Origin of the sequence: Psychrosphaera haliotis (assembly GCF_009728465.1) — a bacterium.
Taxonomy (GTDB): domain Bacteria; phylum Pseudomonadota; class Gammaproteobacteria; order Enterobacterales; family Alteromonadaceae; genus Psychrosphaera; species Psychrosphaera haliotis.
The window spans coordinates 115,343-173,013 of sequence record NZ_WOCD01000002.1 but is presented as its reverse complement, the minus strand read 5'-3'; the positions used below and the strand labels follow the sequence as shown (position 1 = coordinate 173,013).

General features: G+C 38.5%; 54 protein-coding genes, 1 tRNA gene and 3 pseudogenes (2 of these 58 running past the window's edge). 22 read left to right on the top strand and 36 right to left on the bottom strand.

The annotated features are described in order from the left end of the window. The 3 genes in view from GNP35_RS04435 to GNP35_RS04425 are tightly spaced (at most 15 nt apart) and all read left to right on the top strand, a layout consistent with a single transcriptional unit that may run on beyond the window. Positions 1–420 carry the 3' end of a thiamine pyrophosphate-dependent dehydrogenase E1 component subunit alpha gene (locus GNP35_RS04435; protein ID WP_155694883.1) on the top strand. Its footprint begins 792 nt before the window's first position, so only the last 420 of its 1,212 coding nucleotides appear in the window; the start codon falls outside the window, past its left edge; its stop codon occupies positions 418–420. Then, complete coding sequence (locus GNP35_RS04430) at positions 420–1,397, top strand: alpha-ketoacid dehydrogenase subunit beta (protein WP_155694881.1); 978 nt, start codon at positions 420–422, stop codon at positions 1,395–1,397. The genes GNP35_RS04435 and GNP35_RS04430 overlap by 1 nt, the downstream gene beginning before the upstream one ends. Before the next feature lie 15 nt (positions 1,398–1,412). Beyond that, on the top strand, positions 1,413–3,017 hold the full coding sequence (locus GNP35_RS04425; protein WP_155694880.1) for a dihydrolipoyllysine-residue acetyltransferase: 1,605 nt from the start codon (positions 1,413–1,415) through the stop codon (positions 3,015–3,017). Between the two features lie 88 nt (positions 3,018–3,105). Here GNP35_RS04425 and GNP35_RS04420 read toward each other — a convergent pair whose 3' ends face one another. From GNP35_RS04420 to GNP35_RS04410, 3 genes are all read right to left on the bottom strand, one after another. Continuing rightward, positions 3,106–3,510 (bottom strand): type 2 periplasmic-binding domain-containing protein, encoded by a 405-nt coding sequence (locus tag GNP35_RS04420; RefSeq protein WP_155694878.1) that lies wholly within the window; start codon positions 3,508–3,510, stop codon positions 3,106–3,108. Positions 3,511–3,519: 9 nt separating this feature from the next. Continuing rightward, positions 3,520–4,629: a porin gene (locus tag GNP35_RS04415; protein WP_196492425.1), complete on the bottom strand. Its 1,110-nt coding sequence runs from the start codon at positions 4,627–4,629 to the stop codon at positions 3,520–3,522. Positions 4,630–4,784: 155 nt separating this feature from the next. Next, positions 4,785–4,869, bottom strand: a tRNA-Tyr gene (locus tag GNP35_RS04410). A gap of 109 nt (positions 4,870–4,978) precedes the next feature. Here GNP35_RS04410 and GNP35_RS04405 point away from each other — a divergent pair. From GNP35_RS04405 to GNP35_RS04395, 3 genes and pseudogenes are all read left to right on the top strand, one after another. Continuing rightward, on the top strand, positions 4,979–5,578 hold the full coding sequence (locus GNP35_RS04405; RefSeq protein WP_155694876.1) for a VC2046/SO_2500 family protein: 600 nt from the start codon (positions 4,979–4,981) through the stop codon (positions 5,576–5,578). Positions 5,579–5,630: 52 nt separating this feature from the next. Beyond that, positions 5,631–8,686 (top strand): annotated as a pseudogene (ydiJ, locus tag GNP35_RS04400) (D-2-hydroxyglutarate dehydrogenase YdiJ). A 21-nt stretch (positions 8,687–8,707) separates the two neighbouring features. Further along, positions 8,708–9,370 (top strand): LysE family translocator, encoded by a 663-nt coding sequence (locus GNP35_RS04395; protein WP_155694874.1) that lies wholly within the window; start codon positions 8,708–8,710, stop codon positions 9,368–9,370. A 98-nt stretch (positions 9,371–9,468) separates the two neighbouring features. Here GNP35_RS04395 and GNP35_RS04390 read toward each other — a convergent pair whose 3' ends face one another. Next, on the bottom strand, positions 9,469–10,248 hold the full coding sequence (locus tag GNP35_RS04390; RefSeq protein ID WP_155694872.1) for a DUF2884 family protein: 780 nt from the start codon (positions 10,246–10,248) through the stop codon (positions 9,469–9,471). A gap of 293 nt (positions 10,249–10,541) precedes the next feature. On the opposite strand from GNP35_RS04390, the gene glnS reads away from it, so the two are divergent. Further along, entirely contained in the window at positions 10,542–12,209 is a 1,668-nt protein-coding gene (gene glnS / locus GNP35_RS04385) for a glutamine--tRNA ligase (protein WP_155694871.1), read from the top strand. A gap of 79 nt (positions 12,210–12,288) precedes the next feature. Here the strand turns inward: glnS and ttcA are convergent, their stop codons facing one another. The 13 genes from ttcA to ccoN all read right to left on the bottom strand — a co-directional run bounded on the left by ttcA (position 12,289) and on the right by ccoN (position 22,123). Next, complete coding sequence (ttcA, locus tag GNP35_RS04380) at positions 12,289–13,182, bottom strand: tRNA 2-thiocytidine(32) synthetase TtcA (protein ID WP_155694868.1); 894 nt, start codon at positions 13,180–13,182, stop codon at positions 12,289–12,291. 59 nt (positions 13,183–13,241) lie between these two features. After that, on the bottom strand, positions 13,242–14,165 hold the full coding sequence (gene uspE / locus GNP35_RS04375; RefSeq protein WP_155694866.1) for a universal stress protein UspE: 924 nt from the start codon (positions 14,163–14,165) through the stop codon (positions 13,242–13,244). Between the two features lie 96 nt (positions 14,166–14,261). Continuing rightward, positions 14,262–14,987 (bottom strand): fumarate/nitrate reduction transcriptional regulator Fnr, encoded by a 726-nt coding sequence (gene fnr / locus GNP35_RS04370; RefSeq protein ID WP_155694864.1) that lies wholly within the window; start codon positions 14,985–14,987, stop codon positions 14,262–14,264. Next, on the bottom strand, positions 14,984–15,238 hold the full coding sequence (locus GNP35_RS16490) for a sulfite exporter TauE/SafE family protein (RefSeq protein WP_414153674.1): 255 nt from the start codon (positions 15,236–15,238) through the stop codon (positions 14,984–14,986). The genes fnr and GNP35_RS16490 overlap by 4 nt, the downstream gene beginning before the upstream one ends. Before the next feature lie 35 nt (positions 15,239–15,273). Continuing rightward, on the bottom strand, positions 15,274–15,657 hold the full coding sequence (locus GNP35_RS04360; protein WP_155694860.1) for a sulfite exporter TauE/SafE family protein: 384 nt from the start codon (positions 15,655–15,657) through the stop codon (positions 15,274–15,276). A 38-nt stretch (positions 15,658–15,695) separates the two neighbouring features. Further along, positions 15,696–15,926, bottom strand: a complete 231-nt coding sequence (gene ccoS, locus GNP35_RS04355; RefSeq protein ID WP_155694858.1) for a cbb3-type cytochrome oxidase assembly protein CcoS — start codon at positions 15,924–15,926, stop codon at positions 15,696–15,698. After that, positions 15,923–17,458: a heavy metal translocating P-type ATPase gene (locus tag GNP35_RS04350; RefSeq protein ID WP_155694856.1), complete on the bottom strand. Its 1,536-nt coding sequence runs from the start codon at positions 17,456–17,458 to the stop codon at positions 15,923–15,925. The genes ccoS and GNP35_RS04350 overlap by 4 nt, the downstream gene beginning before the upstream one ends. Next, entirely contained in the window at positions 17,415–18,335 is a 921-nt protein-coding gene (locus GNP35_RS04345) for a heavy metal translocating P-type ATPase metal-binding domain-containing protein (protein WP_155694854.1), read from the bottom strand. Before GNP35_RS04345 ends, GNP35_RS04350 begins: the two co-directional genes overlap by 44 nt. A 5-nt stretch (positions 18,336–18,340) precedes the next feature. Beyond that, positions 18,341–18,820 carry a FixH family protein gene (locus GNP35_RS04340; RefSeq protein WP_196492424.1) on the bottom strand — a complete coding sequence of 160 codons (480 nt, stop codon included), beginning with the start codon at positions 18,818–18,820 and terminating at the stop codon, positions 18,341–18,343. A gap of 64 nt (positions 18,821–18,884) precedes the next feature. Then, positions 18,885–19,853, bottom strand: coding sequence for a cytochrome-c oxidase, cbb3-type subunit III (gene ccoP / locus GNP35_RS04335; RefSeq protein WP_155694850.1), 969 nt, complete (start codon positions 19,851–19,853; stop codon positions 18,885–18,887). Then, complete coding sequence (locus GNP35_RS04330) at positions 19,846–20,028, bottom strand: cbb3-type cytochrome oxidase subunit 3 (protein WP_155694848.1); 183 nt, start codon at positions 20,026–20,028, stop codon at positions 19,846–19,848. The genes ccoP and GNP35_RS04330 overlap by 8 nt, the downstream gene beginning before the upstream one ends. A 5-nt stretch (positions 20,029–20,033) precedes the next feature. Next, positions 20,034–20,681 (bottom strand): cytochrome-c oxidase, cbb3-type subunit II, encoded by a 648-nt coding sequence (ccoO, locus tag GNP35_RS04325; RefSeq protein WP_155694846.1) that lies wholly within the window; start codon positions 20,679–20,681, stop codon positions 20,034–20,036. Positions 20,682–20,695: 14 nt separating this feature from the next. After that, a complete protein-coding gene (ccoN, locus tag GNP35_RS04320) occupies positions 20,696–22,123 on the bottom strand; it encodes a cytochrome-c oxidase, cbb3-type subunit I (RefSeq protein WP_155694845.1) in 1,428 nt (475 codons plus the stop codon). Between the two features lie 194 nt (positions 22,124–22,317). On the opposite strand from ccoN, the gene GNP35_RS04315 reads away from it, so the two are divergent. Then, positions 22,318–22,761: a hypothetical protein gene (locus tag GNP35_RS04315; RefSeq protein WP_155694843.1), complete on the top strand. Its 444-nt coding sequence runs from the start codon at positions 22,318–22,320 to the stop codon at positions 22,759–22,761. Here GNP35_RS04315 and GNP35_RS04310 read toward each other — a convergent pair. Next, the gene (locus tag GNP35_RS04310; protein ID WP_155694841.1) at positions 22,758–23,303 is read right to left on the bottom strand and encodes a peroxiredoxin family protein; all 546 of its coding nucleotides are present in this window, start codon (positions 23,301–23,303) and stop codon (positions 22,758–22,760) included. The two genes, GNP35_RS04315 and GNP35_RS04310, sit on opposite strands and share 4 nt — an antisense overlap. An 80-nt stretch (positions 23,304–23,383) precedes the next feature. Further along, positions 23,384–25,303 carry a methyl-accepting chemotaxis protein gene (locus GNP35_RS04305; protein WP_155694839.1) on the bottom strand — a complete coding sequence of 640 codons (1,920 nt, stop codon included), beginning with the start codon at positions 25,301–25,303 and terminating at the stop codon, positions 23,384–23,386. Positions 25,304–25,521: 218 nt separating this feature from the next. Here GNP35_RS04305 and GNP35_RS15500 point away from each other — a divergent pair, with 218 nt between their 5' ends. From GNP35_RS15500 to GNP35_RS04275, 8 genes are all read left to right on the top strand, one after another. Next, on the top strand, positions 25,522–25,737 hold the full coding sequence (locus GNP35_RS15500) for a hypothetical protein (RefSeq protein WP_230961301.1): 216 nt from the start codon (positions 25,522–25,524) through the stop codon (positions 25,735–25,737). Further along, positions 25,734–28,181: a M14 family metallopeptidase gene (locus GNP35_RS04300; RefSeq protein WP_330997709.1), complete on the top strand. Its 2,448-nt coding sequence runs from the start codon at positions 25,734–25,736 to the stop codon at positions 28,179–28,181. The genes GNP35_RS15500 and GNP35_RS04300 overlap by 4 nt, the downstream gene beginning before the upstream one ends. Before the next feature lie 114 nt (positions 28,182–28,295). Further along, a complete protein-coding gene (locus GNP35_RS04295) occupies positions 28,296–28,511 on the top strand; it encodes an RNA-binding S4 domain-containing protein (protein ID WP_155694837.1) in 216 nt (71 codons plus the stop codon). Between the two features lie 63 nt (positions 28,512–28,574). Then, positions 28,575–29,078 carry an LURP-one-related family protein gene (locus GNP35_RS04290; RefSeq protein WP_155694835.1) on the top strand — a complete coding sequence of 168 codons (504 nt, stop codon included), beginning with the start codon at positions 28,575–28,577 and terminating at the stop codon, positions 29,076–29,078. 17 nt (positions 29,079–29,095) lie between these two features. Then, entirely contained in the window at positions 29,096–29,788 is a 693-nt protein-coding gene (locus tag GNP35_RS04285) for a WYL domain-containing protein (protein ID WP_330997705.1), read from the top strand. Next, positions 29,785–29,970: a hypothetical protein gene (locus GNP35_RS16230; protein WP_330997704.1), complete on the top strand. Its 186-nt coding sequence runs from the start codon at positions 29,785–29,787 to the stop codon at positions 29,968–29,970. The genes GNP35_RS04285 and GNP35_RS16230 overlap by 4 nt, the downstream gene beginning before the upstream one ends. Before the next feature lie 107 nt (positions 29,971–30,077). Next, the gene (locus GNP35_RS04280) at positions 30,078–30,908 is read left to right on the top strand and encodes an RMD1 family protein (RefSeq protein ID WP_155694833.1); all 831 of its coding nucleotides are present in this window, start codon (positions 30,078–30,080) and stop codon (positions 30,906–30,908) included. A gap of 244 nt (positions 30,909–31,152) precedes the next feature. Further along, the gene (locus GNP35_RS04275) at positions 31,153–32,340 is read left to right on the top strand and encodes a type III PLP-dependent enzyme (RefSeq protein ID WP_155694832.1); all 1,188 of its coding nucleotides are present in this window, start codon (positions 31,153–31,155) and stop codon (positions 32,338–32,340) included. 266 nt (positions 32,341–32,606) lie between these two features. Here the strand turns inward: GNP35_RS04275 and GNP35_RS04270 are convergent, their stop codons facing one another. The 13 genes and pseudogenes from GNP35_RS04270 to GNP35_RS04210 all read right to left on the bottom strand — a co-directional run bounded on the left by GNP35_RS04270 (position 32,607) and on the right by GNP35_RS04210 (position 45,454). After that, the gene (locus tag GNP35_RS04270; RefSeq protein ID WP_155694829.1) at positions 32,607–34,307 is read right to left on the bottom strand and encodes a GGDEF domain-containing protein; all 1,701 of its coding nucleotides are present in this window, start codon (positions 34,305–34,307) and stop codon (positions 32,607–32,609) included. A 1-nt stretch (position 34,308) separates the two neighbouring features. Next, positions 34,309–35,808 carry a bifunctional metallophosphatase/5'-nucleotidase gene (locus GNP35_RS04265; protein ID WP_155694827.1) on the bottom strand — a complete coding sequence of 500 codons (1,500 nt, stop codon included), beginning with the start codon at positions 35,806–35,808 and terminating at the stop codon, positions 34,309–34,311. A 17-nt stretch (positions 35,809–35,825) separates the two neighbouring features. Further along, positions 35,826–36,389, bottom strand: a complete 564-nt coding sequence (locus GNP35_RS04260; protein WP_155694825.1) for a lipid-binding SYLF domain-containing protein — start codon at positions 36,387–36,389, stop codon at positions 35,826–35,828. Between the two features lie 64 nt (positions 36,390–36,453). Next, positions 36,454–37,146, bottom strand: a complete 693-nt coding sequence (gene pyrF, locus GNP35_RS04255) for an orotidine-5'-phosphate decarboxylase (RefSeq protein ID WP_414153673.1) — start codon at positions 37,144–37,146, stop codon at positions 36,454–36,456. Between the two features lie 11 nt (positions 37,147–37,157). Next, positions 37,158–37,943, bottom strand: coding sequence for a hypothetical protein (locus tag GNP35_RS04250; RefSeq protein WP_155694823.1), 786 nt, complete (start codon positions 37,941–37,943; stop codon positions 37,158–37,160). A gap of 113 nt (positions 37,944–38,056) precedes the next feature. Beyond that, entirely contained in the window at positions 38,057–38,311 is a 255-nt protein-coding gene (locus GNP35_RS04245) for a hypothetical protein (protein ID WP_155694821.1), read from the bottom strand. Then, entirely contained in the window at positions 38,304–38,516 is a 213-nt protein-coding gene (locus GNP35_RS04240) for a lipopolysaccharide assembly protein LapA domain-containing protein (protein WP_155694819.1), read from the bottom strand. The genes GNP35_RS04245 and GNP35_RS04240 overlap by 8 nt, the downstream gene beginning before the upstream one ends. Before the next feature lie 63 nt (positions 38,517–38,579). After that, the gene (locus GNP35_RS04235) at positions 38,580–38,861 is read right to left on the bottom strand and encodes an integration host factor subunit beta (RefSeq protein ID WP_155694817.1); all 282 of its coding nucleotides are present in this window, start codon (positions 38,859–38,861) and stop codon (positions 38,580–38,582) included. Between the two features lie 79 nt (positions 38,862–38,940). Then, positions 38,941–40,608 carry a 30S ribosomal protein S1 gene (gene rpsA / locus GNP35_RS04230; RefSeq protein WP_155694815.1) on the bottom strand — a complete coding sequence of 556 codons (1,668 nt, stop codon included), beginning with the start codon at positions 40,606–40,608 and terminating at the stop codon, positions 38,941–38,943. A gap of 90 nt (positions 40,609–40,698) precedes the next feature. Continuing rightward, positions 40,699–41,379 carry a (d)CMP kinase gene (gene cmk, locus GNP35_RS04225; protein WP_155694813.1) on the bottom strand — a complete coding sequence of 227 codons (681 nt, stop codon included), beginning with the start codon at positions 41,377–41,379 and terminating at the stop codon, positions 40,699–40,701. A 93-nt stretch (positions 41,380–41,472) separates the two neighbouring features. Continuing rightward, positions 41,473–42,768 (bottom strand): 3-phosphoshikimate 1-carboxyvinyltransferase, encoded by a 1,296-nt coding sequence (aroA, locus tag GNP35_RS04220; protein WP_155694811.1) that lies wholly within the window; start codon positions 42,766–42,768, stop codon positions 41,473–41,475. A 17-nt stretch (positions 42,769–42,785) separates the two neighbouring features. After that, positions 42,786–43,878 (bottom strand): annotated as a pseudogene (gene serC / locus GNP35_RS04215) (3-phosphoserine/phosphohydroxythreonine transaminase). Between the two features lie 91 nt (positions 43,879–43,969). After that, positions 43,970–45,454, bottom strand: a complete 1,485-nt coding sequence (locus GNP35_RS04210) for an FAD-binding domain-containing protein (RefSeq protein WP_155694809.1) — start codon at positions 45,452–45,454, stop codon at positions 43,970–43,972. Between the two features lie 133 nt (positions 45,455–45,587). Between GNP35_RS04210 and GNP35_RS04205 the strand changes: the two genes are divergently transcribed. Together GNP35_RS04205 and GNP35_RS04200 are read left to right on the top strand one after the other, a co-directional pair. Then, entirely contained in the window at positions 45,588–47,213 is a 1,626-nt protein-coding gene (locus GNP35_RS04205; RefSeq protein WP_196492423.1) for a carbohydrate binding family 9 domain-containing protein, read from the top strand. Beyond that, complete coding sequence (locus GNP35_RS04200; RefSeq protein WP_155694805.1) at positions 47,126–47,800, top strand: hypothetical protein; 675 nt, start codon at positions 47,126–47,128, stop codon at positions 47,798–47,800. The genes GNP35_RS04205 and GNP35_RS04200 overlap by 88 nt, the downstream gene beginning before the upstream one ends. An 88-nt stretch (positions 47,801–47,888) precedes the next feature. Here GNP35_RS04200 and gyrA read toward each other — a convergent pair whose 3' ends face one another. Then, the gene (gyrA, locus tag GNP35_RS04195) at positions 47,889–50,588 is read right to left on the bottom strand and encodes a DNA topoisomerase (ATP-hydrolyzing) subunit A (protein ID WP_155694803.1); all 2,700 of its coding nucleotides are present in this window, start codon (positions 50,586–50,588) and stop codon (positions 47,889–47,891) included. Positions 50,589–50,832: 244 nt separating this feature from the next. Between gyrA and ubiG the strand changes: the two genes are divergently transcribed. From ubiG to yfaE, 4 genes and pseudogenes are all read left to right on the top strand, one after another. Beyond that, positions 50,833–51,561 carry a bifunctional 2-polyprenyl-6-hydroxyphenol methylase/3-demethylubiquinol 3-O-methyltransferase UbiG gene (gene ubiG / locus GNP35_RS04190; protein WP_155694801.1) on the top strand — a complete coding sequence of 243 codons (729 nt, stop codon included), beginning with the start codon at positions 50,833–50,835 and terminating at the stop codon, positions 51,559–51,561. Positions 51,562–51,884: 323 nt separating this feature from the next. Beyond that, positions 51,885–54,199: pseudogene (gene nrdA, locus GNP35_RS04185) on the top strand (class 1a ribonucleoside-diphosphate reductase subunit alpha). 41 nt (positions 54,200–54,240) lie between these two features. Continuing rightward, positions 54,241–55,371, top strand: a complete 1,131-nt coding sequence (nrdB, locus tag GNP35_RS04180; protein ID WP_155694799.1) for a class Ia ribonucleoside-diphosphate reductase subunit beta — start codon at positions 54,241–54,243, stop codon at positions 55,369–55,371. A gap of 26 nt (positions 55,372–55,397) precedes the next feature. Next, positions 55,398–55,664: a class I ribonucleotide reductase maintenance protein YfaE gene (yfaE, locus tag GNP35_RS04175; protein WP_155694798.1), complete on the top strand. Its 267-nt coding sequence runs from the start codon at positions 55,398–55,400 to the stop codon at positions 55,662–55,664. Between the two features lie 3 nt (positions 55,665–55,667). Here the strand turns inward: yfaE and GNP35_RS04170 are convergent, their stop codons facing one another. The 3 genes in view from GNP35_RS04170 to GNP35_RS04160 are tightly spaced (at most 58 nt apart) and all read right to left on the bottom strand, a layout consistent with a single transcriptional unit that may run on beyond the window. Then, the gene (locus GNP35_RS04170; protein ID WP_155694795.1) at positions 55,668–56,315 is read right to left on the bottom strand and encodes a DUF2987 domain-containing protein; all 648 of its coding nucleotides are present in this window, start codon (positions 56,313–56,315) and stop codon (positions 55,668–55,670) included. Positions 56,316–56,318: 3 nt separating this feature from the next. Next, a complete protein-coding gene (locus GNP35_RS04165; RefSeq protein WP_155694793.1) occupies positions 56,319–57,113 on the bottom strand; it encodes a glucosaminidase domain-containing protein in 795 nt (264 codons plus the stop codon). Positions 57,114–57,171: 58 nt separating this feature from the next. After that, a protein-coding gene (locus GNP35_RS04160; protein ID WP_155694791.1) for a hypothetical protein crosses the window boundary here: on the bottom strand, positions 57,172–57,671 show its 3' portion. It continues 76 nt past the right edge of the window; the window shows 500 of its 576 coding nt (coding positions 77–576); its start codon lies off the right edge, out of view — the gene reads right to left on this strand; the stop codon is at positions 57,172–57,174.

Genomic DNA, 57,671 nt, shown 5'->3' with positions numbered 1-57,671 from the left:
GTTAAAAAAGCGAGAGAATTTGCAGTTGAAAACAATGCTCCTGTGCTTATTGAGTCAATTGCATATCGTTTAGCAGCGCACTCAAGTTCAGATGATCCTACTGGTTATCGCGAAAAAGAAGAAGAAGAAACGTTCCGCGCAAATTGTCCTATTGAACGCTTTAGAAGGTACATGTTAAAGCAAGGTTGGTTAGACGAAGCAGAAGATGAAGCAGCTAAAGAGAAAATCAAAGCCGATGTATTAAGTGCTTTAAAAGTAGCTGAAAAAGTTGCTAAACCTGCTCTTGAAGAAATAGTAACTGATGTTTATGAAGACGTTCCTTTGCACTTACAAAAGCAATACGAGCAACTAAAACAACACATTTTGAAATACCCAGAAGCTTATCCTGCTACTGCAAGTCGTATAGAGGAGACTAAGTAATGGCTAAAATGAATATGTTACAGGCAATTAACTCTGCATTAGCAATTGCCATGGAAGAAAATGAAAACGCTTGTGTGTTTGGTGAAGACGTCGGCGCTTTTGGCGGAGTATTTAGAGCAACGAGTGGTTTACAAGAGAAGTTTGGTAAAGATCGTGTTTTTAATACGCCACTAGTTGAACAAGGTATCTTAGGTTTTGCTAATGGCTTGGCTGCACAAGGTACGTTAGCCATTCCAGAAATTCAGTTTGCTGATTATATTTTTCCAGCCTTTGACCAAATCGTAAATGAGACCGCTAAGTTTCGTTTCCGTTCTGGTAATGAGTTTAATGTTGGCAATCTAGTAATTCGTACACCATACGGTGGCGGCATTCATGGTGGTCTTTATCACTCACAGTCACCAGAAGCTTATTTTGCACATACACCTGGCTTAAAGTTAGTGTTCCCACGAAACGCTTATCAAGCAAAAGGCTTATTGGCGGCGAGTTTAGAAAGTAACGACCCTGTAATCTTTTTTGAACCAAAAAGGTTGTACAGAGCGTCAGTTGGCGATGTACCTGAAGGTAAATATACAATTCCATTAGGTAAAGCTGAAATCGTTCAACAAGGTACTGATATCACTCTTTTAGCTTGGGGTGCTCAAGTTGAGATGCTAGAAAAAGCCGCAGAAATGGCGTCTAAGGATGGCATTTCTTGTGAGATTATTGACTTGCGTACGGTTGCACCTTGGGATGTTGAAACGGTTTCTCAATCTGTAATTAAAACAGGACGCTTAGTGGTTTCTCAAGAAGCGCCATTAACGGGTGGTTTTGCTTCAGAAATTGCAGCAACTATTCAAGATGAGTGTTTCTTGCACTTAGAATCGCCAATTGAAAGGGTTTGTGGATTAGATACACCTTATCCATTAGCGCATGAAAAAGAATATATGGCCGATCATCTAAAAGTTTACGAAGCGATAAAACGCTCTATTAACTACTAATCTGGAGAATTAAGAATGAGTACTGATTTTATTTTGCCAGATATTGGTGAAGGTATTGTAGAGTGTGAAGTCGTTGAATGGTTAGTCGCAGAAGGCGATACGGTTAAAGAAGATCAGCCAATTTGTGAAGTGATGACTGATAAAGCAATGGTAGAAATACCAGCAAAGAGTGATGGTGTAATTGCTAAGTTATATTACCAAAAGGGTGAAATAGCAAAAGTTCACGGTCCATTGTTTGCGATTGAAGAGTCAGGCGGCGATGTTAAGTCTGAATCTTCAACAGAAGCTGCTTCAAGTTCAACAAGCGTAAATCCAGTTCAAGATCAAAAACTAGATAATTCAAATTCTAGTGGCACGATATTAGAAGACTTTCTATTACCAGACATTGGTGAAGGAATTGTAGAGTGTGAAGTAGTTGAATGGCTCGTTGCAGAAGGCGATGCGGTTAACGAAGATCAGCCAATTTGTGAAGTAATGACCGACAAAGCTATGGTAGAAATTCCAGCTAAAAGTGACGGTACGGTAGCTAAACTTTATTACCAGAAAGGTGAAATTGCGATTGTACATCAGCCGTTATTTGCAATTGCGGTAGCCGATAATGGGTCTGCTCAGGCGGAAAGCCCAACTCAGCAAGTTAAAGCTGAAAAGGCAGTTGCTAACAATACTCAAAACGCGTCTTTATCTACTCAAGTTGACTCAAATAAAACATTACCTAATGGTAAAAAAGCCGTTGCTTCTCCAGCAGTTAGACGTTTAGCTAGAGAAATGAACCTAGATATTACTATGGTTCAGGGCACAGGTGCTAAAGGGCGAGTTTATAAGCAAGACTTATTAAATCATAGCGCTACGCAACAGGGTTCTGCTGTGCCGGCTTCGTCGTCGAATGCAGGGGTCGTTGAAAAAGCTACTCAATCTGCAACTAGAGTAGAACCTATTCGTGGTGTTAAGTCTGCAATGGCAAAAGCAATGCAAGACTCAGTTTCAACGATACCTCACTTTACCTACTCAGATGAGATTGATCTAACTGCGCTATACGCACTTAGAAAACAGTTGAAGCCAGAATATGAAGCGCAGGGTATTAAGTTAACCATGATGCCTTTCTTCATGAAAGCGATGTCTTTAGCGATGAAACAGTTCCCAATAATGAATTCTAAGCCTAATGCTGATTGTACAGAGTTAACTTACTATTCTGAGCATAATATTGGTATGGCTGTTGATTCTAAAGTAGGGTTACTTGTGCCAAATATTAAAGGTTGTGAATCTTTAAGCATTAAAGAAATTGCAGTTAAGATGACTGAAGTTACCGAGCAAGCTAGGGCAGGTAGATTGTCTCCTGAACAGCTTAAAGGTGGTACTATTTCAATATCAAATATTGGCGCTTTAGGTGGTACTACAGCAACACCAATTATCAACAAGCCTGAAGTAGCAATAGTTGCGCTAGGCAAGATGCAGCTATTACCTAGGTTTAATGATCAAGGTGAAGTAGAAGCTAGAAGAATGATGAACGTTAGCTGGTCTGGTGATCATCGTATAATTGATGGCGGTACAATTGCTCGCTTTAATAATTTATGGACAAAGTATCTAGAAAACCCTTCGTCTATGATTATGGACATGGTCTAAACAAAACATCTAGTTATTTAAACTAAGAAAAAACCCAGACTCTTTAATAAAGTCTGGGTTTTTTGTTGCTATTAGCTTTGTTTAGTTATCAAAACTTAGTAACCACCTTTACATCTCCCGTCACCTTCGATGCATCGATATATCCGATAACACTTGGGTTGGTAGAAACGAGCTTAAGTACCTCTTCTGAGTTCGCTACAGACTGAGGAGGGGTTCCTTTACCGGTAAACACAAGCTTTGACCAATATGCTTTTAATTGGCTTTCAGATCGTTTTAATACCTTCTCATTGAATTCTGAAGTTGCAGCCTGGCTATTATCCAGATTAACAGGAATGATTTGATTCCCATTGGGGAACGACTTCATTTTGCCTGTAAAGATACGAGCTACGGATTTTTCATCCAAAGCTGAATCATTTGACGGATGAACAATAACTGCGATTTCTGCAAACGAGTTAAACGATAGTGCTGCTAAAATTAATAAAAGTTTTTTCATTTTTTTCCCCTAGAAAACTAAATCTATACCAAATGTAAGTGCTTTACTGTCACCAGCTACTGCATATTCATATGAATTGTCGTTAACAACATCATATTGAACTTTAAATGCTGCTGATGGATGGAAGTCATAACGGATACCTACAGAAGTAGTATCGTGGTCCTCGCCGTCACTAATTGGTGAACCGTCTAGGTAATCACCAGTCTGATCAAGCTTTGAATAGGATAAGTATGGTGTGAAGGTGCCAAAGTTATGGCCGATACTCACCATTAGAGAATCAAGTTCTCCATCGTCATCTAATTCAAGTTGGTTTATTTCGGTAAGTAGGAAGGTATCACCCCAAGTCGCGTTTATGGCCATTCCTAAAAAAGTACCATCGCGCTCTGTTTTTCCACCCCAAGTTTGTTGCACTCCGCTACGAAAACGCTCGTTTGTATAAGTCATTGCGGTGAAACGCAATTCTAACCAATCGTTACTAGCGTTAAATACAGCACCAAAAATATCTTTCCAAATCTCTGTTGTTGGCTCTATAAAGAAAAACTGACTCAACAATCTGTTGTTTTCGCTTTCTTCTTTACCGGTATAAAAGTTACTGCTTATGGACCAATCACCAACATGTCCGGAATAAAGCGCATTTATACCGTTATAGTTAAAGACTTGCCATGTGTAGGTGTCAGCAGGCGGTCTAAGCCAAACATAAGCAAAGCCTACATCATAAAAATCTGAGTAATAAAAGAGCGGTAGACGTTTTTTACCAGCCTGTATGGTCCATTGATCATTAATTTCGTACGAAAGGTAGGCCCATTCAAATGTAGTGTCGAAACTATCAGCGCCTCGAGAAACAATTTGAGCTGTCGCAGAAAGTCCATCTGACAACGTAGCTTTAACTTGCAGTCCGAATAAACTTTCTTGTTTAAAAGATAAATCTTCACTGTAGGCCGATACAATTGGATAATCAGCTAAAAATGTGGGAGGTACGTCGTAATGGGGTACACCGTCGCCACTTAAAACTTTACCCGCCGTAATACTTGCAAAGCCAGTAAAATCGATATCGGCTTTAGCACTTCCATGTGCGAGCAATGTGCAAATAGCGGTCGCTAAATAAGCATTTGTTCGCATTGTTGAGACCTTAAAAACAATTAATGTCTTAAAGGTATATATCCGAAATGGCAAATTTACAAATATAGAGCGGTAATTTTTATGATAATCATTAGAATACGCGGAGATTGAGATCAAGAAAGGCACAACAAATGTTGTGCCTTTCTTTTGAAATGTGGTGGAGGGAGGTGGATTCGAACCACCGAAGGTAGAACCGTCAGATTTACAGTCTGATCCCTTTGGCCACTCGGGAACCCCTCCAGAACGAGACGCATAATAACAAAGAAAAAAATTCTGTAAACAAATAATTAAAGAAAATTTGACGACTGCCGAAATAATGACTAGTTAAGGTTTTAAAGAAGTAGCCATAGTGTCAAATAATGTAGATTACAGCCCTGAATATTCCTCTGTGAGTCAGACTGCTAATGTTGTTCGTGAGTCGGTGTATTACAATGACATCAGAAAAGCAGTAGATAGTTCGGACATCGGTAGCTTTAAGATGTTGTTGTCCATGTTAACGAAAGACGCAACTGAGTTTGACCAGTTTAATCAGGTTTCTACACCTACAACACTTACGGATAAAAATGTTCAAAACATTTTTTCTTCTCCGAGCGTACCGCTTTATGGACAAACAGACCGACAACGTTCTACACACCAGAATGAATTAATATCCAATGGCCATTTTCAAGATGTCCGTCTAGAAAATACACTTAGGCCCGAAGCTCTATCTTATAAAAACCAATTGCTAGAACAAAGTCTTATAGACAGCTTGGATTACAACGTAAAACAACGAACGGTTAATCCCGCAATTATAGAAAGCCAAGAGCATTCAAATTCATCTCATGAACTAAAAGTGTCTAATCATTCGAAAATAGTGAATATTCATAGTATCGAACGTCCTAACTCAATGGATATCGATAGTTGGTTCAATACGTTAACAGCATCAAGAAGTTTAGACTTAGTAGGGTAGAACTGGTTATAATCAAGCTAATTAAGTTTAGATTGTTGAGTATCACAGCGCTATGATCCGTAGAATTCCCGCTCAAAAAACGTTAGACCCAGTTGTTGCTGACTTCTGTTCGTTATTATCAGAACGAAGCTCATCATATTGTGGCGACATTGAGACAAGTTACGGCTCTCGATTGTCCCAGTCTACGGATAACAGTATTTACCAAGCTATTCCTCAAGCAATCTTATTCCCTAGAAGTAAAGCCGATGTTTTAGCAATAATGTCGGCAGCAAACAAAAACGAATACAAGCACTTAAAGTTCACACCAAAGGGCGGTGGTACGGGCACTAATGGACAGTCACTAACTGATTACATAGTTTTAGATATGTCTCGTCATATGCGAGAGATTATAGAAATAAACGTTGAAGAAAAATGGGTCCGTGTACAGTCAGGTGTTATTAAGGATCAATTAAATGACTTTTTGAAACCTTATGGTTTCTTTTTTGCACCAGACTTATCTACTTCAAACCGAGCTACCATTGGCGGTATGATTAATACTGACGCATCTGGTCAAGGCTCTCTCGTTTATGGCAAAACCAGTGATCATGTTATAGAGCTAGATGCTGTCACTGTTTCAGGGCACAACCTTTCTACCAAAAAAATGTTAACGTCTGAAGCATTAAAGATTGCGAACAGCGATGATCAAAATGCAAATATTTACCGCCAAGTTTACGAAACATGTTTTTCACAACGAAATAAAATCCTTGAAACGTTTCCAAGATTAAATCGCTTTTTGACGGGTTATGATTTAGAACATGTTTTTAACGAAGATTTAACGGAGTTTGACTTAGGAAGGGTACTAGCAGGCTCTGAAGGTACGTTGGCGTTCATAACAGAAGCAAAGTTAAATATAACGCCAATCGCAAAATTCAAAACCATGATTAATATCACCTACGATAGTTTTGATTCGGCGTTGCGTAACTCTCCTTTTTAGTCGACGCAAAAGCAACATCAGTTGAGACCATTGACAGCACAGTTCTGAACCTAGCGAAACAAGATGTGGTTTGGGCGGACGTAGCAGATTTGATTATAGAAAAGCCTGGTAGTGTTGTTGATGGCTTAAATATTGTTGAGTTTAATGACGAAGATGAACAGAACCAAACGGCGAAGGTTTCAAGCCTGTGTAATCGATTAGACGATTTGATTGCTAAGCAGCAATCTGGTGTCCTCACTTACAGCGTGACAAATGACCGTGCAGACATGGGCCGAGTTTATGCCATGCGCAAAAAATCAGTGGGCTTGCTGGGAAACGTTCAGGGTGATAATAAACCGATTGCTTTTGCTGAGGATACAGCAGTCCCACCAGAGAATTTAGCAGACTTTATAGCGGAATTTAGGGCTGTACTGGATAAACATAATTTAAAGTATGGCATGTTTGGCCATGTAGACGCGGGGGTGCTTCATGTAAGGCCAGCGCTTAATATGATGGACCCAGAGCAAGAGAATGTCTTACGTTGTATATCTGATGAAGTCGTAGCACTTACGGCAAAGTATAATGGTTTAATGTGGGGCGAGCATGGCAAAGGTTACCGCAGTGAATATGGCCCAGATTTTTTTGGTGCTGAATTATTTAATGAACTGAGAAAGATAAAAACGGCATTCGATTCTAAAAATAGACTAAACCCTGGAAAAATTTGTACGCCGTTAGATTCAAATGAAAAACTAGTAAGCGTAGATAGCGTTAAACGTGGAAAGTTTGATAGCGAAATACCTATTGAGATTAGACAAGAATTCCCTCAAACAATAAATTGTAATGGTAATGGCTTGTGCTTTAATTACGATGAATCTAGTGTGATGTGTCCCTCTTATAAAGCAACACGCGATAGACGTTTTTCTCCAAAAGGACGTGCAACGTTAATGCGAGAATGGCTTCGTCTTCAAGGTGAAAACATGTCTCCATCAAATATGATGCTAGCTAAAACAACACTGATAAACTTATTGTGGCTACCTTATAAAGTCGTTTTTTCTATTGGTAAAAAGCTAGGCATGTATGACTTTAGTCATGAAGTAAAAGACAGTATGGATGCCTGTTTAGCTTGTAAAGCGTGCACATCTGCTTGTCCGGTAAAAGTTGACGTACCAACCTTTAGAAGTAAATTTTTAGAGGCCTATTATTTAAGATACTTGAGACCAATTAGCGACCATTTAGTATCGAATGTCGAATTAATGATGCCGTTGTTATCTAAGCAATCAAGGTTGTTCAATGCGTTAACGCATAATCCATTTAGCCAGTTTTTAATAAATAAAGTCATCGGTTATGTAGATGCTCCTAAGTTATCACCGCATCCTACTCAACGCATTGATAAATCGTTCTTTTATAGTGAAACGCGTTACCAAAAGTTATCCAGTGTAGAGACTCAAAATGTTGTTTTTCTAGTACAAGATGCATTTACCTCTAGCTATGAATCGCAATTGTTAGCGGATACCGTTATTGCGTTAAATGGCTTAGGTTTTTATCCTCTCATATTGCCTTTTCAAGTGAATGGCAAAGCCCAACACGTTAAAGGCTTTTTAAATAGGTTTGAAAAGTCAGCTAGAAAAGCCAGCACGTACTACAACAAAATAGCTGAGTTTGGTCGACCTATGATTGGCTTAGATGCATCGATGGCACTCGTATATCGTGATGAATATACAAACCTTCTTGGTTCGAATAAAGTTAACTTTAAGGTAGAGCTCCTTGGTGAATGGCTGATGAGTCAAATATATAATATTGATTTACCAATAAAGGAAGCGAAGGCAAACTCAATTTACTCAGTACTTAATCACTGTACGGAAAAATCATTAATAAACGACAGTACATCACATTGGCCAACAATATTTTCAAAGCTAGGTTTAGAGGCTGAGTCTGTTAATACCGGTTGTTGTGGTATGGCCGGAACGTTCGGGCATGAGAAAGGTAATCAAACCGTATCGAAAAGCCTTTTTGACGCAAGCTGGAAGCCTGTTTTAGACTCAAGACCAAAAGAACAAATATTGGCAACAGGTTTTTCTTGTCGTTGTCAGTCTAAGCGATTTGCGGAAGCCAGTCTTAAGCATCCAATACAGATTATTGCTGATTTATTTAAATAGAATTACTAGGAATAGGTATAGATGGACCTTACAAAATATGCACTAGAGTTTGCTACGATTGCAATAGCTCACATTTTTGCTGTAGCGAGTCCAGGGCCTGACTTTGCGATTGTTATGAAACATTCTATTCAATATGGCAAACGAGCCGCATTAATAACGTCAGTAGGTGTTGGGACGGCGATATTTATTCACGTTGCTTATGCATTGGCTGGTATTGGCTTGATAATCAATGCAACGCCTTGGTTATATGACGTGTTAATCGTTATTGCTTCTTTGTTTCTAATTAATATAGGCTTAAGCGCGATACGTTCTAAGGCGCATCTTCAAACAAACAGCGAAAGTCAGATGAAGGTAACTAGTATTTCTGACAAAAAAGCCTTTGCTTTGGGGTTTATGACCAACGGACTTAACCCAAAAGCGACACTGTTCTTTCTATCATTGTTTACTGTGGTGGTTTCGTTAGAAACGCCATTAATTATCAAAGGGGCGTATGGTGTTTATTTAGCTATTGCGACAACCGCCTGGTTCTGCTGTTTGTCTTTGGTGCTTTCTAAAGAGTCTGTAAGGAAGTTGTTTAGCAAGAATGCCTACTTATTTGATCGAGTAATGGGGTGGGTATTGATATTGTTAGCGATAAACATACTAATAAGTGAGTTTGGTTCGCGAATTATAGGCTTGTTCTAAACGTTGGTTTTATAAGTTTTATACGTTTTAAATGAGTCCAAGCACTGTTCCTAACGCTTGGACTCTTTAGAGGTTATATATCTAGGTTTCTTAAGCGTCTAATTTTTATGCTTAACATCGATTAAGTCAAAGTCAGCTAAGTCTGGATGTGCAGCTTGTATTTGTTTCTCTAGGAAAACTAACTCTTCAACTTTATCGCAAACTATATCCGCTTTCTCCTCTAATAGTTCCGCTCTGGCCTCAATTTCTTGCTCAATGTTTGCTTCTAAATTTTCTAGTTCAGTAAAATCAGTATCGCCATTTGCTATAGCTTCGCCTAGCATTTGAAACACGCCGCCAATTACTGAAGGTAGAGCTTGCTCAACGACTTCGCCAATTGCTTTGTCCAACTCTTCATCTGCAAAGTCCATATTAAAGGAGCCTTCTTCAAAAGTGTAATGTCCGTCTTGGTTGGCAAATTTCTCTTCTAGGCGTTCTTTTACATTGGCTAATTTTGAATCTAGCTTTGTTGAATCTCCAAACTGACCTAAACCTGCATTTATTCCGTCAAATGCAATACCAACTGCCTCTAAAGCAATTTCCGTAATGGTAGGTATTAGCGAACGGGTTTCGTTTGAAAAACGGCTAATAAGCGCATTATCAGATGCGGTTAATTTAATTTGTTCGCCTTTATAAAAAATAGTGTCATTGTTATAAATATCATAAATAGTTTGGTTACCTTTGATCACTAAAATGTGTTCAGGCGTAATAGACACTTTGTTCTTAAAGGTAACATCACATTGTTCGGTAACAATGCCGTCGTTATGAGCAAAAGTAGCACTCGAAACTAACAATGCTGGCGCGGCAATTAAGCCAAAAACTAAAGATGATTTTTTCATTTTATTTCCAATTTAAATTTTAATTATTCTAAATACTGGGTTTAGTGTATCAAGCATTGTGCCATTTTCTTATACCTAGGCTGACTAGGGGATTCAAGCGCTTTTAGTATATTTTTAAGTTTTATTAATTGTAATTTGTTGGTGAAATGGACTAGTTATTAGTAATTTTGCCCATATCTAAAGTATCTGATTTTATTTGTTTTAAAAGTGTTCAAACAACAGTTTATGCTTGGCGTAACCAATGAGCATAGTGGTATACTCAAACTAATTCATAGAATAATAAGGGTTTAAAAATGGCGGAGACTGAGAATCGCCCATCGAATTTCATTCGCAACATTATAGATGCGGATTTAGCAGCTGGTAAGCATAAAACGACACATACTCGGTTTCCACCTGAGCCGAACGGTTTTCTTCATATAGGTCATGCTAAATCTATCGTATTAAACTTTGGTATTGCCCAGGACTATAATGGTCTTTGTAACTTACGATTTGATGATACGAACCCAGAAAAAGAAGACATTGATTACGTTAATGCCATTAAAGAAGACGTAAATTGGTTAGGCTTTAAGTGGGACGGTGACATTTGTTATTCGTCAAACTACTTTGATCAATTATTTGGATATGCAGAAGAGCTTATTAATAAAGGGCTTGCTTACGTAGAGTTTTCTAGTCAAGAAAAAATACGTGAAATGCGCGGTTCTTTGAAGTTGCCGGGCCAAAATAGTCCTTACAGAGAAACATCACCAGAAGAAAACTTAAAACTATTTCACGAAATGAGAGACGGTAAGTTTAAAGAAGGCGAATGTTGTTTACGTGCCAAAATTGATATGGCCTCTAGCTTTATCTGCATGCGCGATCCAGTTATTTATAGAATTCGATTTGTAAATCATCATCAAACCGGTGACAAGTGGTGCATTTACCCAATGTATGACTTCACGCACTGTATTTCCGATGCATTAGAAAACATTACGCATTCTCTTTGTACACTGGAATTCCAGGATAACAGGCGTTTATATGACTGGGTATTGGACAATATTTCAATAGAATCACGCCCTCATCAGTATGAGTTTTCAAGGCTAAACCTTGAGTATACTCTTATGAGTAAACGTAAATTAAATACGTTAGTGACAGACGGACATGTAGAAGGTTGGAATGACCCTCGTATGCCTACAATAGCTGGCCTAAAGCGCAGAGGTTATACACCTGGTTCAGTGACGGAATTCTGTAAGCGTATTGGTGTCACAAAAGTAGATAACATGGTTGAAATGGGCATGTTAGAAGCTTGTATCAGAGAAGATTTAAACGAAGCTGCGCCAAGAGCGTTGGCAGTAGTTGATCCTATTAAACTTGTGATTGAAAACTTGCCTGATGGGCATGTAGAGTGGATTGATGCGCCAAATCACCCAAATAAAGAAGAAATGGGTACACGCAAGGTTCCATTCAGTAAAGAGATTTACATCGAGCGTGAAGATTTCCGTGAAAGTGCCAATAAAAAGTATAAGCGCTTAGTAATTGATAAAGAAGTTAGATTACGTAATGCCTACTTTGTAAAGGCCGTTCGCTTTGATCAAGACGAAGAGGGTAACGTAACAACAGTTTACTGTGAATATGACCCTACAACTCTAGGTAAATTACCTGCGGATGGTCGTAAAGCTAAAGGTGTTATCCATTGGGTTTCAGCGTCAGAAGGCGTAGAAGCAGAAATTAGAGATTACGACCGTTTATTTACGGTACCAAATCCAGCTGCAGAAGAAGATTTTACAACGGTTCTAAACCCTGAATCTTTAGTCATTAGAAAAGGTTATATAGAGCCTAGTCTATTGAATGCAGAAGCACAGCAAGGTTATCAGTTTGAGCGTCTGGGTTATTACTGTTTTGACGGAAAAACTAACGACGAAGGCAAGATGATATTCAACAAAACGGTTGGTTTAAGAGACTCTTGGGGCAACGGTGATAAATAGATTCAAATGTAATTCTATTTGATGAAAACAAAAAAGGAGGCTAGAGCCTCCTTTTTTAATGAGCGAAACTATTAACGTTTTAAACGTGGGTCACATCAATAATTAGAGACTCATCTATATTTGAAGAAGACACGGTGGCTTCGCTAAACTCATATTCTTTGCGTTCTTCGCTACGATCAATAGGAAGGTTTTTAAAATCAAAAAGCTCACCATCGGCTAATTGACTTAAGCTCACGCTTTTCATTGAGTTAAAGATATTTTCTATTCTACCTGGCGTTTGGTTATCCCACTCTGTCAACATCGCTTTGATAGACTGACGTTGCAGGTTCTCCTGAGAGCCACAAAGGTTACAAGGAATGATAGGGTAGGCTTTATGCTCAGCGTATTTTATTAAGTCTTTTTCACGACAAAATGCTAATGGGCGAATAACGACATTTCTTTTATCGTCAGACCTTAACTTTGGTGGCATAGATTTTAACTTTGCCCCATGAAACATGTTTAAGAACATTGTTTCTACCATGTCATCCATATGATGGCCTAGCGCAATTTTTGTCGCGCCAATAGACTCTGCAAAAGAATATAAAGTCCCTCTTCTTAACCTTGAACATAATCCACAGGTTGTTTTACCTTCAGGTACTTTTTCTTTTACAATTGAGTACGTATCTTTATCTACAATATAGTAAGGAATATCTAAAGACTCAAAATAGGCAGGCAATATATGCTCAGGAAACCCTGGTTGCTTCTGGTCTAAGTTCACTGCAATTATTTTAAAGTCGATAGGCGCAGACTTTTGCAGTGCAATCAGAATATCCAACATAGCGAAGGAGTCTTTTCCGCCGCTAATGGCTGCCATCACAACATCAGACTCTTCAATCATATTGTATTCAGCTATTGCTTTACCCACACGATTACGTAATCTTTTCTCAAGTTTATTTTGCTCGTGGATAGCTTTTCTAGGGTCTGTATTGTTCATGTTAAACTGCGTCTAGTATAAAAGGGCGCCTATTTTACCTATGCCTGCCGATTTAACAACTATTTGATCGGGCAATCAAAGTCCGATGGCTTAATGGCTAATAGGTCACAATTAATGTTGTCCATTACATGTTCTGCGGTATTCCCAATAAGCGCAGCAGTGATACCTTGACGGCCAACAGTCCCCATGACCACTAGCTCAGCGTCTAAATCTTTTGCTACTCTAGGTATTACATCTTCCGGCATACCTTCTATAACATGGCATCGAGTGCTAGGTACCTGATGTTTGTTCGCTAAGCTCTCCATGGACTTCACATGAAAGCTTTTCATAGTTGAGTTATATTCATTAGGGTCAAACTCAGGAATTTCCACAGCAATGTTAACAGGCGTTGGAGGGTACGCATTCATAAGGTGTGTATCAGACTCTAATAAGTCAGCCATGCTGATTGCATTGCTAATAATTAAATTATTTAAGTCTTGATGTTGTTCGTCTTCAACTCCAGCACTAACGGCTGCTAATACTTTGCCATGCGCTGGCCATGCGTGTTCTTTAACCAGTAACACTGAAACAGGGCACTTTCTAAGTAGGTGCCAATCGGTAGGAGTAAACAGTACGGACTTTAACGTGTCGTGGCTATGCGTTCCTTTGATAACTAAGTCATAATTACCGTCGATGACTTCTTTGATTATGCTTTCGTAGGGGCGATTGTGCCAAACAACTTTACTTAACACATTGATATCAGTCTGGTTCTCTTTTACTAAGTCTTCTAACCACGCTGTTCTATCTGCAATTACAGCGTCTCGCATGTTATGACGCTCATCTGAAGACAACATTGTCGTCATTTCGTAAGAAAAATCATAAATGGAAAGAAATAGAGTGATGCTAATCGGTTGCTTTTCAGCAAGTTCTAAGGCTCTTGAAAAAGCCTTTTGGTTATCTTCTGTGGGGTCTATTACAACTAAAACATTTTTAAAATTATTCATAATCTATCCTTAATTTTCCCTAACAGTTTAAGTCTAGTAAAAATAATAGAATTTGGTTATGAAAACATTGAAGTAAATCAATAAATGAACGTTCTTTTAATTAACTAAGTTCTCAACTTTAGGGAGATCTAACACGCTAATAAACTTACCATCAATTGCAATAATGCCGAGCTTTTGTAATTTACTAAATATTCGGCTCACTGTCTCAACCGTTAGTCCTAAGTAATTGCCTATTTCAGCACGTGTCATTGGCAACCTGAAGGTAGTTGACGACAAATTTCGTTCGCTAAATCGATTTGATAAGGTGGAAATAAAACTGCATATCCGTTGCTCGGCGGTTTTTTTATTGAGTAACATAAACATGGATTGGTCGCTTTTTATTTCGTTACTCATTAAACGTGTTATTTGCTGCCTAAGGTTGGGCATATGCCCTGAAAGGTCTTCAATAGTTGTATAAGGTATTTCACAGACCATTGAAGTTTCCATCGCTTGCGAATAGGTAATATGGCTATTTGTGGAAAGGGCATCAAAGCCTATAATATCTCCAGGCAGGTGGAAGGCTGTGATTTGTTCAGTACCATCATCGTCCACTAAAAAGGATTTAAAGCTACCTGAACGAACAGCGAATAAGGTTTTTAGTGGCTGACCCGCATCAAACAGAGTTTGATTTTTTTGATATGGTTTTTTTCGTTCAATTAAATCATCAAGCTTTTCCAGCTCACTGTCTTCGAGTGTAAAAGGAATGCACAGCTGGCTTAAATTACAGTTGGTACAGCTAATTGAAAAAGAGCCACAATTATGTTTTTGCTTAGTACCTGTCATTGCTGAAATCCTGTAAACTTTTGGTATGTGAGGTATAACTGATATAACGCCATTATAACGATCACAGCGCCAAAAAGTAGCCGAATTTTATTGTTTTTCAGTTGTTGGTTTAATTGGCTATTAAAGACAGTCATTCCGACTACAGCTGGTAAAGTGCCTAAACCAAAACAAAACATTACAAGGCCGCCGTGAATTGGGCTTTCTGCAACTAGTGCCAAAGTTAATGCGGTATAGATTAAACCACAAGGCAAAAAGCCCCATAACAAACCATAGCCAACACACTTTGCTAAGCTATCGATTGGAAGAATTTTTTCTTTAAAGGTTCTAGGTATTTGTTCAGTCGTTTACCAATAACTTCAACATAAAGAACAAAATTTGAGATCTTAGCAATGTGAAGACCTATACCAATCATAAATATACTTGAAACAACCGATAGCAATAGAACGCTGCCATTAGTAATTGAGAGGAAAGATTGAGTAAATAGGTTTGCGATAAAACCAATAAAGCCGTATCCCAAAATCCTAGAGACACTAATGACACTGGCATAGGTAATAAAACTTTTGTTATGAGGAACAGAAAAACCAAGCGCCATAGAAAGAGAGCCACACATCGCAACACAATGTGCAACGCCCATTAGCCCCATGATGAATGCCGTTATTAATAAGGTCACTGAGTTATTTGGCCAGGGGTATGTTTACGGCTAAACATTTAAAGTTCATTTTTTGAACTTGACGCAGACTCTAACGGCGCAGTTTTTATTGCTGCTGTTGTTTCGTCACCTGTATCAGTTTTAGCTGGCTTTACGTCATCCATTAAAATTGATAAACCCTGCTTCTCTAGGTCTTCAAATTGCTCTGACTTTGTTGCCCAAAAAAACGCGATAACGCCAATGACCATAAACAAAATAGCGACTGGGATTAGATAGTAGATGATATTCATTTTAATAACCTCAACGAGTTGCTCACTACAATAATGGAACTAGCGGACATGCCTATTACTGCGATATAGGGAGGAACGAAACCCATCATAGCAACGGGTAATATACTTAAATTATAAACTAACGCCCAATATAAATTCTGTTTAATGATACGACGGGTTTTAGCAGCATTTTCAAGTAGAGTAGCAACAGCGTTTAAGGAGTTGTTCGCCACAATCACATCGGCTACTTGTTTTGTAATATCAGCACCATCACCCATTGCTAGACTTACATCGGAACTTGCAAGTACAGGGGCGTCATTAATCCCATCTCCAACCATAAGAGTAGATTGGCCTTGCTTTTGTAGTTCTTGTATATAGTTTGCTTTAAACTTTGGTGAACAACCAGTTCTCACTTCTTTTAGAGGTAAACTGTGTACCAATTTAGCGGCATGAATACTTGAGTCACCCGTTAGCATGATTAAGTTTTTACCTAATTCGTTTAGCGCGTTTAGAGTTTTTTGAGCGTCCTCACGCAATTTATCTTCCGCTAAAAAGCGCACAACAAGCTTATCGTTGATCACAACATAAACGTTAACATCACTTGCTTCTACACCACAAAACTCAGCACTGCCTATTTTAATATTTAAGCTGTTAATTTTCCCAGAAATGCCTTTACCCATAACGACATCGACATTAAATACTTTATCGTTGCTGGTATCTATCATATCTATCTTTAGTGCTTCTTTTGAGAATGCTTTCGAAATTGGGTGTTCCGAATATTTTTCAAGCAAGTGTATGTAACTTAGTATTTTTGTTTCAGTGACGCCATTTGGGATATTCTCGTTTTCCCAAATTACTTTAGTTATAGAAAATTTACCTTCCGATAGTGTGCCGGTTTTATCAAAGATAACCGTGTCGATGTGATTAAGGCGGTCAAAAGCAATTGCATCTTTTATTAGAATGCCGCTTTTTGATAACGTTGATAACACACAAGTATAAGCCGTTGGGGTAGCAAGGCTTAGTGCACAAGGGCAGGTGGCCACTAATACTGATAGCGATATCCATAAAGCATCAGCAGGACTCGTTTGACTCCAGAAAACATAAGTAATTACAGAAATAACAAGCTGTGCCAGCACAAACCAATGGGCAACTCGGTCAGCCACTTGACTATATTTCGGTTTGAAGTCTGCAAAAGACTCTTGCATAGCGTTAATTTCTGATAACGCAGTATCTTGGCCAACAGCGGTTACTTTAACGGTTACAAAGCCATCGGAATTTACGCTTCCTGCTAACACGGTATCGTGTTTCATTTTTCGTATTGGTGCAAATTCGCCTGTTAACACTGATTCATTAACTTGTGTTTGACCATCAACAATTACACCATCGATAGCTATTTTTTCACCGGCCTTAATGTTTACTAAATCGCCAATAACGATATCTTTAACTAATACAGTTGTTTCTGTGTCGTCTGTTACTTTATTTACTGTAGAGGGTAAAGACGCCGAGAGGTTAGAGTTTGATAAAATAGCCTTGCTCTTTGCTCTGAAACTCAAGATATTTCCCTATCAACAGAAGGAATGTAAACATAGAGATGCTTTCAAAAAACACTTCGCCTTTAGAGCCATCCATGCCGTTTTCAATTAGCTGATACAAGCTTGCGATAAATGCACCGTAAATAGCAACAGATACAGGCACGTCCATATTTAATGTCTTTGCTTTTATTGCACTTATCGCACCGGTAAGAAAAGGGACCGCTGAATATAAAATTACTGGCATAGATAGCAGAAAGCTAATCCACTTAAAGTAACCGACTTGATGACTTTCCATACTTTCAAAAGCACCAAAATACATGGCAACCGCTAACATCATCACTTGCATAGTGAACAACCCAGCCACACCCAGTCGTTTAATGTATTGTTTTTCTTTGTTTTTTAACGTGACTTCTATATCTGAAACTTTAAATGGGGTCGCAGGATAACCGATGCTGTCAAAGCGCTTTAAGATAACGTTGAGTGATACTAAGCTGTTGTCCCACTGTAAAGTAGCCCGCTGGCTGATAGTATTAACGGTGATTTTTACAATGCCTGGAATGCTTGTTAAAGACTGTTCGATTAACCAAGCACAAGCAGCACAGTGAATATGCTCAATCGACAAGGTGATATGATGGATACCATCTTTTTCCGATGCAATAAGCCCTAAATATGACTTATCTGCGTAAATATCGTAGGAAGTATTATCGTATTCATCCATTGGTTTTGAAGCAAGTTCTGAGCGGTACTCATAATAGCTAGACAAACCATTACCCAAAATATGTTCAGTAATAGCTTTGCATCCGCGGCAACAAACCGGGTGCGGTTGTTCATCTTTTTTTATGTACAGTGGCTCTCCGCTTTCTAAAACTTCTGAGCCACAGTGAAAACAAGGTTCCAATACAGTTATTCCGCTACTAATTTAGTCCAAGACGCATTTGGGAAAGCAAGCTTTTGTTGAACTTTCCAAGAGCCATCCATAGGCTCTACAAAAACGGTCCATTTGCCCGTTAATGCTGTTTCCAGTGACTTAGTATACGTGCCAACGCCGTTAGGGGTCATAACGAAGTTAAGATCTCGCTTCCCTTGAGTTGAATGTACAAGGTTTACTTTTATACCTGACAGTTTCTCTGAAGATTTCAACTCAAAGCGTTGTTCTTCTAAACGGACTTCAAGCTCTATTCCAGAATCAGTATATGCTTGATATAAGGTTAACTCTTGGTTAATTGCCTTTCCCTTTTTATAGTAGTCATCTACAACCATTTCAGGTTGATTTAAGCTAGTTATAACGACGGTTGCGATACCGGCGACTACTGTAAGAGCTGGAAGGGCGATGATCAACCAAACCCATCCATTTTTGTACCAAGCTGTGCTATTCGATTTCATTAAACTACTCATTATTTTTAGACATAAAAAAAGCCTCCGAAGAGGCCTTTTATTTTACCCTAATTTATTTGTCAGGGTGTGAAATATTGTAAATATATGCAGAAATAACATGTACTTTATCTTCACCAAGTACATCTTTCCATGCTGGCATTACGCCGTTGCGGCCATATCGAAGAGTATCTTCAACCGCTTTTTTAGAACCACCATATAGCCAGATATTATCTGTTAAGTTTGGAGCACCAAATGGAAGGTTATGAGCTAACGACCCTTTACCGTCTGCACCGTGACACGCAGCACACATACCAAATTTAGCTTCGCCTGCATCAGCTAATTTATCATTAACTTTACGGCCAGCTAGCTTAAGTACGTAAGCTGTCATCTCTTCAATGCCTTGATCTCCAAGTGCCGCTTGCCATGCTGGCATCGCTGCTTTGCGACCATACAACAGAGTCTCTTTAATAGTTTCAGGTGAATCACCGTATAACCAGTCGTTATCACGAAGGTTAGGGAAGCCTTCTGAACCACGAGCATCTGAACCATGACATAATGCACAGTTTTGTAGATACAAACGTTGGCCTACTTTAAAACCTTCTTCGTCATAAGCTAAGTCTAGAATAGGTTGGTCAGCTAACTTTTTGAAAACAGGACCATAAACTTCATCAGCCGTTTTCATTTCTTGGTCTAATTCAACCAATAAACCTTCAGCCTTTGCTTTTTCAGAAAGTGCTTTAGATTCTGCTAAAGTTGTTATGCCTTGGTTTGAGCTTTTCCAGCCTAGAAGGCCTTCATAGTTTCCTAAACCAGGGAATAACGCTAAATAACCTACTGACCAAACCAAGATGAAATAGAACAAATATGTCCACCATTTAGGTAGTGGATTATTAAGCTCTTCAATGCCGTCAAATTCATGACCCATTGATTCACCTTCTTCAACGTGAGTATAGTTCTTAAGGTTAGCGGTAATGATTACAAAACACGCCACAATGGAGAACACAGTAAGGATAATTATCCACCAGCTCCAAAAATCAGTCATTATCATTTGATGATTCCTTTTTACGCGGATTATCATTTACGTCATCTTCTAAGATGGACTGGGCGATATCATCAAAATCGCTTTTACGATTTTTACTATATGCCCAATAAACGATAATCAAAAATAAAACTAATAAAATTAAAGTATAAACGCCTCTATATGTACCGTAATCCATAACGTCTACTTAAGGTGAGTACCTAGTTGTTGCAAATACGCTATAAGAGCCTGCATTTCAGTTTTACCTTCAACAGCAGCTTGCGCACCAGCAATGTCTTCAGCTGAATAAAGAGGAATGTAGTTACCATTCTTATCTTTATGTGTTTTACCAGCTGTTAGACGGTTAAATACTTCGAATTTCTTCGCTGTATACTCGCCCGTAAGAACGTTCTCATCAAGCCAAGGGAATGATGGCATGTTTGATTGAGGTACAACGTCTCTTGGATTCATTAAATGAGCGTAATGCCAGTCGTCACTATAGCGCTGACCTACACGTGCTAAGTCTGGACCAGTACGTTTAGAACCCCATAAGAATGGATGATCCCAAACTGACTCGCCTGCTACAGAATAGTGTCCGTAGCGTTCTACTTCAGCACGGAAAGGGCGGATCATTTGACTGTGACAGTTGTTACAACCTTCACGAATATAAATGTCACGACCTTCCATCTCTAGAGCAGTCAATGCTCTAAGGTTTTTAATAGGCTGCGTTGTATCTTTTTGGAACATTAATGGAGTAATTTCCACTAATGCACCAAAACTGATAGCGATGATAGTAAAGATAACGAGAAGCGGTACGCTTTTCTCTATTTTCTCATGATGGTTAGTTGCCATTATATAACTTCTCCTTACGCCGCTTCTGGGTATTCTTCTTGTTGTGGTTTAGCACCACGAACAGTTTTATAAACGTTGTAGGCCATAACAAGCATACCAGCTACAATAAACACACCACCTACAAATCGTACAAAGTAGAACGGTTTTGAAGCTTCTAAGCTTTGAACAAAGCTATAAGTTAATGTACCGTCAGCGTTAACTGCACGCCACATTAGACCCTGCATAACACCTGAAATCCACATTGCAACTATGTATAAAACCACACCAATTGTGTGTAACCAGAAGTGATGGTTAACAAGCTTCAGGTCAAACATTTGAGTTTTACCGTAAAGACGAGGAATAAGGTGGTATAAAGCACCAATTGAAATCATTGCAACCCAGCCTAAAGCACCTGAGTGAACGTGACCGATTGTCCAGTCTGTATAATGTGATAAAGCATTTACAGATTTAATCGCCATCATAGGGCCTTCAAACGTAGACATACCGTAGAAAGACAAAGAAACAATTAAGAAACGAAGTACTGGGTCAGTCTTAAGTTTATGCCATGCGCCAGAAAGCGTCATGATACCGTTAATCATACCACCCCAAGAAGGAATGAATAAGATAACCGACATAACCATACCTACTGACTGCGTCCAATCTGGAAGAGCAGTGTAGTGCAAGTGGTGTGGACCAGCCCAAATGTATAACGAAACTAGTGCCCAAAAGTGAACAACTGATAAACGGTAAGAATAAACCGGACGCTCTGCTTGCTTAGGAACGAAGTAATACATCATACCTAAGAAACCAGCGGTTAATAAGAAACCAACTGCGTTGTGACCGTACCACCACTGAATCATGGCATCAACGGCACCTGAGTAAATGGAGTATGACTTCATTTCATTAACAGCGATAGATTGACTGTTAACAATGTGAAGCACAGCAACGGTTACGATGAAACCAGCGTAGAACCAGTTAGCTACATATATGTGGCTAGTTTTCCTGATTGCTAAAGTTCCTAAAAACACGTAAGCATACGCAATCCAAACAACGGCAATAGCAATGTCGATTGGCCACTCTAATTCTGCATACTCTTTAGAAGTTGTATAACCTAAAGGTAAAGAGATGACAGCAGAAAGTATAATTGCTTGCCAACCCCAGAACGTGAATGCCGCTATTTTGTCGCTAATAAGCCTTACTTTACAAGTACGTTGAACAACATAATAAGATGTTGCGAATAGGGCACTTGTACCAAATGCGAATATAACGGCATTGGTATGTAAAGGACGTAATCTTGAGAATGTTAACCAAGGTGTATCAAAGTTTAGTGCAGGCCATATTAATTGCGCAGCAATCAATACACCTACGCTCATACCAATGATACCCCACAATACAGTTGTTAAAGCAAATTGCCTAACGACCTTGTAGTTGTACTCTGGGTGAGCAATATTTGTTGTTGTCATAGTATGGTTCCACTTACCCGTGAAAAGTATTATTAAAGTTATAAATATTAGACTCTTTTTCAAATTTTTGGCGGTAATTTATCCACAAATTTAAATCAGAGGCTTTTACGCACGTGCATGATAAAGACTTTGAGCGTAAAATCATAGCGACCAAAGGCAATATATTGTCCCAGATCAACAATTAGAGAATTCAAGTGGTTAAAAAAACAACATTGATACAAATATTGTTACTGAGCAGTAGTTTAGTTTTTATACTTTGCGGTTGTTCGCCTCAAAACACAGCTCAAAAATCCTCAGACTGTAATAAAAAACAAGCGTCATGCCTCACGTTAAGCTTTACGGAAAGCGAAGCGTATTTCGATCATAATTTAATACTTTCTGAGCAAGTTTATAATGTAACGTTTTCAAGTCGTAAGCCTATTAAAGAGGTGTGGCTCGAAGCTCAGAATATGCAGATGGGTAATATTGTTTTGTTTTTGAAAGAAGATCAGCAGTACCAATATTCTACTAAATTGATTATCGGTTTGTGCGCTAAGCCGGTTATGGAATGGGTAATGTACATAAGATTTGAAGATGGGACAGTAGACCAACAATCTTTTACAAGTTATTGGTCCGCTGACTATCAACAAAGTAATTAAACAGGCTCGTGGTGAGCACCGCGAATTGGGTAATCATTGTCTGGATTACGAACCCACTTTAACCCATTCAGTAGATTAAGAACGTCGGGTCTAGAAAAAGGGTTGTTACTTAAATCAACAGCGATAATTGTTTTTTCACGGTTTATCACGAACATCGCCGGCTCTGAAAAAACATGGTCAGTTTCATGATGGTTTCTTGGTGTAGATTGGTAAACGCCTAACTGGTTCATATCCGCCAGTGATAATCCATACCCTAGAGTAAAGTTAACTTTTAAGTCCTTTTTATGCTGGTCTAACTGTTCTAATCTATCTGCTGAAATAGCCACAATTTCGATGCCGATATCTAAAAATAGATATTTGACTTCTTCCAATTCATTTAAAAATTTGGTGCAAAGGGGACATTGAGCGCCTCGATAAACAATAATTAGTTGCCAATCGGCATCATTGTTAATTGTCGAGCCAAGCGTAAATATTTCGTTTTTTGAGAGGTTAACTTCAACGTGTGGGAAAGTGGTGCCTGGATGTAGTTTGTTAGTAAACATAATGCTCCAAATAGGTTTATTACTTGTAAGTACGACAAATTACGTACTTACAAGTATAGCCGATCAAGAGTGCCTGTTAATCAATTAACTTTGAACGTTCCTACTAGTCGGTCCAATTGCGCCGCTAATGCGTTAAGCTCATCGCTAGAATGTGACATTTCAGTTGCATTGTTTGCAGATTTTTCGCTGTTTTTACTTACATTTTGAACATGTTCATTTATTTCATTAACAACGGTTAATTGCTCTTCAGTTGCAGTGGCAACTTGAAGGTTTAAGCCTGCCAACATGTCTATTTGTTTTGCTATTTCTTGTAAGGCTTCGTTTGCTTCATGAGAAGACTCTGCGCCTTGAGTAGCAAGCTGTCTATTTTCTCTGACGCCTTGGACCGCAATTTCAGATTCGTTTTGAAGCTGCGAGATCATCGCTGCAATTTCATCAGTAGATTCACTTGTGCGTTTAGCTAAGTTTCTAACTTCGTCTGCTACAACTGCAAAGCCTCTGCCTTGCTCACCAGCTCTAGCAGCTTCTATTGCAGCATTTAGGGCTAGTAAATTTGTTTGCTCCGAAACACCCCTGATTACATCTAGCACACTACTGATATTACCGCTTTTCTCTGCAAGGGACTCTATAGTTTGAGAAACACTTTGCATTCCATTAGCCATAACATTAATGAATTGTGCAGATTCACCAACTACGGTTTGTGCTATCTGTGCTTTTTCCATTGCGACCTGTGTTGCATCAGAAGCTACATTTGCACTTTTAGCTATATCGCCAATGGTCATCCCCATTTGATTTACCGCAGTAGCAGCATGAATAGACTGATCTCGTTCTAACTCCGCGCTGTCTTTCGTTTCTTTGGCACTATGAGATACAACATCAGACGCATGTTTTAACTCTATAGAAGTATCTGATACGTTGATGATGACGTTTCTAATCTTGTCTAAAAACTGATTAAAGCCTTGAGCTAATCTCGCTATTTCATCATCACCGTAACGGTTAATGCGATAAGAAAGGTCGCCAGAACCATCCCCGAGGTTCTTAAATACATTCGCTAAAGCAATAATTGGCATCATTAGCATTTTTGAAAAATATCTAGCAATAAAGCCTAAAACGCAAACAACAATAAAAAACCACATAATCATATGGTTTCGACTTTCATCGAGCCCCGCATAAAGCTCTGAAGTAGGTACTTCAGCTACGACATACCATCCTAGTGAAGGTATAAAACTAGTAGCGACTACAAAATTGCCGTCATTCTCAAATGCAAAATCGTTTTCTAATAGGAGCTTGCGCGTATTAATCTGTTGGTATTGATTAGCTAAAGTTTGAGTGTTTCCTAAAGACTTATCTTTATGAATTTGTATTAAACCTTCTTTATCCACTAAATAAACGAATCCGCTTTGTTCTAGTTCAAATCCACTTAGGTACTCAACCATATTATTTAGAGACTTGGAAACCCCAGCGATACCTTTTCCACCAATCATTTGGAAGTTAACAAACATATCAACATCACCGTTAGGGTAGCTATAGATACTCGCCGATTCTGATTCGTTATTATTAGTGAAGGCAAAAAACCAACCATCTGCTTGGTCATTTTGTAATACCCTCAAAAAGCCGTCTTGGTTCCAGTATTCAGCTGTATCCCTGTTTGCAAAAGAAGCATTGCTCAAGTCATTGTCTTGTTGGATTTGCTTTAAATATTTAACGAGTGTTTGCTCGCCAGAATCTGGACGCCCATTTGATAACCAGTTATGAATAAACGGGTTAGTAGCTATGCTTCTGGTAACTGCTTTCATAGAAGCAGTTTCACCTTCAACTTTATCTCTTATGCGCTGAACTATATTGGGCAACTCTGTGGTTTCCATACGTTCAAGCATTATTGACTGAGCTTTTGAATGGCCTACGAAACTAACCACACTGGTAGAAATAATAATCGCGCCTATTAGGGTTAGGGTGATTTTTGTTTGTATAGGTAAAGAGAAAACGAACTTCTTTAGCATAATAAATCCAAGTATGCGGAGACAACAGTCCCTGTTAAATAATGTTTTTGCGAAACGCTATGATTGTATCGTTAGATTTATAAATGTCTTTAATTTATTTTATTTTCTGTTGTTTAGCCAATTTTAACGGCTGTTCGCAGTTAAAATAGATAAGTTATGTTGCAAAAGTATTCAAATTTTATATGGTCTACTTAATAAACTTTAAACAAGGAAATGTAATGAACGTTAGGTGTATTGCTTTGGCGATGAGTATATTTACTTCTAGTAGCGTACTGGCGACCAATAATATAGAAATGTGGAAAGGCACTTCTTACAACCACGATGTACCAACAGTAAAGTCTGTATTAGGATATGAAATAGGTAAAAAAATAACCTCCCATGCAGATATGGTGACTTATTTTAGAGCGTTGGAAAAGCAAAGCCAAATTCAATAAAGATTAAACGGTACGGAACTTCATGGGAAGGTCGTGAGCTTATAGTCGCTGCTATAGGGAGTGACGATAATATAAAAAACCTAGAGTCTTTTGCTGAAGACATGCAGGCATTATCTACCAGCTCTAAAACATCAACCTTGATAAAAAAGTTACCTGCTTCTGTTTGGTTGGGTTATTCGGTTCATGGTAATGAAATTAGTGGTACCGACTCAGCTATGATGACTGCATATCATTTGTTAGCCGCAAACAATGACGAAACGGTCAACAAGATCTTAAGCAATACGATGGTTTTTATAGACCCTCTACAAAACCCAGATGGTCGAACTCGATTTACTAGCCGATATTATTCTACTGTAGGTTTGGTTCACAGTGACGACAGGTTAAGTGCTGAACATAACGAACCTTGGCCAAGTGGCCGCTCTAATCATTATTTATTTGATATGAATAGGGATTGGTTAGCGTTAACACAGCCGGAAACAAGAGGTCGTGTTAAGGAAATGAACCATTACCGCCCATTGGTCGTTATTGACCTTCACGAAATGGGAGGTGATCAAAGTTATTATTTTGCACCTGCTGCTAAACCTATTAATCCTCATATGACAGATGAACAAGTTGAGAATATGGCATTAATAGGAAAGAATATTGGTGCGCATTTCGATAACAATGGTTTTGACTACTTTACACGGGAAATATTTGACGCCTTTTACCCTGGATATGGTGATAGCTGGCCAACGTTTTATGGCGCATCGGCTTCTACCTACGAAGTCTCGTCTTCTAGAGGTGAAATATTTAGAAAAAGTAGCGGTGAGGTCATGACCTATGCCAATACAGTTAAACGACATTTTGTTGCTTCAATAGCGACGTTAGAGGGTGCGTCGATTAATAGAGTAAAACTATTAAATGACTACGTTGCATATCAGAAGTCTTCTATTAAACAAGGTAAGGAAGACAAAAAGAGTCGCTACTATATTATTTCAGATAAAACGAATAGATTTGGCACACACAAATTAGCTGCATTGATGACCGAGCATGATGTGGAAGTGCAAGTAGCCACTCAAGGTTTTAAAGTGTGCGGGAAGCAATATCCTTCAGGTACGTACTTTATAGATTCCGCTCAACCAAAAGGCCGATTTGTAAAAACAACATTTGATAAGCAAGTAGACATGAGCCAGGACTTTATAAAAGAGCAGGAGCGTTTGAGATCAAGAAAGCTGAGTAATCAAATTTACGATGTAACTGGGTGGTCTTTACCTTTAATGTTTGGTGTTGATGTTCAAGAGTGTGGTCGAAAGCCAACAAAGTCTTCTGCACTGTTTGCTGCAGATACAAAATTAGTTGGCAAAGTAATTAATAAAAATTCAAAATTTGGGTACGTAATACCTTGGGTTGATATGGCGTCAGGCCAGTTTTTAACTCAAGCCTTGAGAGCCGGTCTGGTGGTTAAATCTGCCGATCAATCATTTACGTTAGAGTCAGGCTTGCAATTTCCAGCCGGTTCTTTAATAGTTGAAAGGCATAATAATAGCGAAGATTTGACCAATATTATTGACCGTATGGCGAAGGATACAGGTACGGTAGTGCAGGGCATTGACTCTAGCTGGGTTACAAAAGGGCCTAGTTTTGGCAGTAACAATACGCCTTTAATGGTTGCCCCTAAGATTGCGCTTGCATGGGATGAACCTGTCAGTTCACTGAGTGCCGGTCATGTAAGGTTTTTAATTGAGCAAGAGTTTAAGTATCCAGTTACCGCAATTCGTACAAGTACATTGTCGTGGGCTAATTTAAAAAATTATGAAGTCTTAATCCTACCAAATGGTTACTACAACCGAGTATTAGGTGAGTCTGGTGCTGATAACATAAAGAGTTGGGTAAAAAGTGGCGGGGTCTTGATCACCCTTGCTGGTGCAACTAAGTTTGCCGCAGATCCTGATTTTGGGCTATTGGATACCAAACGTGAATTGGCTTATAGAGAAGGCGAACCTCTGTACAAAAAATCAGATGATGCAACTGTAGAAGGTGTTTTACTAACGAGTAGAAAAGCATTAGTAGAGTCAGCTGAAAATAGTAAAGAAAAGCCGGATTATGTAGCCGGTGTGCTGGCAAACGTTGAGGTAGATCAAGAACATTGGCTCACTGTTGGTGTAAAGTCTAATGTTGTTGGTCCTGCGTTTGGTAATGATATTTATAAGCCAATTGAATTAGCATCAGGTAAGAACTTAGCGTGGTTTGCAAATGAAGATAAGGTATTGGCCAGCGGTTACCTTTGGGCGGAAAATAAAAAACAGTTGGCGTATAAGCCATTTTTAATTTATCAACCTATGGGGAACGGTATGATTATTGGCTTTACACAGGATCCAACAACTAGAGCCTACTTTGACGGATTGAACATTATGTTTCTAAATTCTATTTTCAGAGCGGCCTCGCACGCACGAGTTTTGCGATAAGTGCATGAAGTATAAATAGAAATTTAAATTTAGATTAGATGCCTAGTTTATAGGTAGCAAAGTCTAGATAGGTATAGGTATAATGCCGTAACTTTGAAGAATCTGGAAAAACCAATGAATACAGTTTACATTAATGCAGCCCCTATCGAACTTAATAAATTATTGAAGTTTGAAAGCTTGGTAAGTAGTGGTGGTGAAGCAAAAATGGTAATAGAAAACGGATTAGTCAAAGTTAACGGCAGTATAGAAAAACAGAAAAGAAAGAAACTAAACGTAGGTGACATTGTTCAATTTATGGAACAAGAGTTCATCATAGCGTTAGACATTTAATAAAAATGTATCTAGAGCCAACACAAACAGGATGTGCTGGCGATCTATCTAAAAGGGAATGACATGAGCAGAATTTTAACCATAAGAAACAAACTTCTTAGCCTTCGTGGGCAAATGGATATTAACGACGAACACGATCAAAGTTTGTTTACCGCAAAAGGTGAGCTTTCCTTTATATTTTCGCCAACCTGGCGAATTTTTGACTCCCAAAACAAACTAGCAACCATCAAAAAGAAAAAGCTAACGTTTAGGCCAACCTATTCGGTCCGTTCTATTTTTGGTAGTTATACGGTGAAACGGAAATTGCTATCTTGGACTCGTCAATACTATGTAGTCGATGGTATGTATCAAGGCGCAACCGCGATTGGCAGTTTACTTGACTTAGCGTTTACGATATCTCATGGTGACCGAGAAATATCTTCTGCCAGTGAAAAATTAATCTCTTTAAGAGACACTCATGTAATAGTAGTAAACGAAGACGAAGAGCCAGATGTTTTGTTTACTACAGTCATGATGGTCATTATGCAACTTGATAAAAAGAATGACAGCGTTGCTGTCAGTGATTAAGAATAAGACGACATGTTATGAAAGATATAAAAGATTTAACTCTCAATCAAAAACAAATATTTGCTTTTATCGATTTTTCTTTGTTTTTTAAAGGTCACTTAGGACTGAAGGAAACTATAAATAAATTTGGATTGGACCATAAAAGCGCAGTTCAATATTTTGAGAGATATAAATCTTCTTTAGGTGGTCAGTGTGAGTTTGATGAGAAAGGGCTTCGCTATTTTCAGTTAGAAAACTTCAAGCCCATTTTTAATCACGACCCAAGAAAAACCTTAGTAAAACTAGCCCATCAAATATCCGATGGCTTTGACGCTATTACTCAAACCGAATTTCCTGTTGAGCAACCATCTTATTTAAACGCACCGGATATCGAAGTTATTGCCCGGTTAATGCGCGCTATTTTGAACGGTAATGTTGTAAATATAATATACACCTCACTGTCAAACGGTTCGGCTGGTCGAGATATTGTTCCACATGCGATTGTAGATAATGGCCTTAGGTGGCATGTTCGAGGTTTTGATAAAAAGACCAATAGCTTTAGAGATTTTGTATTAACCCGTATCAGTAAAGTAACCATCAAATCGAATGACATAGCAACATATGAACATAGGTTAGCCGATGTTCAGTGGCTAAGAGTATTGGATTTAGTCATCGTTCCTCATCCAAAAATGTTGAGTTTTCAACAGCTGTTGAAATGGATTATGGCATGACAGACGGAAAAATGACGTTGAAGGTTAGGGCAGCAATGGCAGGCTACCTACTTAGACGTTGGAATGTGGACTGTACTCCACAAGCCTCACTTAACTCCCCAGAGTATCAATTGCACTTAGCAAATATTGATTCATTAACCAATTTACCAGAGCTGTCTATTGCCCCTGGTTATATTTATTGATCTTTATAATTTAAATATTGCTATTTAGAAAAACAGGTTCATAATCCGCGCGAATTTTATACGGGCAGGGTTCTGTCTTAACTTTTTCTACTATGGCGAATCGCACAATGGACAAAAATAGCACCAAACCTCAGGGGCTTAGTTCTACATCATTTATTCATGACCGTTTATCGGTTTATAACCTTCAAGCAGACTATTCAATCCAGAATGATGTTTTAGATCATTCGATTACTGAACGCGGTGTTAGGTACAAGGATGCAATTCATATAGTTGTGCCAACCGGAGAATACTGGCTTTTTGATTACGGCGTTGTGGTGTTTTGGGCGGTTGAAGAAGATGAGCGAATGGCTCTAATTAACCGTTTACGACGGTCTGAAAAGTCTTCAGACGGCATTATTGAAGACCACTTCCGGTTTGAAGTGTCTACGGAGCTAAAAATTAGCAAAGATACAGTGTTTTTACCAAATGACCACGCACTAACGCGTTTAGCTGTTAGCCACGGACTAGCACAGTCTATTAAGTTAGTGGAGTATGAACACAAAGCTCAATCGACAATTACGGATTATTCGCACTTGCCAGAAGCTTTAGCAACTACAGGTAAGATAGCGTTAAACAGAAAAGAAATAGCCAAGATACGAGGCCGACTATTTAGTACTAAGAGCGATATCATACTTCATTATGGTTTGTTGGATACGCCGGAATTCTTTTGGGAGTACCCAGAACATGAAAGTAATTATAACGCGATAGTACGTTACTTGGAGATCCATCAACGGGTTGAGCTTTTGTCTAAAAAACTAGCCACCATACACGAACTTTTTGACATGTTAGCCGACGAACAGAAGCATCAACACTCGTCTATTTTAGAGTGGATTATCATTTGGCTTATTGCTATTGAAGTGGTTATTTATGTTGGTGAAAAGGCAGAGAGCTTTCTTTAACTTTATTTAATTAAAGCGCGTTTAATAGATATTTAAAAAACACTAAATTTTTAGAATAAAAAGATTGCCATTCTGAAAATATTATTTATTATGCGCGCCAATTCTTGTTGATAGCCAATCCAAGTACATCGCGTTAGCGGCCAGGCAGATGAGCAACTATCCAAGGGTGAAATTGAATATTTAACTATGTTTAACTCGCTCAAACCTAATAGTAGGTTTATTTAGCTTATTCTGGAGATTGGTAATGTCTGTTACTTCTATTATTTCTGCTATTGCAGAAAACAACCTTCCTTTTGACTCTGAAAATATAGAGTCTTTAGCATCTCGTTACGGCACACCTTTAATGGTTTTAGACTGTGATGTTGTGCGTCAGCAGTTTCGTAACCTACAACAAGCATTGCCAAACGTAGACCTACACTATGCACTAAAGCCTTTGCCACATCCGGCCGTTGTATCTACCTTACTTGCTGAAGGTGCTTACTTTGATTTAGCGACAAACGGTGAAGTAGATTTAGTAAGTTCAGTAGGTGTACCTGCGGATCGTACCATTCAAACTCACCCAATAAAGCGAGACAGTGATATTAAGCATGCCTTATCTTATGGTTGTAATGTTTTTGTTGTGGATAACGTCAATGAGTTAGAAAAATTTGTTGCCTATAAAGACGATGTTGAATTGCTGATTAGAGTTAGCTTTCCAAATGCTGATGTATTAGCGGATCTTTCTAAAAAGTTTGGTTGTAAGCCAGAAGCCGCATTGGAAATTGCTAAAAGGGCGTTTGAAATTGGTGTTCGAATTAAAGGTTTGTCGTTTCATGTAGGTTCACAAACTAAAACAGGCGATAAGTACGCTACTGCAGTACGTCGTTGTATCGACATAATGAATGAAGTTGTGGACTTTGGGTTGCCAGCGTTAAGTACATTAGATATTGGTGGTGGATTTCCTGTGCAGTATACGCCAGATGTTTTGCCAATAAGCATTTTTTGCAAACCAATACGAGAAGCATTGGCGGAGTTACCAGAAACGGTTCGCGTTATAGCAGAGCCAGGTCGTTATATTGTAGCGCCAGCGGTAATAAATATAGCATCTGTTATGGGCCAATCTGATCGTAATGGGCAAACTTGGTATTACTTAGATGATGGAATTTACGGTTCGTTTAGTGGACTTATGTTTGATGAAGCTAAATATCAAACCTTTGTATTAAATTCATCTCAAGAGCTATTTTCATCAGTGTTAGCTGGACCAACTTGCGACAGCATTGATGTAGTAGCTGAACAAATTATGTTGCCTAAGCTATCCAATGGAGAGCTAGTAGTCACGACGATGATGGGAGCATATACTTGCTGCACAGCGACAGACTTTAACTTTTTTAAAAGAGCAGAAGTTATAGCAATAAACGAAGCGGTAGTATTTGAAGACATTATCACGGCATAAAGGGTAAGTACGCAGTAGTAAATGTTTTTGTAGCAGAGCTAGAATCACAATGAACGCTTACAGTATTGTGAGCGTTCGTTGTTTGTATATAGCGATGAGAGTATTAGGGCAAAGCTAAGTTTTAACTTTGATACTTATAGATATTCTATTTAACATAATATACATTATGCGCATATTGATATGCTATTGGTGTGGGCCGGTTTGAACTGTGTTATTTATAGTTTAAACGCTAGCTTTTGGTTCGTATGGCTCTTACTAATATAAAACTACTTCTTTAGCGTGCTACCTTGGCTCACAGTGAATCGGTTACGTCCTTTTAACTTCGATTGATATAACGCCGTATCGGCCTGTGTTATTAGGTCTAGCTCTGTTATTACTTTGTTCGTATCAAAATAATCTACAACTATCCCCACACTTATGGTTAGCCGATCGTCAATTTCGCTAAATGAATGAGGTATCATTGCGCTATATACTGCAGTTATAAGTTTTTGAGCGGTGACTTTGGCTCCAGCTTCATCCGTCTCTGGTAATATACAGGCAAACTCTTCACCTCCATAACGAGCTACAAAATCGGTTTCTCGAGGAAGTTCTTGATCAATGATACGGGCTACTTTCTTTAGGCAATCATCTCCCTTTGCATGACCATAATTGTCGTTATATGGTTTAAAATAATCCACATCGATAATTAACAGTGACAATGGACTTTTGCTTCTCTGTGACGACGCGATTGCATTTGATAACCGATCATCAAATGCTCTTCTATTTGCAATACCAGTTAAGCCATCCAGTGACGAAAGTTCTTCCAAGGTTTGTTTTTGTAGTTCTACAGTATTGGCAAAGATATTAAAAGTATCTGCAATGTCTGATATTTCATCTGAACCTTTATCAATAACGTCATCTAAACTGCCATTTAAGCGCCTATTAACCCCTTTGTTAAGGTTTATTAAGCGGCCCACAACTTTATTTCTTAAATATACAGCGATGAGTACAAATAAACTAAGAGATAGAATAAAGGCAATAACTACAACTGTTAGTTGAGTTGATATAGCTTTGGTAGCACTTTTTGTTTCATCCAGTACTTTATTATTAATGTTGAAAGAGGTGTATTCAGCCTGGTTTGCATAGTCCATGATCAAGTTTCTCATAAAGTTGCCTCTACCAATTGCACGACCTTCAATACGCAATTGCTTTATACGAGTGTTTACTAAACCATCTGGAGCTAAAAGTAATGTTTGGAGTTTACTAAGAAACACTAATGCTTCTTTAGAAGCCTTTGTATTTGAACCTTCTACATAGTTCGATAGCAAAGACTCTAGATCCTTTTGCAAAGTATGCTCTATTTGTCTAACGAGATGAAGTCTATTTAGAAACGTTAATTGAGCGCTGTTTGCAAAAATATTGGTTATTAATAGTTGGCCGTCAACTAATGACGTACGACTTTCGATATCATCCAAGTCAGGCATGTTATTAAACAGCGTATATAATAATTGCAATTTTTCGTCGAAGCTACGCTTGTTTTCTAAGCGCTGGTTAATTAATTCGTCTAACTCTTGCAGCTCTACAATGATTGCCTTTAGTTGCGTATTTCCATAACTTTGCTGTGACAACTGTAAACTATCAGATTTTAATGTATAAATTAGGCTTTGTATTTGTTCGTTGGTGGCCCGTTTAGCCGCACCACTTTGTACATTAATTAAACGCTCCGTCAGAAAAATAAGCGTATTTACTTGGCTATAAGTTTTACCCGCTTGTATTGCTGTAGGTACTGATACTTGCTGAATATTTATTAGCACATTTTCAAACTCACTTAATCTAAAAATAGTTAGCGCAGTTAGTCCCAAAAATATGGTAAATATTAATGATAAACCCAAAAACAGTTTGTTCTTTATCGAGTAGCGATTTTTAGAGTTATCTAGCAAGTCCATGTTAATAACGCTATTTGAGTCTTTGTTTAAATGCGCTGACATGTTATTGATGACTATTCACCTCTTTAATACGACCTTCAATAGAGGGAGTTGCATGCCGGTTGTTTTGTAAATACATGATAAGGACTTCAGATAGAAGAGGATTAACTCTTAAACTATTTTTAATCTCTCTAGATTGTTTAAAGCTTGTGTAGCCATCTCCACCATTTGCTATGTATTCTGTAGTGCCAACCGTATATAACTTGTTGATATCTAATTTATTATTCCCAATGTAGATATCAATAATTCTATTACCCACCGGCATTTCTTTGTTATAACTAAACGATAAGCCTGCTACTAAAGGGAACCTACCTTTAACATCTGCTATTTGGGACAATCCATTTTCTAACGCACTTTTAATTTGTTGGCCAGTCACTTCTAAAGCAATTAATCGACTCCTAAATGGTAACTCGGTAACAATATCGCGCATGGTCCACACTGTATTTTTTGCATAAAGAGTATCCCCTCTTACAACACCACTATTAATTAAAACAATATCAGTATTCAAAAATGCCTTGATGGCATCAGTCATTATATTGCCAAAGAAAGTTTCTTTTGTACGGATAGATAATTTTCTAGTATCAATTTCGACATCTAATGAGGCTACATCAATGTTTAACAAACGCTCTAAGCGATTAACATAAGAATTAGATTGATTAGATAAATCTTCGTCTATTGGGAAATTATTTAATTTGAACGTTGTTAGAGATGTCGCTATTGGCTTTTGAGGTGTTATCTTTAACTCAACTTGTAATACCTCGCCTGGAGAGTGCAAGTAAAAATGGTTCTTATGTTTTAACTTCGTATAGTTTTGAGTTTGGGAAAAGGCTTTATCAACCATAAATGCAACATCAATGACTTGCTCAAGCATTAGAGGCTCAACGATATCATTTGGAACGGAATACAAGAGTACAACTACGTCAACACCCGCCTCTCTGAGTTTCTCAGACTCTCGTCTTAGCGCTTCAGTTCTAGGTATTAGTTTAATGCGGTCTAACAAATACTCTTCGATTACAGAAGGATTAACAGTTGATACGACACCTATACTAACGTCCTCTTTCTTAATGATAGTAGAAGGTTGAAGCCCATCAAGGTTATTGTTAGTTATGGGATCATATATATTTGATGCGATGATAGGAAAAGCTGCTTCATAGGCTCTTTGAGAAAGCTCGTCTTCTGAGTAACTAAACTCTCTTTTTGTTATTCCCATAGCATCTGGCTCTAAGCTATTGAGGATATCTATTATATGGGCGCCTTTGTCAAACGACGACATCGGACTAGGGCCTATTGAACCGCCACCAAATAAGAAAAAAGATGGCGCTTTTTGCGCGCGAATTAGTTTAAGGAAAGACGCTAATCTTCGATAGTCGCCGTGGACTTTATCTTCAACTAAAGGCAAATCACCAGTGAAGACAAGTTTCGCTGTTTTAGGGTTAGCGCTTATTGTTGGTGAAGTAATAACAACAAGGATAGAAAACGCGATGCTTTTAATTAATATTTTCATATCCCAACAAACTAAAGTTAATTAAGCTCTTTGTCCACCCAAAATTTAGTACCTTTGACCATAGCCTGCAGAGCTAAACCATTCTCAGTAAAGGTATAAACTGTCACATCTCCGTAATAAGCTTCCCCTTCAACAGAGCCGCCCTTACCGCTTGCTTTTGCTGATGCATCGGCATTGCCGCCGAATGTCCAACCGTTTTCGACAAAGTCTGTCATCGCTTCTGCGGTATGGAAAACCATAACAATACGGTAATCTTTAACACCAAAACCTAGCCCAACTCCGCCTTCAGCCATATTCATATATGTTTTTTTAGACAGGACTTTGTCATTGATAACACCATATCCAGTGCCGGCAGAAAAAAATAATAAGTTTACATTAGCGTTACTAAAAACTGCATAACCCGGTGCCGTAGCTAATTGAGCGCGAGTGTCTGGTTTATTTTTATAAAGCTGAGTCAATACCTCACGCTCCATATCCAATATGACTTCTCTCTTCTCTGATACAGTGCCTTCGCCCATAGATGCGCACGCAGTGATAACAAGTGTAATAGCCAGTAACCCTAGTTTCATAAAGTTGTTCATAACTTTCCTTTTTAATACTGATATTTAAAATATAGTTAAGTGGCTAAGATTAACAATGTTTAACTTAAAAACTTTTATAGATATTTTGCATGGTATCAATTGGATTGTTTGATTTAGTTATCGCTCTACCAATAACCAAATAATCAGAACCTGCATCAACTGCCTTTTTTGGAGTCATGATTCGCTTTTGATCATCGGCACTTGCTTCTTCTGTTCTAATGCCGGGGGTTACTAGCTTAAATCCACTACCAAATTTACTTTTTAATAACGTTGCTTCTTGCGCTGAACAAACAACACCGTCCATTCCTGCGTTAGCGGCTAAGCCTGCTAAGAATAAGACTTGTTCTTCCGGTGATTTGTCTATACCTAAATCTAATAAGTCCTCTTCAGACATACTGGTTAGCACCGTTACTGCAATTAATAACGGGGCTTTGTCTCCGTAGGGAATTAGAATTTCTTTGGCAGCCTTCATCATTTTAGTACCACCAGAGGCGTGTACATTAACCATCCAAACGCCTAGCTCAGCCGCCGCTTTTACTGCTTTTGCTACGGTATTAGGGATGTCATGGAATTTAAGATCTAAGAACACATCAAAACCGCGCTTATGTAACTCTCGAACGAAGCTTGGACCAAAATGGGTGAACATCTCTTTACCAACTTTTAATCGGCAAAGCGTTGGATCTAACTTGCTAACTAGACGTAAAGCATCATCTTGAGTTTCAAAATCCAATGCCACTAAAATCTTATTATTTTCCACAATTTACCCTTTTAAATACCATCTAAGCCAGTTAGTGGTTTAATTGATTGCCAGTTGTTACAAGCTGGGCATCTCCAACTAAAGTTATTGGTTGAGAAACCGCAAGACTTACATTCATAATTTGGCTTTAATTCTATGTAACGTTTAATTAGCTGTTGTAGTTCAAAGAAGTGCTCTTCTGAAGTAAACAGCTCCTTTTCTAATTCGATGAGCTTGCCGAACCCTCTTACGCTTGGTACGTATCTAAGTTGTTCAATAACGTATTTTCGAGCAGCCTCTGTGCCCTTTTCTTTTGCTATAAAGTCCGCCATTTGATTGTGGGCATTTACGCTATTTATTTTTTTCTCTTTTATTAGCCAATATAACCATGCGGCTTGTTCAAACTCGTCTACAAAACACTCCGGTGCGATATCAAAGAGTGCTGGCGCAAAACTAGGTTCTTTGTCGAGCACCTGCACCACGAGTTCCCGTGATTGTTGTTTGTTATTTAGTAATAAATAAAGCTTGGCCAACGACACTAGGCTTCTAATACAATTTGAGTTTACTTTATTGGCTCGTTTATAAAATTGCTTTTTGTTTTTTATGTTATCGGATTGGTCTGCCATTTCACAATAAAAGTGACTAACCATCTGCCGACTCTGATCATTCAACATACTAGGTTTTGCAATTAAGTAGGCTTCAACGCCCTTTTCCCACTCTCTGGTTTGTTCATAAATATGCAAAATCATTAGCAATGCTTCATTTGCATGTTCAGACTTTAGTAGCGGTAATAAAGTTTCGAGAGAGTGCTCAAGCATACCGGCTGAGGTAAAATCCTGCGCTAATTCTAATTTGATGATCTCTAGTTCATAACTAGGGATTTGTATTTGATCTGTTTTTACTAAGCCTTCATGGATGGCTATTGCTTTGTCTATCTCGCCTTTTTTCTAAACAGTTTAGCTAACGTTAAGTAGTTTTCTATATTAGCTGGGGTATCGTCTAGGTATTGAATTAAGCGGTCAAAGGCTTGTTCTTCTTTGTTGTTTAAAAGAAGTGAAACACTGGAGTTTAATGCTTTATTTAGAGAGTGTTGCTGCTGTAGCATTTCTTTTTTAGCATTGTGCTTCCCCATCACCCAACCATAGGCCACGGCGATTGGTAGCAGTAAGAACAGTAGTTCAAGCATTAGCTTTTTTTACCACCTTACGAAATCCTAAATAAAGAAGCGTTAATAAAGCGCCTATTGCAATTGATGACATGATAACCAACGAAAGAGGAATATCTAGTCTAACAAATAATAGGTTTACGTTAACCAAATGTGCATTTTCGCTACCAACGGCTAGCGCAATACAAATGGTCATTACTAAAAGTATTAATGAAATCAATCTCAAAAGCCTACCCCTTAAATTAGGGGTATAAGGCTATTGTATGTTATTCAAGTAGTCAATTGCGGATTACTTAAAATCGACTCTTTCACGTAATTCTTTACCTGGTTTAAAATGCGGAACGTATTTAGCTTCTAGTTCTACAGACTCCCCAGACTTAGGGTTACGACCTACTCTTGGCGCTCTATAATGTAATGAGAAGCTACCAAAGCCTCTAATTTCAATACGATCACCTGTAGATAAACATTCAGCCATATTATCAATGATACTTTTGACAGCCGCTTCAACATCTTTTATTGGTAACTGTGGATGCTGTTCAGCTAATTGTTCTATTAGTTCGGACTTAGTCATTTATTTCACCTAAAATTGAGACAAAAATAAGGGAGCAATTACGCTCCCTTATAGTTATAGCTCATTTAAATTCAAAAGCTTAGTCTTTTTGTGCATTTTTAAATGCAGCAGCCATTGCGTTTTCGAATTCTGGAGTTTGATTTTGAAGATTATCAAGTACTTGCTTCTCTTCAGCTTCGTGTATCGCTTTGATTGATAAGCTGATTACACGGTTCTTACGGTCAACGCCAACAAACTTAGCTTCAACTTCTGAACCAGCTGAAAGTACTGTAGATGCATCTTCGATACGCTCTGCAGAGATTTCAGAAACACGGATATAACCTTCAACGTCTGTACCTAAAGTAACAGTAGCGCCTTTAGCGTCAACGTCTTTGATTTCACCTTTAACTAGAGAACCTTTTTTGTTGTTTTCTAAGTATTCAGAGAACGGGTCAGAATCCATTTGCTTAACGCCTAATGAAATACGCTCACGCTCTGGGTCTACTTGAAGAACTACCGCTTCAATCTCGTCACCTTTCTTGAATTCGCGTACTGCGTCTTCGCCTGAAACATTCCAAGAAATGTCAGATAAGTGAACAAGACCGTCGATGCCGCCATCAAGACCGATGAAGATACCGAAGTCAGTGATTGACTTGATGTTACCTGAAACGCGGTCACCTTTGTTGTGTGACTTAGCGAATACTTCCCATGGGTTGTCTTTACATTGCTTAAGACCAAGAGAAATACGACGACGTTCTTCATCAATTTCAAGAACTAGTACTTCAACTTCATCACCTAAGCTAACAACTTTAGATGGGTGGATATTTTTGTTAGTCCAGTCCATTTCTGAAACGTGAACAAGACCTTCGATGCCGTCTTCGATTTCAACGAAACAACCGTAGTCTGTAAGGTTAGTAACACGACCTTTAAGACGTGAAGACTCTGGGTAACGACCAGCGATGTCGCCCCAAGGATCTGAACCAAGTTGCTTAAGACCAAGAGAAACACGGTTTTTCTCTTTATCAAACTTAAGAACTTTAACATCGATTTCGTCGCCAACTGCAACGATTTCACTTGGGTGCTTAACGCGTTTCCAAGCCATGTCAGTGATGTGAAGTAGACCGTCTAAGCCACCTAAGTCTACGAATGCACCGTAGTCTGTAAGGTTCTTAACGATACCTTTAACTTCTGAACCTTCTTCAAGGTTAGCAAGTAATTGTTCGCGCTCTGCTGAGTTTTCAGTTTCGATAACAGCACGACGAGAAACAACAACGTTGTTGCGCTTCTGGTCTAACTTAATTACTTTAAATTCTAATTCTTTGCCTTCCAAGTGAGACGTGTCACGGATAGGACGAACGTCAACAAGTGAACCAGGTAGGAATGCTCTGATGCCTTCAACTTCAACAGTGAAACCACCTTTAACTTTACCAGAGATAAGACCTTTAACGATCTCTTCTTCTTCACATGCTTTTTCTAGACGAACCCAAGCTTCATAACGCTTAGCTTTTTCACGAGAAAGAATAGTCTCACCGAAGCCATCTTCGATTGAGTCTAGTGCAACGTCAACTTGATCACCAACGGCTACTTCTAGTTCACCAGCGTGGTTTTTAAATTGTGCTGCAGGGATAGCAGATTCTGACTTAAGGCCAGCGTCAACTAATACAAGGTCACGTTCGATAGATACGATAGTACCTTTAACGATTGAACCAGGGCGTGTTTCTATAGTTTGAAGGCTTTCTTCAAATAATTGAGCAAAATTTTCTGTCATGATTTATCTTCATTAGTACCAATGTTGCGTTCCTGCGACAAAGGGGTTGGAGTTTAACTTGTTACATCCTGCTAACAAGGCTGTCTAAATTTAAATGTTGAACGTCTTTTCAATAACTTGAATAAGCTGTTCGTATACTTCTTGCGCTGACACAGTAGTAGAGTCGATGCAAATTGCACCTTCCGCAGCTACCATTGGCGCTACACTTCTGTTCGTATCACGCTCATCACGAGCCTTGATATCGTTCAAAAGGTCGCCGATTTTAACATCGTGGCCTTTTTCTTTCAACTCTTTAAAACGTCTATCTGCACGTTCTTCTGCACTTGCAGTTAAGAACACTTTTACTTCAGCGTCAGGGAAAACAACGGTGCCCATATCTCTTCCGTCGGCAATGAGCCCTGGAAGCTGTTTAAAAGCTCGTTGCCTGCGCAATAAAGCTTCTCTAACTCTAGGTAAAGAAGCAATCTTCGACGCCACGCCACCTACTTCTTCATTTCTAATAGATAAAGTAACTTCTTCACCTTCTAGAATGATCTGTGAACTGTTGTCTGTGGACTGAAATTGAACATCAAGATGTGCAGCCAATGGGATTAAGCTTTCTTCATCACTAGGGTCAACTTGGTGATGAATTGAAGCTAATGCCAGAACTCGGTAGATAGCGCCACTGTCAAGGATTTCCCACCCTAACCTTTGGGCTAATAATCGACAGACAGTGCCTTTGCCTGCGCCACTAGGACCATCGATTGTGATAACCGGTATAGATTGTTCCATAAATACTCCACTCGCTGAAATTGCGGGCGGTATTATACTCTAATAAACTGAAATTGAATTAATTTAATTTTAAGCTTTTGCCGTTAATCATTTTTAATGTGTTAATAAGCGGCTAAAACGGTCGAAATAGTCGGGAAAAGTCTTACTAGTAACTTTAGGATCAAGAATAGTTACCCCGTTACTTGTAAACGTTAATAATGAAAAGCACATAGCGATACGGTGGTCGTCATACGTTTCTATTTCTGCATGTAAAACACTAGCAGGCGGAGTAATTTTAATGTAGTCATTGCCTTCCTCTACTTCAGCCCCTACTTTCTTAAGTTCCGTGGCCATCGCGTGAAGTCTGTCCGTTTCTTTTACTCGCCAGTTATAAATATTTGATATTGTCGTTGTTCCTTCTGCAAACAACGCTGTTGTTGCAATAGTCATGGCGGCGTCAGGTATATGGTTCATGTCTTGATTAACAGCTTTAAGGCTACCGTTTGACTTAACGCTAATATGATCGTCGAAATATGAAATATCAGCTCCCATGTCCGCTAACACTTGTGCAAACTGTATATCGCCTTGAACACTATTTTTACCGATGCCATACACATCAACAGGGCCACCTGTTATCGCTCCTGCCGCCAAGAAATAAGATGCTGAAGATGCGTCGCCCTCAACCATAAAATGACCCGGGCTCTTATATTGTTCAGTTCCATCAAGTGAAAAGGTTTGGTAGTTATCATTGCTAAACGTAATACCAAACGACTCTATGATTGACAGCGTAAGCTTTATGTAAGGTTTAGAAACCAATTCGCCTTTTACCGTAATCTTGACTGGCTTTTTGATAAGTGGCGCGGCCATCAATAAAGCAGATAAAAATTGACTAGAAACACTACCATCAATAGTGAGCTCTAGAACTTCACTTGTAACACCGGCAAACGGTTTGATATTTAATGGTGGATAGCCTTCTTCACCACCATATTCAAGATTTGAACAAGTACCTGCCAGTGAGTCAACTAAGTGCCCTATTGGCCTTTCATACATGCGAGGCTCGCCCGTTAACTCTGCAGTCACCTGACTAAACGCCAATACCGCTGCTAAAGGTCGCATCGCCGTGCCTGCATTACCTAGAAACAATTCTGATTCAGGTGAATTAAACCTTCCGCCTTGGCCATGAACTATGCATGTGGTTTTATCTTCACTCAGCTGTGTTTTAATACCCAATAGGTTTAAAGCGTTAAGCATATGACGTATATCGTCACTGTCTAATAAGTTGGTAATTTTTGTTGAACCTTCGCAAAGCGCGGCAAGCAGCAGTGCTCTATTTGATAAGCTTTTAGAACCAGGTACGATTACCTTGCCAGTGCAAGATGTTTTAAAATCGAGTGTTAATTTGTTGTTCATTTATATCTTTTACCCTACTACTGGTATTTAGTTTCAAACGCTTGCATAAATCTAGAAAGTGCTTCTACACCCTCGTATGGCATCGCATTATAAATGCTCGCTCGCATACCACCTACGCTTCGGTGACCTTTAAGTGCGACTAAGCCATTTGCCTTTGCTTCTTCCAGAAAGGTTTCATTTAAGGCTTCATTCTTTAAGAAAAACGTAACGTTCATTTTAGATCGGTTATCAAAGTGCACGCGACTTTCATAAAAGCTAGATTCGTCTATTGTTTTATATAACAACTCTGCTTTTTTGTTGTTCTCTAGTTCTATTTTTTCCACGCCACCCTGAGAAAGTAACCAATCAAAAACCAATTTAGATAAATAGATAGCGAATGTTGGCGGTGTGTTAAACATGCTCTCTTTTTCCGCAGTTACTTTGTAATTAAGTAGAGACGGTATATTTGAAGGGCTTCTTTTTAGTAACGCGTTATTGATAATAACGATACCCATGCCCGATGGCCCTATGTTTTTTTGTGCACCTGCATAAATTAAGTCATAGTCTTCAATATTAATTCGTCTTGAAAGAATATTTGACGACATGTCCGCTACGATAACTTGACTGCCATTTACTTTGAGTGCATTAGGCGATTCAAATATTTCTATACCATCAACAGTTTCATTTGGGCAATAATGGAGAAAGTCTGATTCGCTCGGTATAGACCAATCAGACATTGGTTTTACTCTTTTCAAACCATTTTCAATAACTGTACATTGCTGTTTCTCTAGCATCTATAAATTTATTAGCCTCATCGACTGCATCTGCTGACCAAGCGCCGGTTGTATAATAACTACCAACATTACCTAGTGTTAAATTCATTGGAACTGCAGCAAATTGCCCCCTGCCACCACCTTGCATAAATAAGATACTATAATTATCAGGTACACTGAGGAGTTGCTTTAAACCCGAAACTGCACTTTTGTATACGTCTATAAACTCGCTACTTCTGTGGCTCATTTCAATAACAGAACAGCCGGTTTCTTGCCAATTAAGAAATTCAGCTTGTGCTTTTTTCATTACGTCTTTTGGTAAAGTTGCAGGTCCCGCGCAGAAATTATATACCGTCATTATTTACTCTATTGCTATAAGGGTTTAGGGCTTTATTGAACAAATACTCTAACCTTTGAGTTACGGTTTAACAAGCTTAAATGTGTCTAAATTAGAATAACGAAAACTGGTTTTTGTTTACCTTGTCGTAGCTTTTCGTCTTTGGCTTATTTGTTGTTCGTTTTCTGCTGGCGTGAGTTTTTATGACTCTTTGTTTTTCATTTGGATCGGCGTGTGTTGCTAAGTATTCTTTGATTTTAAGTCGAGAGTTTTTTACCAGAATTTCTGGTGGTTCACTTTTAGGGTAAACATCTTCTTTTAGCGCCGGGTATAACCATGGTTGTTGTACAAAAGTGTTAGGCACATGGCCTAGCTCAGGAATCCATTTTCTTACAAACTCATTTTTAGGGTCATACTTTTCTGCTTGTTTTACAGGATTGTACATTCTAAATGGGTTAATGCCCGTTACACCTGATTGCATTTGAATTTGAGGATAATGGATACCAGGCTCATAATCGATAAACATTTGCGCTAAGTGACTTGCTGGCTTTTGCCAATGTAACCATAGGTGGTAACTGGAAAATGCCGTTAACATGGCTCTCATTCGAAAGTTAATCCAACCGGTATGGTTCAACATTCTCATACACGCGTCTACAAAAGGTACACCCGTGTTTCCCATTTTCCACAAATTAAACCTATCTTGGTCAAATTCATTACGACGCATCATATCAAAACTTTTGTTTACCGCTTGAAATTCGTGTGATGGTTCAGTTTCAAACTTTTGAATAAAATGACTATGCCAAAATAATCGAGACACAAACCCACTTTTGTTACGGGACCCTAGTTCATCGCTTATTTGCCAGGCTTTTTGCATTACGTCTTTTAAAGACAATACTCCATGGGCCAAATATGGGCTAAGTCTAGAACTCGATCTTATGCTTTTTATTGGACTTGAAATACCATATAGATAGTCTTTGACTCGACTCTCTAAAAAACCGTTTAATACTGTGTGCGCAGATTCTATTCCGCCAGTTTGGCAGTCATTTGCAAAATAGTTGTCATTTCCACCATAGCAATCTAACAACTCTAAACCCGTGGTTCTGGGTAAAAAAGAATGCCCACTGGGTATTGATATGGGTTTGTCATCAAAAAATTCTATCGCGCTTTCTTGCCATTTGTCTCTATTTAGGTTGCCTCGTATAACTGGTTTCTGTTTAAACTCTTTCCAAACAACCTTGTTTTCTCTCGCCCATTTTTTTACTTCTATGTCTCTTTTAAACGTCCAACTATTCCCTGTTTCTTCATGGCTTAATAATTTATTAATGGCAACATGCTTCATTATGTTAGAAAGGATTTCAGTAACGCTGCCTTTACGAACTGTTAAGTTAAACTGCCTAGATTCTAAGTTTTTCGCCAGGCTTTTTAATGACTCCTTTATAAATAAAAACTGCCTAGCGCTCGTATCTTCTAAGTTCCAATAGTCTGTTTCCACAACATAAAGAACAAATACCGGCAAGCCATCGTTAGCTGCATAATGTAACGCGTTATGGTCGTTTACCCTTAAATCTCGCTTTAACCAAACAATATTCACACTCATTTACGGCAGACACTCTTTATCTTTGAACAGGAAGTTAAAAACATACTTTGTTACGTATTTAAAATTTAACTTTTAAACCTTTTTCTATTTTTACGTGACTTACGGCAAAACTAGTCAAAAAAGAATGGAATTTATGAAAACTATTTTTAAGGCCATAATTGGTTTAATAGCAACAATGAGCTTTTGTTCATACGGAGCCGATTTACACGGCGTAAAAAAAATTACAACCAAAGCAAGTATCGACGGTAAGTTGACGGAAGCCCATTGGCAAGATGCAACAGAACTTACTCTTCCCTATAATATTAATCCGGGAATTAACAGCCCAGCTGACGTAAAAACTAAAGTGTATTTGTATGAAAACGGCAAAAGCTTATTTATTGCGTTTAAAGCAGACGATCCTGAACCAGAGAATATACGAGCCTATTTTAGAGACCGAGATACTATTTTTCAGGACGACTTTGTTGGAATTGTTATCGACACCTTTAACGATAATAGGCGTGCTTATGAGTTTTTTGTTAACCCTTTTGGTGTGCAAGGAGATCTAGTTAAAGACGATACACAAGGCGGTAATGAAGACTCCAACTGGGATGCGATTTGGCACAGTGCAGGCGAAATAACAGAAACTGGGTACGTTGTAGAAATGGAAATACCATTTAGAGCCCTGCGTTTTCCGGCCGTTGAAGGAAAAATGGATTGGGGTTTTCAGTTACTAAGAATAAGACCACGCGACAAGCGCACCGTTTTATCTAATTCTGCAATGGATAGAAATTTAGATTGTGATATTTGCCAATATGACAAACTGACAGGTCTGATTGCTACTAACTCAGAACAGAACATTCAAATAACACCGACACTTACCTACCTTGGTAATCAGTTCAGAGATAAACAATCAAATGATTGGAATAGCATTGAAAATAAAACCGATGCAGGATTAGACCTTCGTTGGGGTATTAACGACAACGTATTTTTAAATGCCACAATAAACCCAGACTTTTCACAAGTTGAAGCCGACGCTGCGCAGTTAGATATTAATAATACTTATTCGCTATTTGTTAATGAAAAACGACCTTTCTTTTTAGACGGAAGAGACTACTTTACAACACAGCGAATGAATCTTCTGCACACCAGGAACATAGCGTCTCCAGAGTATGGATTAAAATTAACGGGTAAAAATGATAAGCACACCTACGGTTTGCTAGCCGCTAATGACGAATCTACTACAGTTCTTATTCCTAATCGACAAGGTTCTGATATTGCCGAATGGAATGAAGGCTCAGACATTTTAGTTGGTAGATACCGAATGGATATTGGTAAAAGAAGTAACATTGGCGCAATAGTCACCAACCGTGAATCTACCGGTTATAAGAATACAGTCACCTCTCTTGATGGTAGAACTAACTTTAGTAAGTCAGATACCATAAGTTACCAATACGCCTACTCTGATACTAAAAATAATTTAGAACTTCAAAATCAATTTGATTTAGATGCTTCACAAACAGACGATGCGTATTCAATACGTTATAACCACAATACTCAAAACTACGGATACTCTGCGAACTATATGAATTATGGTGACGATTTTAGGGCCGACTTAGGTTTTGAAAGCCAGACAGGCGTGAAAAAAGCAGTTGTAGGTGGTTATTATGATTGGTTACAAGGTAGTAATAAAAAGTGGTCACGTTTGGGGTATTTGGTGATTGGGACAAAACCTATGATCTTCATGGAACCATGCTTGAAGAAGAGTCGGAGATTTATGTAAATGCTGAAGGACCAAGACAACTATATGCTGAAGCCGGTGCTTTAAAAAGAACGTCTTTTTGGAATGGTACCTATTACGATATCACCAGTTTTTCTGGTTTCTCACGCTTTGATCCTTGGCAAAATGTAAGGATTTGGGCTTTCTTAAGAACTGGTGACCAAATAGACTATTCAAATGACCGATTAGGAGAAGGCATAAATGCCGAAATTGGAACAAACTTTAAAGTTGGAAGGCATGTTAATGGTGAGGTAAATGTTAACTATCGAGATTTAGATGTTAATGGTGGAACGCTATTTGAGGCTTATCAGTATGACTTACGCCTGAACTATCAATTTAACCTGCTTTCATATATTCGTTTTATAGTGCAATACACAGATATAGAGCGAAACACAGAGCTATATAACAAGCCTGTTGACAGTATGTTCCGCGGTTTACGCACAGAGTTACTGTATGCATATAAACTTAATCCCCAATCTTTGCTCTATGTTGGTTACACAGACAGAGGCAAGCGTGATGACTCACTAGATGAATTTCAAAAGGACAACCGTAAAGTGTTTTTGAAACTGAGTTATGCGTTTCAAATTTAACAAAACATAGATTCGAAAAACGGATACTAAAAAGGCCCCTAATTAGGAGCCTTTGTTATATTTTTTTGTAACGAGTATTAACTACTGATTACGCGTCGTCTTCAGCATTATCTTCTGCGTCATCACTTTTATCTTGTGACTCTTCAGATTCAGACGTTGTTTCTTCAGAATTGTTTGCCTCACTTACAATTGGAGTGCCGTCTTCATTTAGCGCCTCAACAATAATTGGGTTACCATCTTCATCTAGTTCAACTTCGTCTTCAATTTCTTCAACACGAGCTAGACCAACAACAAGTTCACCTTCAATCGTTCTTATTAGTCGAACACCTTGAGTATTACGACCTACAACTGATACTTCTTCAACTCGAGTTCGAACCAACGTGCCTTTATCACTAATTATCATGATTTCATGGGTATCAGCTACTTGGGTTGCACCTACAACAAGGCCGTTACGCTCACTAACTTTAATTGAAACAACACCCTGAGTAGCACGGCTCTTCGCTGGATACTCATGTTGTGGCGTTCTCTTACCAAAGCCATTTTCTGTGATCGTTAAAATGTTGTCGTCATGGTTAGGAATAATTAATGAAACAACTTTAGCGTCGTCCGTTAACTTAATACCGCGTACACCTGTTGCTGTACGGCCCATGCCTCTTACTTGGTTTTCATGGAAACGAACCACTTTACCGTTTTGAGAGAACAACATGATTTCGTCTTCACCGTTAGTGATATCTACACCAATCAGCTTGTCACCATCGTTAAGATTTACAGCGATGATACCGTTTGAACGAGGACGAGAGTATTCAGTAAGCGCTGTCTTCTTAACAGTACCATTAGCCGTTGCCATAAAGACAAACTTGCCTTCTTCAAACTCACGCACTGGTAATATAGCAGTGATTTTTTCATCTGGGTCTAACGGTAAGATATTTACAATTGGACGACCGCGAGATTGACGACTTGCCAGTGGTAATTGGTAAACTTTCAACCAATACAAACGACCAAAGTCTGAGAAGCAAAGAATAGTGTCATGCGTGTTAGCAATAAGTAGCTTTTCAATGAAATCTTCGTCTTTCATCTTAGTTGCTGACTTACCACGGCCACCACGGCGCTGCGCTTGATAATCCGTTAACGGTTGATATTTTGTGTAACCTTCATGAGAAAGTGTCACAACTACATCTTCTTCGTTAATCAAATCTTCTAAATTGATGTCATGAGACGCATCTCGAATTTCTGTACAGCGATCATCGCCGTAGGTAGCTCGGATTAAATCTAGTTCTTCGCGAATAACTTCCATTAAGCGCTCTGGGCTACCTAAAATTTCTAGTAGTTCTGCGATTAGTTCTAGTAATTCAGCGTACTCACCAAGAATTTTCTCATGTTCTAAACCAGTCAATTTATGTAGACGTAGTTCTAATATCGCTTGAGCTTGTTGCTCGGTCATGAAGTATTGACCATCGCGAATACCATACTCATCTTCTAACCATTCAGGACGCGCTGCATCATCACCGGCACGTTCTAACATTGCTGCTACAGAACCTAGGTTCCATCCACGTGCAGTTAAACGCGTTTTTGCTTCCGCAGGTGTAGGCGATGTTTTGATTAATTCTATGATTTCATCAATGTTTGCTAACGCGATCGCTAAAGCTTCAAGAATGTGTGCACGGTCTCTGGCTTTACGTAAATCAAATACGGTTCTACGAGTTACAACTTCACGTCTATGCGACAGAAACGCTTCTAGCATTTCTTTTAGGTTGAATATTTTAGGCTGACCGTGGTCCAGCGCTACCATATTCATACCAAATACGGTCTGCATTTGAGTTAGAGCAAATAAGTGATTAAGAATTACTTCTGTCGGTTCACCGCGCTTAAGCTCAATAACGATACGCATGCCGTCTTTATCAGACTCATCGCGCAACGCTGAAATGCCTTCAAGTTTTTTGTCTTTAACTAACTCAGCAATTTTTTCAATTAACCGAGCTTTGTTTACTTGGTATGGAATTTCGTCAACAACAATAGTGTCTTTACCCGTTTTCTCATCAGTTTCGATATGAGTTTGAGCACGGATATAAACTTTACCACGGCCAGTACGGTAGGCTTCTTCTATACCTTTACGTCCATTAATGATTGCCCCTGTAGGGAAATCAGGACCTGGTATATGAGTCATTAACTCTTCTAAATCAATATCTTCATTATGCGAAAGTGCTAACGTAGCATCAATAACTTCACGTAATGAATGAGGTGGGATGTTTGTTGCCATACCTACGGCGATACCAGAAGAACCATTTACTAATAAAGCGGGTACTTTAGTTGGTAATACAGCAGGAATATGCTCAGTACCATCATAGTTCGGTACAAAGTCTACCGTTTCTTTCTCAAGGTCAGCTAGAAGTTCATGCGCAATTTTTTCCATACGGACTTCCGTATAACGCATTGCGGCTGCTGAGTCTCCGTCGATGGAACCAAAGTTACCTTGGCCGTCAACTAATGTATAACGAAGAGAAAATGGTTGAGCCATACGTACGATTGTATCGTAAACGGCGCTATCACCATGTGGATGGTATTTACCTATTACATCACCTACTACACGAGCAGATTTTTTGTAAGGCTTGTTCCAGTCATTGCGCAATTCATTCATTGCGAATAATACACGTCGATGTACTGGTTTTAATCCATCACGAACATCTGGTAATGCACGACCTACAATTACGCTCATCGCATAATCTAGGTAACTGGTTTTTAATTCTTCTTCAATATTAATCGGGCTAATATTGTTGGCAAGATCTGTCATAAACGCACTGTTCCCTGCAACTACTTTAATGAAGTTTTATTGTTATAAAGTCAGCTCGCGATTGTAACACAATGACGATTACTGGCTAGTTTAAATTAGTAATTTGTACTACTTCCATTTAAATATCAATCTATAAGTTTATACAAAAACAAAACTTTTCTACTTCAAAGATCCTTTTAGGATCTTTATAATAAATTTTAGATATGCCATCGTACGTCTGTGGCGACTAATTATATGGATCAAAATGAAGTCTGAACAAATTCCTCAAAATGATATTAACGTTGATGACAACGAAATCAACAAGTTTAACTCTATTGCAGCCGCTTGGTGGGATACTGAAGGTGAATTTAAACCTCTTCATTTATTAAACCCTACTCGCGTTGCCTATATCCAAGAAAAAACCGGTGGCGTCCAGCATAATAAAGTTTTAGACATAGGTTGTGGCGGCGGTATTTTTGCTGAGCAACTAGCAAAACTTGGCGCAGAAGTAACTGGCATCGATTTAGCTGAAGACTCTTTAAGTGTTGCGAAACTGCACGCATTAGAGTCTGGTATTAATAATGTAGATTACATAAAAGCTAACTCTGAAGAATACTCAGAAGCAAACGGCAATGCATATGATGTTGTTACGTGTTTGGAAATGTTAGAACACGTCCCCGACCCAGAATCAGTTGTTGCTTCGGCGATTAGATCCTGTAAGCCCGGTGGTAAAATCTTCTTTTCGACATTAGATAAATCATTTAAAAGCTATTTACTAGCGATAGTGGCCGCAGAAAAAGTATTAAAAATTGTACCCGACGGTACGCATGACTTTAATAAGTTTATAAAGCCTGCAGAGTTAGTCGGTTGGGCTGAGAAACATGGTGTTAAAGTGAGAGATGCCGTAGGTATCCATTTTAACCCATTTACAGAACAGTTTAAGATTAAACCAGGTGTTGGTGTTAATTACTTATTGTACTGTGAAAAGTTATAAATGGTGTTGCACGTTTAGCACCAATTTATGAATTTTTTCGAATAAAAAAAAAGAATATATTTTAATTTTAAGCTAGATTTTTTCTGTCGGTAATTGATAGTAAATGTCATAGCGTTAGGGAACACTTACCCATTAAATAAACGCCTATTTTTGCCCCAACATTTAGGGTTGCATTGAAGGTCAACACACCTTATCTTGTGTCACTGTAATATTTCAAACACTATATGATGTGTTTTTATCCAATGGGTAAAAAAGTTGGTTAATGTTAATACAATTAGCTTAAACCGTGCGCATACAATAAAAATAAAGGACAAGCAGGCCAGATGAATACCAGCCTTTCTGTTAGCAAACGAGACGGTTCAAAAGAACTTCTCGACTTAGATAAGATTCACAGAGTTATTACGTGGGCAGCCAAAGGCCTCGATAATGTTTCTGTATCTGAAGTTGAAATTCGTTCACACATTCAATTTTATGATGGTATTAAAACAGAAGACATTCATGAGACGATCATTAAAGCTGCTGCTGATCTAATATCTGAAACTTCTCCAGACTATCAGTACATGTCTGCTCGCTTAGCGGTGTTCCATTTACGCAAAAAAGCATATGGCCAGTTTGAGCCACCTCGCCTGTTTGACCATGTTAAAAAATGGTGGGTGATAAGCGCTATGATGAGCACCTATTGTCTGACTTTACAGAAGCAGAATTTGACGCAATGGACCAGTTTATTGTCCATAACCGCGATTTAGACTTTAGCTATGCCGCGGTAAAACAACTTGAAGGTAAATACTTGGTACAAAACCGAGTAACCGGCGAAATTTATGAAAGCGCACAGTTTCTATATGTCCTTGTAGCAGCGTGCTTATTCGCAAAATATCCAGCTGAAACTCGTTTAGATTATATTAAACGCTTTTACGATGCCGCATCACAATTCAAAATTTCTTTACCTACGCCTATAATGTCAGGTGTTCGTACTCCTACTCGTCAGTTTAGCTCTTGCGTATTAATTGAAGCTGGCGATAACCTAGACTCTATTAATGCAACATCATCTGCGATTGTTAAATACGTTAGTCAACGTGCAGGTATTGGTATTAACGCTGGCCGTATTAGAGCTTTAGGTAGCTCAATCAGAAATGGCGAAGCATTCCATACCGGTTGTATTCCTTTTTATAAGCACTTCCAAACAGCAGTAAAAAGTTGTTCACAAGGTGGTGTTCGTGGCGGCGCTGCAACATTGTTTTACCCTCTTTGGCATTTAGAGGTTGAATCTTTACTGGTTCTTAAAAACAACCGCGGTGTTGAAGAAAACCGTGTTCGCCATCTAGATTATGGTGTGCAGTTCAACAGAACGATGTACTCGCGTTTGATTAAAGATGACTACATTACCTTATTCAGTCCTTCTGACGTACCCGGTCTTTATGACGCTTACTTTGAAGATCAAGACAAGTTTGAAGAGCTTTACGTTAAATATGAAAACGATGACAGCATTCGTAAGAAGCGCATAAAAGCCATCGAGTTATTTAGCTTGTTCCTTAATGAACGTGCAAGTACCGGCCGTATCTATTTACAAAACGTAGATCACTGTAATACGCACAGTCCATTTAACCCTAAGTTTGCACCGGTTAGACAAAGTAACCTTTGTTTAGAAATTGCATTGCCAACTAAGCCACTTCAACATATTAATGATGAAGAAGGTGAAATTGCATTATGTACATTGTCGGCCTTTAACCTTGGTGCTATTAAGTCTTTAGATGAGTTAGATGAATTAGCAGAACTAGCAGTAAGAGCTCTAGATAGCCTACTGGATTACCAAGATTACCCAGTAATAGCAGCTAAAAATGCAACTATGGGTCGTCGTACATTAGGTATAGGCGTAATCAATATGGCCTACTACCTAGCTAAAAATGGTGCAAAATACTCAGATGGTTCAGGTAACAATTTAACGCACAGAACTTTTGAAGCAATTCAATATTACCTATTAAAAGCATCAAATGTGTTAGCGAAAGAGCAAGGCGCGTGTCCTAAGTTTAACGAAACCACCTACTCTCAAGGTATCTTACCAATAGATACTTATAAAAAAGCGGTCGATGAGTTTTGTGATGAACCTTTGCATTTAGATTGGGAAGGCTTGCGTGCAGACATGGTTAAGTATGGTTTACGTAACTCTACGCTTTCTGCGTTGATGCCTTCTGAAACATCATCTCAAATATCAAATGCGACAAATGGTATTGAGCCACCTCGTGGTTTAATCAGTATAAAAGCAAGTAAAGACGGTATTCTTAAGCAAGTAGTACCAGAAATTGCTACGTTACGTGACCAATATGAATTGTTGTGGAGCCTAGAAAATAACACTGGTTATTTGCAGCTTGTCGGTATTATGCAGAAATTTATTGACCAAACAATTTCAGCTAATACAAACTATGACCCAAGCAATTACCCTGATCACAGAGTGCCTATGCAGCAATTATTAAAAGACTTGCTGATGGCTTATAAATATGGCGTAAAAACACTTTACTACCATAACACTCGTGACCAAGCTGGTACGGTAACTGAAGGTGGCAAAACAAAATCGGTAGAGCCTCCAACAACAGTTGTAATTGAAGACGATGAAGACTGTGAAGGCGGTGCGTGCAAAATTTAATTGCACGCCATTCATAACCTAATTTAAGTAGAGTAAAGATAATGCGTTATACCACTTTTAATCAACACGATGTTAATCCGTTAGAGCAACCAATGTTCTTTGGCGAAACTGTAAACGTTGCTCGTTATGATCAACAACGTCATTCAATATTTGAAAAACTGATAGAAAAACAATTATCATTTTTTTGGAGACCAGAAGAAATTGATGTAAGTCGCGACCGCGCAGACTTCCAGTCAATGACGGAAAGTGAAAAGCATATCTTTATCTCTAATTTAAAGTATCAAACTTTATTGGACTCAATTCAAGGTCGTAGCCCTAACGTTGCTTTGTTGCCAATTACCTCTTTACCAGAGTTAGAAACTTGGATTGAAACTTGGTCATTCAGTGAAACTATTCACTCACGTTCGTATACGCATATTTTACGTAACTTATTTAATGACCCTAGTCCAATTTTTGATGACATTGTTAGAAACGAAGAGATTCTTAAGCGTGCATCAGATATTTCACAATATTACGACGACCTTATCTTCCATACGCAACTTTTCCAAACACTAGGCGAAGGCAAGCATACTATTGAAGGTGTTGAATATACGGTAACAATGCGCGAGCTTAAGAAAAAGCTGTACTTAGCAGTAAACTCAATCAATGCCTTAGAAGCAATTCGCTTCTACGTAAGTTTTGCTTGTACTTTTGCTTTCGCAGAACGTGAGATTATGGAAGGTAACTCTAAAATTATCCGCCTAATTGCCCGTGATGAAAACCTTCATTTAACTTCTACTCAGCACATCATTAATTTGTGGGCTGACGGTCAAGATGATCCAGAAATGCAAGAAATTAGCATGGAATGTTTTGCTGAAGCACAAGAAATTTTCTTAAAAGCTGTTGAACAAGAAAAAGAATGGGCCACATACTTGTTTAAAGACGGTTCTATGATTGGTCTTAATGAAGAGATTCTTTGCCAATATGTAGAATATATTGCTAACCATAGAATGGCGGCAATTGGTATGCCTACTATGTTTGATGTAAAGAGCAACCCTCTTCCGTGGATGAACAAATACTTAGAGTCTGACAACGTGCAAGTTGCACCGCAAGAAGCTGAAATTAGCTCGTACCTTGTTGGTCAAATAGATTCTGAAGTTAATGCCGCAGCGTTTGATGGATTTGAACTGTAATTGTTTAGACAATTACTTTTCAACCTATGGCCAAAGTTAACGTAATACAAAGTGAAAAATCATTAGCTAAGTTCGAGTTTCAAGACTCAGAAGCTAGTTTGTTAGATTCACTGCAACACAATGGTGTAGAGATGCTTTATCATTGCCGAGAAGGTTTTTGTGGGGCATGTCGTTGTAAAATTAAAAGTGGCTCTGTTACCTACTTAAATGAGCCACTTGCCTTTGTAAGAAAAGGCGAAATACTAACTTGCTGTAGTAAACCTGCAGGCGATATAGAAATAGAGCTTTTATAAGCTCTATTTTTGTATGTAAGGCAATGCTTTTGTTGGTTTTGTCGAAAACTTAACATGTTCTATATTATTTTCAAAACTACTTTTGGTGATCGTACAGCCTAAATCGTTACATTCACCTTTTGCTCCACTTACTATTTCCATGCTACTGCCTTCAGGAGCTAAAAACGTCGCTCCAATGACTTCTGGTGCAAGGAATGACAACATACCAGTTTGCTTTTCAAGCGCGGCATCAAACGTATCGATAAGAGCAATTATCTCATTCGCCTCTATGTTTGAAGAAAACAAACTGATACTTTCTATTCGCATATCTAAACCACAGTTATCATCATTTACTTTTTCTATTACAACTTGGGCTTTATCTAAATCGTACTGCTTGTCAAAAGGCAAAATAACTTCACCGGACTCATAGAAATACACTTTCTTTGATTTAAGTTTAGTTTTTAGATGAACCGACTTGATGCCACAAGGTTTGCCCGTCGTCATTTCTTTTAAATAAAAAGCTAATTTAACATTTTGAAATTCAGGCTTGTCCAATTTCTCTATACGATCAAAAAAACCATCGTAACTTAATGACATAACGTTTTCAGCAGCAAAAACAGAACTGCATACTAGGGTCGGTATAACCAACCCAAAGAGTTTTAATATTTTCATCAATTAATCTATATACTTATTATTTACTCGGATCATAGTTTGAATTTCTTCAACGTAAGCTTCTCTTCTAATGGAGTATTTTAACAAACCAGTTGCTAAAACTTGAGGGTCTAACTCTTCTTGTTCAGCACGCAACTCTTCTCTAACATCTCTAAGCATTACATAAGCATGACCAGTATTTAGGTTATTAAAATAACTTCTTATAGATGCGATTGGGTGATGGAACATTCTAACTTCATAAGTTTCACCAGCTGGGCGTCCTGTAGGAACAACGCCACAACCTTTTTTAAAACACCATTGCCCAAATAGATTATTTGCTTCAAGCGCAAACCTAGACGTGCCCCAGGCACTTTCATTTGCGGCCTGCATTAAAACTAAAGCGACAGGCAATGTATCTGCCCTTCTTAATACTTTTGTTTTTAATTCTTCAAACGGAACATCATTTTTTAAACTGTAACGTTTTAGTATTTTATTAAAACGCTGCTTTTCGTTTTTTGCAGTGGGTATTGCTGTTAAATTTGAAATAAAATCGCGCTGTTGTTCAACTTCAGAATTTACTTGCTCTACTAATGGTTGTAGATAAGAAAAAAACGCTCTCTTCTTTTCTTTTACATCGTTATATTCCGCGAAGTTAGGTAGGAATTCATTTGCGTAGGTAACCGTTTGCTCTTCTTCTGTCATTACTTCTTGTTCAAACGTTGTTGTTTGTTTACTAACAAATGGGTACGCTCCAAATAGAAGGACGATAATGATAGCTAGAGCGCTAGTTGCTTTTGATGATACTGATTGGTTTTGCATAAACACCTGATTTAAAACTGTTGAATTAATAAGGATTTTAGCACAGCGGTTAAACGCGTTATACCTTAACTTTGTCCCAGTATATATCTTGCTTACTAATCTGAGCGATTAAACTATTAAGATCAGAAAATAAGGTTACGCCTTTGTTTTTAGTTGATATACAACTGGCTATAAAATTATGGCAGTTATTACGCTGTAAATCGTAGTCTTTGTAAGTATAGATTCGGCTAATAGCTCGTTCTACAATTCCGTCGATAATAATTGATTTTCCATTTCTGTTGTTTGCTACATAAATATTGTTACCAGAACGTTCTTTTAAGAACCGAGAAGCAGAAACCGATTTAGTTAAGCCAGTATTACTAAACTCTATAATCGTCTCTTCATCTATCCAAACACCCGTATGGTCCAATACACCAAATACTTCACAGCATACAATGCTTCCTTCTTCTGGGTTAAACGTATTGGCCCTTTGACAGTATTCTGACGGAGACTTTACTAGCTTATTTGAGTTGCTAAGGTTGTTTGAAGATTCTCGGTTACGACGAAGCTCTAGATTTC

Bases quoted from the DNA above. Each gene is read 5' to 3' on its own strand.
- GNP35_RS04430 (WP_155694881.1), top strand. From the start codon at position 420: ATGGCTAAAATGAATATGTTACAGGCAATTAACTCTGCATTAGCAATT.
- GNP35_RS04425 (WP_155694880.1), top strand. From the start codon at position 1,413: ATGAGTACTGATTTTATTTTGCCAGATATTGGTGAAGGTATTGTAGAG.
- GNP35_RS04420 (WP_155694878.1), bottom strand. From the start codon at position 3,510: ATGAAAAAACTTTTATTAATTTTAGCAGCACTATCGTTTAACTCGTTT.
- GNP35_RS04415 (WP_196492425.1), bottom strand. From the start codon at position 4,629: ATGCGAACAAATGCTTATTTAGCGACCGCTATTTGCACATTGCTCGCA.
- GNP35_RS04395 (WP_155694874.1), top strand. From the start codon at position 8,708: ATGGACCTTACAAAATATGCACTAGAGTTTGCTACGATTGCAATAGCT.
- GNP35_RS04390 (WP_155694872.1), bottom strand. From the start codon at position 10,248: ATGAAAAAATCATCTTTAGTTTTTGGCTTAATTGCCGCGCCAGCATTG.
- glnS (WP_155694871.1), top strand. From the start codon at position 10,542: ATGGCGGAGACTGAGAATCGCCCATCGAATTTCATTCGCAACATTATA.
- ttcA (WP_155694868.1), bottom strand. From the start codon at position 13,182: ATGAACAATACAGACCCTAGAAAAGCTATCCACGAGCAAAATAAACTT.
- uspE (WP_155694866.1), bottom strand. From the start codon at position 14,165: ATGAATAATTTTAAAAATGTTTTAGTTGTAATAGACCCCACAGAAGAT.
- fnr (WP_155694864.1), bottom strand. From the start codon at position 14,987: ATGACAGGTACTAAGCAAAAACATAATTGTGGCTCTTTTTCAATTAGC.
- ccoS (WP_155694858.1), bottom strand. From the start codon at position 15,926: ATGAATATCATCTACTATCTAATCCCAGTCGCTATTTTGTTTATGGTC.
- GNP35_RS04340 (WP_196492424.1), bottom strand. From the start codon at position 18,820: ATGAAATCGAATAGCACAGCTTGGTACAAAAATGGATGGGTTTGGTTG.
- ccoP (WP_155694850.1), bottom strand. From the start codon at position 19,853: ATGACTGATTTTTGGAGCTGGTGGATAATTATCCTTACTGTGTTCTCC.
- GNP35_RS04330 (WP_155694848.1), bottom strand. From the start codon at position 20,028: ATGGATTACGGTACATATAGAGGCGTTTATACTTTAATTTTATTAGTT.
- ccoO (WP_155694846.1), bottom strand. From the start codon at position 20,681: ATGGCAACTAACCATCATGAGAAAATAGAGAAAAGCGTACCGCTTCTC.
- ccoN (WP_155694845.1), bottom strand. From the start codon at position 22,123: ATGACAACAACAAATATTGCTCACCCAGAGTACAACTACAAGGTCGTT.
- GNP35_RS04310 (WP_155694841.1), bottom strand. From the start codon at position 23,303: ATGTTTACTAACAAACTACATCCAGGCACCACTTTCCCACACGTTGAA.
- GNP35_RS04305 (WP_155694839.1), bottom strand. From the start codon at position 25,303: ATGCTAAAGAAGTTCGTTTTCTCTTTACCTATACAAACAAAAATCACC.
- GNP35_RS15500 (WP_230961301.1), top strand. From the start codon at position 25,522: ATGAACGTTAGGTGTATTGCTTTGGCGATGAGTATATTTACTTCTAGT.
- GNP35_RS04295 (WP_155694837.1), top strand. From the start codon at position 28,296: ATGAATACAGTTTACATTAATGCAGCCCCTATCGAACTTAATAAATTA.
- GNP35_RS04290 (WP_155694835.1), top strand. From the start codon at position 28,575: ATGAGCAGAATTTTAACCATAAGAAACAAACTTCTTAGCCTTCGTGGG.
- GNP35_RS04285 (WP_330997705.1), top strand. From the start codon at position 29,096: ATGAAAGATATAAAAGATTTAACTCTCAATCAAAAACAAATATTTGCT.
- GNP35_RS16230 (WP_330997704.1), top strand. From the start codon at position 29,785: ATGACAGACGGAAAAATGACGTTGAAGGTTAGGGCAGCAATGGCAGGC.
- GNP35_RS04280 (WP_155694833.1), top strand. From the start codon at position 30,078: ATGGACAAAAATAGCACCAAACCTCAGGGGCTTAGTTCTACATCATTT.
- GNP35_RS04275 (WP_155694832.1), top strand. From the start codon at position 31,153: ATGTCTGTTACTTCTATTATTTCTGCTATTGCAGAAAACAACCTTCCT.
- GNP35_RS04270 (WP_155694829.1), bottom strand. From the start codon at position 34,307: ATGTCAGCGCATTTAAACAAAGACTCAAATAGCGTTATTAACATGGAC.
- GNP35_RS04265 (WP_155694827.1), bottom strand. From the start codon at position 35,808: ATGAAAATATTAATTAAAAGCATCGCGTTTTCTATCCTTGTTGTTATT.
- GNP35_RS04260 (WP_155694825.1), bottom strand. From the start codon at position 36,389: ATGAACAACTTTATGAAACTAGGGTTACTGGCTATTACACTTGTTATC.
- GNP35_RS04250 (WP_155694823.1), bottom strand. From the start codon at position 37,943: ATGCTTGAGCACTCTCTCGAAACTTTATTACCGCTACTAAAGTCTGAA.
- GNP35_RS04245 (WP_155694821.1), bottom strand. From the start codon at position 38,311: ATGCTTGAACTACTGTTCTTACTGCTACCAATCGCCGTGGCCTATGGT.
- GNP35_RS04235 (WP_155694817.1), bottom strand. From the start codon at position 38,861: ATGACTAAGTCCGAACTAATAGAACAATTAGCTGAACAGCATCCACAG.
- rpsA (WP_155694815.1), bottom strand. From the start codon at position 40,608: ATGACAGAAAATTTTGCTCAATTATTTGAAGAAAGCCTTCAAACTATA.
- cmk (WP_155694813.1), bottom strand. From the start codon at position 41,379: ATGGAACAATCTATACCGGTTATCACAATCGATGGTCCTAGTGGCGCA.
- aroA (WP_155694811.1), bottom strand. From the start codon at position 42,768: ATGAACAACAAATTAACACTCGATTTTAAAACATCTTGCACTGGCAAG.
- GNP35_RS04210 (WP_155694809.1), bottom strand. From the start codon at position 45,454: ATGAGTGTGAATATTGTTTGGTTAAAGCGAGATTTAAGGGTAAACGAC.
- GNP35_RS04205 (WP_196492423.1), top strand. From the start codon at position 45,588: ATGAAAACTATTTTTAAGGCCATAATTGGTTTAATAGCAACAATGAGC.
- gyrA (WP_155694803.1), bottom strand. From the start codon at position 50,588: ATGACAGATCTTGCCAACAATATTAGCCCGATTAATATTGAAGAAGAA.
- ubiG (WP_155694801.1), top strand. From the start codon at position 50,833: ATGAAGTCTGAACAAATTCCTCAAAATGATATTAACGTTGATGACAAC.
- nrdB (WP_155694799.1), top strand. From the start codon at position 54,241: ATGCGTTATACCACTTTTAATCAACACGATGTTAATCCGTTAGAGCAA.
- yfaE (WP_155694798.1), top strand. From the start codon at position 55,398: ATGGCCAAAGTTAACGTAATACAAAGTGAAAAATCATTAGCTAAGTTC.
- GNP35_RS04170 (WP_155694795.1), bottom strand. From the start codon at position 56,315: ATGAAAATATTAAAACTCTTTGGGTTGGTTATACCGACCCTAGTATGC.
- GNP35_RS04165 (WP_155694793.1), bottom strand. From the start codon at position 57,113: ATGCAAAACCAATCAGTATCATCAAAAGCAACTAGCGCTCTAGCTATC.